Raw genomic sequence first — 57671 nt, 5'->3', positions numbered from 1 at the left:
GTTGACGCGATGGATCTCCTTGAAGTTATTACCGTAAGTGACATCCGGCAACACCGCGCCCCACACCACGGCCGGCATGCCAAAGCGGTTGTACACGCCAACCGTACCCATCGCCACAGCCGAACAGAAATGCGTCACCCCCGCCACGATGCTCTTGTCGGCAGCGATCTTGGTCGCCACCTGCACGCCCACGTTAGGGCGGCACTCATCATCCTGCGTGACCAGCTCATAGGTGTACTTCGACTTCGGGTCGGCATTGCGCAAGCGAACCGCCAGGTCGGCGGAGTTGCGCCCGCCCAGGCCGATGGACGACACGCCGCCAGTCAGCGGGCCCACGAAGGCAATCTTGACGACATCCTTGGCGGCAGCGGGCGCGGACATCCCGGCCAACCCGGCCGAGGCCAGCAACAAGGCAGCGGCAACTACGGTGTTCTTCTTGCGCACTCTCATCCCCTTCGACACGTGGACAAACGGTTGGTATTCAAGTAACTCGAGCAAAACTACATGTGACTTTCTTTAAATTCAAGTTACTTGAATTCTGCAACGCAACAACCGTGCCAGTGAATTTGGGGGTACCCAGGGATGGAAAGCGCCGCAATGGTGGCTGAAAACGCCCATGGCAGGCGGCAAGTATGTGCGCACGGCACGGTTCTGGTGCGCTGCCGCACCAGAAGTATGGAAAGTTGGTGAACGCGGGGATGTCGGTGCCGCGCGAAGGGGCGGCCAAGCCTGGCCGTTGCATCACGACCCACCACACGTAGACCAATCGGAACACTAAAGCTGCATTGTCGCCACAGGCGTCGCCGGCGATGGCGCCGCCGGACCACAGCTATTGCCTGGACACTGCCTTTCGCGGAATGTCGACCTGTCCGAAGGAGCGATATTCCATCACCCCGTCGCGCACAACGATCAACGCACCAATCAATGCGACGGAATCCGCAGGCATGCAGGCCGCATCGAGCACGAGGCGCGCTGCGATGGCCGCACCCGGGCGCAGCGTAAGTAGCTGCGTCGGGAGATCCGTGCCAGCGGTAATCGGCAGATCTGCAGAGCTGAGATCTCTGCAAAGCCCGGTGTGCAGGTCCTTGCCTGATAGTGCAATCTCTAATACATCGGTGCCAGGGTTGGATATGGACACACGGAGATAGCCGGGATCGTCATCATCAACGGCCTCCAGCGCACCGACAGAGATTTTGACTGGCGTCTGCAGCGCTTCAGATGGCCAGTGGCTCACAACATCGCCAGCAAGCGCTTGCGTTAATGCATCGATTTGTCGGCGCATACCCGCTTGCCACTCCAGCATCGCAGGCGTCCCACAGCCATTCGTCATGTTCAGCAGCGTCTGAATGTCTTTGCCGAGGATAGATTGCCACGCGGAACTCTTAGTCAGCTCCTCCGCATATCGTCGGGCGGAGAATCTATGGGACGGGGCAACCGCCTGATCGATGCGATCGAGTCGCCAACGCTCATCGGCCCCCCCCGGACATTCGCTTTGGATCTTTTGCAGGATAGTCCAGCTCCGCACGACCGCCATCGCGCCGTCAGGCTGGCCGGATGCCGCATTGGCACGCGGGATTCCTTGCGTGCCACCCAACATTGCGGCTACCACCAACAGATTGGCAAGGCGCTTGAATTGCCCCGTCGTCGAAGGCAGGAAATGATCCGTCCAGTACATAAATGCACAATCTCCAGTCGCAATTTGATATGCCGGCCGATTGGCGAGCCAAATGCCGGAGGGCCGGAATAGCTGCCAGGCCCCTGGCCGTTTAGGCGAAGGTCCGGTTGGATCGCCGCGCCGAACATGGAGGCCGAGCGTAAGAAGTACATGTAACAAAATTGAGATGATCAGTATTTTCTCGCCCTAAAAATCGATCTTATAAGTAAATTTTTCAACCCAACCGAATCCCTCATCCTGCATTTTCACTCTCTCCAGGATGTTTAAAATATCAAAATACGATTTACCCATGATTTTTTTTGAGACACCTGCATTCACCCATCTTAAAAAAATGGGTCTCCCCACACCTGAACTAAGCAGGTCCCATAACGCGTCCGTATTGAAGCCGTAGGATGACTCAACCCCAAGGATGGAAGCTAGTTCTCGATGAAAATCCACCTCGCTTCTCACCACCTCGCCATTTATCTGAATATTCATTGCGCACCTTACAGCCATCCCCCGCCGCCACGGCGGCTCCACGCCGAGCCGTGCGGCCCTAGATCCAGGGAAAATCGCTCCCTCTCACACACAGGATTGCCCGTCCGGTCACGTCGTGGTGTTCACTTGCCCGGCGCTTCACAAGTCTTCAGAAACCTGGCGTCTACCGGACGCTTAAGAGCAACGCCATCAGGCCCGCCTGCCTCTACCTTGGAAACGGTCAATTGGCACGCGCTGCCCGTCCAGTGAAGCACCGCCTCATAGTCTGCCCCGGACTCCGGGCTCCACAATGCGGCGACACGACATTGATATGAATTTTGAACGTCGGCGCCTATGACAAATGCATCGAGCAGGAAAGGCCTGCCTGCATGAATGTAGGCTTCCGAGAAACGCTGGCTAGCCTGGGCGTCATTGCCGGGAATCCCAAGGCTGGCGTTGTAATGAGCCAATGGGTTGTCAAACAGAGCGATACGCTGCTCGCCAAGCTCCACGCCCTGCTTGATACAGTCTCCCGCCGGCATGTTGGAAAAAGTGTGGAAGCTTGTGCTTGCCGACGGCCCCGTCTTCACCATCCGTATCCTGGCACGGTCGCCCGACGTGGGCTCCGGATATCTCGTTACGCAGGCGGTCAGGACGAGTGCGCAAGCGCTCAAAATCAAGGTTCTCATGATTCCTGGCATGGAGGTTGGCTTTCACTCATATCAATGTTGCTCATTTCGCGAAGTTAGCGCTCGGCCACCGCCCGGGGCCGCAGCATGAACGGCACGCGGTTTTCCGGGCCTGCGCCAGGCTTGAGCTCATAAGCGAGCAGTCCGCATCGTCCATTGCCGCCAATCGACGTCCCTTGCAGCAGAACGACGAGCTCGTAATCGTGCCCTGCTTCAGGTGTCATCACTGCCGCCGCGCGACACACAAGACTGCCGTCAAGCGTGGCCGTAAACATTAGCGAGAGCGGCTGTCCCGCGCTCACGTAGCGCTCGAGCACGGGCATGTTGGTATCCTGATCTGTCGAGGCCGGCATGCCGATGCGCTCGCTTTCTTTCGGGGTCTTGCCGATCCCTGCCCATCCCTTCGAAAAGACGGCAAGCAACTGCCGCTTGGGTTCGTTGTCCTGCTCGACGGTCCCAAGAATGATGGCGGGATACGCGTACATATCCATCGCTTTGATGCGCAGGCGTGCCTGCGTGTCAGGGGCGCCTTTTGGCGCGTATTCGGGCATTACGGCACATCCGGTGAGCAAAAGCGGTAGCGCTATCAGCGCACCCAGCAATGACCGGTGGGGCAAGAAAGACGTCATGGGAGAACTTTGAACAATTGGGAATTTGCCGACCCGATTCCCGAACCGATCTGGTTGGGGCATGACTGCCATGCCGACCACGGCGTCATATCGGTATGAATGATGGGTTTCTTTATAAGGATCAATGCAAGGGACCCACCCAGGTGGGTCCCGGTGGAACGTATTTCTCTCCACCGCGCGAGAGTGCCCGCAGATCGGTGTGGGTTCAACCGGTTGAACCCACAGCCACTAGCGGCGCAAAAAGCAGTGCTTCGACCAGATGGCGCCAAGAAAAATAACCCGCGTTACACGTGTGCAAATGACGCGACGCACCGCTCCGGTTGAAGGCCACTTGCCAAACGGCAGCCGTGGCCAAGGCCGGGGAATAGCTGCCGGGCACCCGTCTTAGCTACCCGAGTCGCGATGGCGTGACGCCACTCAGTCTGGCCCGCTTACTCACTTTGCCGACGCCTTCACCACGTCCCCGGTATAGCTCAAGGACGACAGTTCCTCTTTGGCCTTGTCGGGCGTTTCCAGCTCCAGCACCACGCGGCCAACCATCAGGCCCATTGACGGCGAACTGCGCACGTACTTCGTTTCCCCACCATCCAGGGCGAAGCTGAGCGTCTTCTCCGTTTCCGTCGCCGCCGAGGCCACATATTTGCCAGCAGGCCGGTCCACGAAGAAGAAGCCGCCCGGCTTGGATTCCCCCACAACCTGGCCGTTTAGGCGAAGGTCCGGTTGGATCGCGGCGCCGAACATGGAGGCCGAGCGCAGGAAGTAGATACGCCCCTCGCCCGGCTTGATCGTCGGGATCGAGGCCGCCATATCGGAATGCTTCACACCCGATGCGCAACCCGCCATCAGCAACGACATCGCCATCCCACCCATTGCCATACGTACAACTCGTTTCATTCGGTTTCTCCAAAGGTCAGAGGTACTGCGGTTGAAAGCGGGGAGTAGTTCTGCTCCCCCGGCAAATAGAAGCCCACCAGCTTTTTGTCTTTGAGGACAAGGTAGGCTTCGTGGACTTGACGGCCCTCGATCGTGAAGATCGTTCCGACCGGCCGGTAGACGGCCCCTTGCGGCACGCGTCCCACCAGCTTCCATACGGATTTGGCGGCCAATGTTCGTGAGTACCCCGTATCGAGCTGGATCACTGCTGGTGCCTGGATCGTGATGGATCGCGCGGCAGTCCCATCCTGTGCAAGTTCGACGGATGACGGTGTTGTTGCGATCATCGGGGCGCAACCGGACAAGGCCACGCCGCAGGCAAATAGCACCCAGAGGCGGCGCAGACGAGTCAGAGCTAAGGTGTTCATAGGAGCGTATGTTTGGATTTAGTTTCTGAAAGCCAAGCCTCGATTCGGAAAGCCGCGCATTCTAAATTATCTCGTCCACTCTTCCATGGCCGATCAATCTGGCATTCTCGCGAACCTCGAATTCGTCTCCGACGTTTATTTTTTCTGAGAAGAACTGCCAGCTTGCAAAGGTGATTTTTGTCTTGAGTTTTTCACCCGGAAAGTGGAAATCATTGTCTTCATAGGAATGTATTCCACTTGCCAGGTAGTCAACGGCCGCGAACTTGTGATGTGGAGCGTACCCGTTGCGCACGCCCGCCGTCTTTGGCCATTCCACATCCTCCGAGATCACGAAGGTTGCCAGGATGTGATGCATCAATTTCCCTCAAAAGGCATGCTCAACATCTTTGAGCAAAGAATTGAACGGATCTCTTTTTTTACCTTCTCCTCCACCGAAAGGATGCCACTCTTGAGTGTGTGGATTCCCGGGAGACCAACGTTGGAAGTTTCCGCCAACGCCACTCACGACTTCGTCACTTCAGAAACTACGAACCCGCCCTCGACTCCCTCGGGTACGTGTCAAACACGTTTTTGCCCGTCTCCAAATACAGCCTGTCACATACAGGACATCGGTAGACGGTGATACTTACGTCATCAATCATGTCGTAAAACACCTCCCCACTTGGCCCTGCCCCGTTATCGATCCTGTCTGCTATCTCACCCACGCGTGCCATCGGTACCAGCCGCCATTCACATTCCGGCCAAACGCCTGATAGATTCAACACCGCTCCACATGTGCAAGCAAATTTCGGCATTCTTATCCTCCAGAGGCCGATCGGTCAGCCGTCGCTCAATACTCATGCTCGCCACACGAACCTAGATGGCTAGGCGTTACGGCTGTCCATCTTTTACCTGTGACCGCTCTGTTCTGGTATGCAGCATCCAGTTCAACCCTGACCGCGATTTTCCTATCCTGCCATATCGCGTTATCGCCCGTAGTTTTTCACTAACCCCTGACGCCACGCTGGCACCAGTTGATCGAAAGGAAAGACCGGAGAACACCCGCCATCAATTAACTCGTCTATCGGCTTAGCCCACAGTCGCTTCAGAGGTTTCTCGAATCTCCCGATACCGTCAATTCCACGCAACCCAATAATCGCTACATCGTTGCTTTTCTCGCAATAGATGCACCACTCGCCAACATCAGATGCACAAGCATACCTATCAACCCTGTAAAGCCAACCACTCGCAGGACCGCCGTCGCGTAACTTGTCGTCGTACGCGACTCCACTGATCATCTCGTCCAAGAAGATCGCCGCAATGTAGTCAAACTCGAACCTCTCGGTCTTGTCAAGGTTGAGTAGGCACGCGATATTAGCCCGTTCGACACTCAGGAGTTCACGCACAATTTCCGGGAAGTCTGACGCGAAAACGTGGTCGGACTGGAAGAATAGAAAATCGCTCCAGGGTCCAAAATGAACACGGTCGGGTAGCATCCTATCGAAATCCAGTGCCTTCACGACGTTATCAAACGCCTGCTGCCGATAAACAGCATCCCCTTCGCCCAGACTCATACGTCCCTCGTCAATAGTGTCGCCAAACATCGGTTACTGCCCTTTGAGCGAGAACTTGCTCGATGCCCCACCCGGTCCGAAGTACTGAGCCCCCACGCACGCACTCCGAAGCTGCTGCCATCGAAGGTGATGCGGTTGGTCAGCCCGGCGGTGATTGCACCAATTGCATGGCGGTCGCCAGCTTCCCGAAGTTCAGCCCCTGTCCCGAAGCGAGCTGGGTGAAAGCGCTACCGGCCACGCCCATGTGACATACTGGTGCCGTGACGGGTAGGGGCTGCCGTATGAATGCTCCGATAGCTCGCTATGCAAGTTCTTCACAGAACTCTCTGTAAGGTTCAATGAGCGTCATCTTCATCTAATGCTCAGCCAGTTCCAGATCGCTGCCCGCGAGGACCGCCTGAACCCTCGTCGTCCCATCGGGATTGGAGAACTCGACTTCGTAGTTGCCATTGCAATAGTCTTCGATAACGTATCCGATGTCCCCACATCTGAGACCCTCGTATGAGCCCTCTCGACCAAGATAGCGGACGCGGTTGTGAAGCGGAATTTTCATTAACATCCCTTCGCGAAACCCGAGAAAGGTATATGCAACTTCAAAGAGCCGTCAGCCTGGATCATCCATCCTGAGCGAAGGTGACCAGTTTGACCGATGGCAGCACCTTTTCCGGGACTAGTACTCGTACCGCGCTATGGTGTGTCATACACCAAGCGGAAGAACTTGCGCCATCCATATCGCGATATGAGGTATAGATGAAGCAAGAGGAAACCTGCCAACAGAAACAGCTCTCCACTCACCAGATAGTTTAGGTAAAACGAATGCCACCCGTCACCTCGAAAAGTACGAAATAACGACGCAGCAAGCCAACAGATCGGGTAAAAAACCGACATCCCAAGAAAGCGTCGCACGTAGGGTGTAGCGTCCCCCCCATCGTGCCGGTATATGGCACACAGTATCCTGACCATCTTCTCGTGTTGCATTGCTATTTCCCATCGTTTCTTGGCGCCTCCGGCAAACGCACCACACCGCCAGTTGCCGGGAGTAGGCCTGTGCCAAAATCACGAAACGTACTCGGTACGATGCTCTGAATTGGAGTTGCTACGAGACGGCCTCCAGGAGCTTGAAGGAGGACTCCGAGCGCCGGATCATACTGCCGCGTGAAGTTCATTGCACGGCTCAGGAACAAGCCGCCGCCGTCAGCTAGGCCCTTGGATCCCGCCCCAAAGGTCATTCCCACCACCATGGCGGCCAATGCTGAGTCGTGGGCACCTGTCTGACTATTGTTGTAGGCGGTCGCAGCGGCGTTCGAACTACCTCCGATCAACGCGGTGCCCGCGTAGCCAGAGAAAATGCCGCCAAATGGGGCAGTCGCTCCGCCAAGCACTGCGGTATTCGCAATTCGCTCATAGTTTACCGAGCCGTCCCCAAACAGAACCTGATTAACATATTCCCCAAGACCCGCGCTTACACCAGCAGTAAGTCCGGCACCCGGATTGACAAGGCCCAATCGAATCAACGCCGCCGCCGAAATGGGATCTGCCGTCGGCACCACAGCTCCGCTACCCGCTCCAGGCAGCTTGGCCGCGACCCCCGAAAGCTCCTGCGCACTTGGCTGATAGGCTGCCAGACAATCAACCACCCCACCACCACAATCTTTCACGTCTCCCTTCGCGATCTTGTTCAAAAGCGACACCGCCGATTGTGCGGTTTGGCATGCAACTGCGCTTCCGTTCGCGCAAGCGTCTGCCAACGCATTCAATTGCTTGCGTGAAGTCGCGTCCAGCGACAATAGCTGATCCCGCAGAGCACACTGGGACGCGTCACCTGCGGCGCATTGCGCCTTGGCTCGCTCTAGCGCGCCGGCTTGCTTTGGCGACAGGTAGTTGTTTGCGGCCTCGTTCTGGGCAGCACCTGCCGCCGATATGCCATTCTGCCCAAGCGCGTTGGCAAGGGCACCGCCGGCCAACATCGAAGCACCGATCACGACAACCTGATTCAACATATTGGACCGGTCAGCGTTCGTCTCGATTCCCAGCGCCCCGCCAACCAGCGGCGACATGACCGCACCGGTAGCCCCACCAATGGCGCCGGCCGCGCAATCGCCGCTTCCGGCCACGCCCGCGACGCATCCAAGCGCCGCATGGCTGGCGATGTTCTCAAAGGAACCTGGATCGGTGTTGGCGCCAATGCTGTTGGCACCCAGTGCTGCTCCCTGCGCCACCAGACTGCCCTTGAGCGCATTCCCAAAGCTGCCCCCGTTGAACACAGTGCTGACCCCGGCATTGATCAAGCCCGTGCCAACGAAGCCCACGGCCTGCTGTGCCAGCGTGCCGGTCGCGCCGTTCTGGGCCGCCTGCACCACGCCACCGACGTTGTTCGTGCCCGCCAGGTTTGCCAGGGTATTCGTTCCCTCCAGGGGCTTCCCCCATTCACTCACCCCGAAGCTGCTGCCGTCAAAGGTGATGCCCTTGGTCAAGCCCGCCGTGATCGCGCCAATCGCACCGGCCGTCGCCAGCTTCCCGAAGTTCAACCCTTGGCCGGAAACGAGTTGGGTGAAAGCGCTACTGGCCATGCTGGAGAGGGCGGCCACGATCATCGCCTGCGCCAGCGTCATCTGTGCCAAGGCCACGCCCATGACCGCCGCAGCAGCGCCCGCAGTCACGATCGAGATGGCAACCGCCGCCACCATCATCACAATCTGGCCAAGCGGTCCGAACCCCTTCTTCTCCTTGATGAACCGCGTATGAATATCGTCAGCGACCGTGCCCTCGGTGTAGTTCAACCCCAGGTTGGCCTTCAGCTGACTCACCAGCGCCACGGTTGCGGCCTCGTCGACCGTGCCGTCGGCGTTGCGGATCAGGAACGCGTTGTTGACCGCGTGGATGCTGTCGGCCTCGATGTTCATGCGCATGGCGCTCATGAACCCGCCGGGCTGCACCACCGTGCCGGTGATCACGTTCCAGCCGCCCTGGGCCTTGTAGGCCGAGGTGCCGATGTCCACCACGTTGGGGCCGGCGTCGATGCTGCCGGCTTTCACGTTGAGCGTGTCGGCTGCCGTGATGGCGCCGCTGTTGCGCAGTTGGCCGGCGATGTCCAGGCTTACCTTGTCGCCGGCGATGGTGCCGCCGGTGGGCTTGGTCAGCGCCTGTGCGTAGCCCTCGGGCAGGTACACCTGCGGCACCAGCGCGTTCACCGTGGGGCACGCGGTGCTGGCGACCGTGTTGCAGTTCGGGTCGGGTACGGCTTGCTGCACGTACCAGAGCAGGGGCTTGTCGAGCTCGTTGACCTGCGTCTGCGTCAGCGCCGTGCCCAGCGCGATGTTGTGCGCCTTGGCGTAGTCCGCCGCGTTCTTGTAGAGGCTGAGCTTTTCCTGGTCGGTGACCGAGAGCTGGTTCTGGCTGTCCCAGGCCAGGCCACTCACGAAGCTGGCTTGGCCGGTCTGTTGCAGCGCGGCTTGCTGGAGCCGTTGTCCTTCGGTGTAGGGGTCGTAGTAGAAGCTGACCTTGCCCGGGCGCAGTTCGGCGGGCAGCTGCGCCAGCAGGCTGTCGGGCGTGACGCCGGCCAGCACGGCGGTGGCCGGGCTGTTGTTCAGGTACTGCGCGCGGTCTGTGGTGCCGCTGGGTGCGGTGACCGGGTTGCCGGCGAGGTTGGCGTTGAAGTGCCAGTCGATGGTCGGGCTGCTGCCGGTGGTGGGCGCTGCCGGCGTGGCCACGATGACCGGGTTGAACTGCCAGGGGGTGGTCGGGTTGTTCACCGGCGTGGCGGCCGGTACCGCGCCGCCGGGTGCCGCCACGGGGCCCAGCGGGATGACTTGCTGCGCGCCGGTTGCGGGCGGCGTGGGTTGCGTGGGGCTGGTGTAGCCGTTTACCAGCGCGGCGCCGGTGACGTCGACCTGGCTGCCCATCAGGTTGCCGGTGTTGAGCACCTGGCCGCCGGCCGTCACCGACAGCGCGTTGCTGGCCTGGATGCCGGAATCCAAGCTGCCGAGCGTGGCGCGCCCGCCGGTGTCGTGCCAGCGGTCGCCGCCGCTGTGGTCTTCCTGCCAGCGCCCGACCCAGTCGGCGTTGAGCGGGATGCTGTTGTTGTCGATGCTGCCGGCCATGCCGACCGTGACGTTGCGCCCGCCGGTGATGAGCGCGCCCTTGTTGGTCAGGTTCGTGCCCGACAGCTGGACGTCGCGCGCGGCGGAGATGACGCCGGCCGGGCCGGCGGCGGCGTCCTCATTCGCCGCGCACTGGCTGTTGCCGTAGGTGCCACCGGGATTGCAGCCGCCGGCGTAAGGCGGGTTCTGGCCGCCGTAGCTCTTGTACAGCCGCGCGGTATCCATGGTGGTGTTGACCAGCGTCGGCGCGGTGATCGATACATCGCCGGTCAGTGACTGAATGGCGCCGGACCGGTTGGTCACGCTACTGGTGGCGTTCAGGGTGATATCGCCCTGTGCGGCCAGCGTTGCGTTCAGGTTCTGGATGTTGGCCGCGCTGATCGTCAGCGTCTGGCCAGCGGCCGCCGTGCTGGGCGTCTGCTGCCAGGCAAGGGAATCCACGCGGGGATTGCTGTCGTCAGGGCAGTCCGGCGCGCCCGCCACGCAGCCGGGCGTTGTGGTGATCTTGCTGTCGTAGACGCCCTTGTTGGTGAACGTGCCCGGCGTCTTGATGGCGACCTTGCCCGCCGCGGCCAGGTCGCCGGCATTGGTCAGGTCGCCGGTGCCGGTGAGATTCAGGTTGCCGCCGGCGGTGATCTGGCCGGCTTTGCCGAGCTGGTAGCTGGTAGTGACCTGGCTGGGCGCGGCCGCAGCCGCGCCAGTGGCAGTCTTGCCTTGCGCGACCGGCGACCATGGCGGCGGCGCGAAGCAGCTGTCGCAGGCACTCATGCTCGGCGGCACGCCGTAGACCAGCGGCCCCGGTCCGTGGACGTCGGTATTGCCCGTTGTGAGTGCCGCGAGCTGCGCCATGAAGGCCGAGAGCTCGCCCTGGTTCACCGCATCCCCGGTACTGTTGACCAGCGTTGCAGAACGGCTGTTGTCCAGGCTGCCAACGTTGAGCGTTACGTTCCTGCCCGCCGAAATAATGCCGCCCTTGTTCGAGAGCGAGGCCGTGCCGATGTCGAGGTTCCCGCCGCTGATGATCTGGCCGGCGGTCCCGTCGGCCTGGCGCACCACCGTATGGTCGACGGTGGGTACGCCAATATTGAGGGTGCTTTCGGGCGTCAGCAGGAAGGGCGGCACCCTAGCCGCACCCGGGGCGGCCGGGATCAGGTGCCACAGGTCTTGTCCGTACTGCTGGTCCCCGTTCGAGGGAATGATCTCCGCACCGCGAACCAGCAGTACGGAACCATCGGGATTGCGCCTGACGTCGGCCAGCGTGATGTTGGATATTGCGCCTGGTGCATAGGCAGGGCAGCTGTCGCAGGATCCCCCTGGCAACCACGGCGAATAGCTGCCGAGGATGGTCGCGTTGAGCAGACTGTCGTTGACCACCTTGGTGAAGGAGCTGCCCGCATCCACCGGCGCGGTGCGGTCATTGATGACCGCGCCCGCGGCGATATGCAAGTTGCCGTTGGCGCCGATCACGCTGCCGATGTTGTTGAGCGTGCCGGAGATATCGACCTTGATGTCGCCGCCGGCCTGGGTGGTGCCGCCACGGTTGTCGTAGTTGCCGCCGGTGACGGTCAGGTTGCCCAGGGCCTCGGCGGTGCCCTGGTTGGCCACGTTGCCGCCCAGCGCCAGATTGCCGTTGGCGTGCAGGGTGCCGGTGTTCGTCAAGGCGCCAGCGGACAGCGAGAGATGGCTGCCGCTGACGATCTGCCCGGCATTGGTGAGCGTGCCGCCGGTGGCCAGGGTCAGGTCGCCGGATTTCTGGATCGTGCCGGTGTTGGTGATGCCCTGGCTGGCATTGAGCACCACGTTGCCGCCCGGCACGTTCCACGTGCCGGTGTTGTTGATGGCCAGCGCGGCGAGGGTCAGGGTGGCGTTGGCGTTCAGCGTGCCGGCGGTGGCCGCCGAGGGGTCGAACACCTGGTTCGGCGTATTCACGGTCAGGTTGTTGCCCGCCAGGATCTGGCCCGCCGCATTGTTGAAGCTCCCGCTGCCGCCCGTGATGCTCAGCGTCAGGTCGCCTGTCGTGGGCGCGTGTCCGGTGAGGTCGCCGGCGAAGAGGGTGCCGCCCTGGTTGCTGGCGAGCGCGCCGCTGGTGACGGCGAGATGCTTGGCGCCCGCGATCAGGCCCTGGGCGTTGTCCAGGGCGTTCGCCACCGTGACGTTGACGGTCTGGCCGCCAACGGTGCCGCGGTTGATCAGGGTGGAGGCCGTCAGGCTGACCTGATTGCCGGCGAGCGTCCCGGCGTTGCTCACCGCACCGCCGTTGACCGTGAGCTGCTGCGTGGCGATCGTCGCCCCACTGTTGGCGATGGACTGGCCGCCCAGCGTCATGTTGGCGGCCGTGGTGTCGCCGGTCAGGCCGAGGCTGCGCGTGGCCGATGCGTCGAGCGTGCCGGTGACGGCATTGCCCCCGGTTGTGCCGGAACCCGCCGCCGAGCCGACCTGGATATCGGTGCCGCGCAACGTCGCGTTGCCGCCCACCCAGGTGAGCTGACCCGCCTTGAGCGTCTGCCCGGCCGTGGCCGCCAGATCGCGGCCGGTCAGCACGCTGCCGCCCAGGGTGAGGTTCTGTCCCGCATTCACGGTGGCGCTGCCCACACTGGAGAGTGTGCCGCTCACCGTGGCCGATCCCGCCGCAGCCTGGATCGTGGCGTTGCCGCCGCTGGCCACGCTGCCGGCCACGTTGGCGTTCTGCCCCGCCGCGATAGCGGCGTCGCCATCGCTGGTCAGCGCGCCGTTGATCGCGGCGCTGCCGGCGGTGGCGGTAATGGTGGCCTTGCCCGCGCTCTGGGCCTGGCCGCCCACCGTGACGTTCTGCGCGGCGCTGAGGGAGAGGCTGGCATTGCTGCCGATCTGCCCGCTGGTGGTGATGCTCCCGCTGCGGGCGGTGACGCCAACCGGGCCGGTGGCGAGCACCTGGCCGCCAAGATTGGCATCGGTGCCCGCGGTGACGGCAAGCGTGCCGGGCGACACGACGTTGCCGGCGGTGGTGACGTTGCCGGTGACGCCGGTGAGCGACACATTGCCGCCGGTGCTGCCCGCCATGCCGTTGATGGTGAGATGGCGTTGGGTGGACAGGTCCAGATCGGAAGCGGAGACCGCGCTGCCGTCGATGGTGGTGTCGCGCGCCGCGTTGAGCTGGATCGTGCCCGGCGCGCTGACATCGCCGCGCAAATGGATATCGCCCCGGCCATCGTTGCCCGCCGCCGAGATGGCGATCTGCGATCCACGGACCGCGCCGCCCACATCCACGCTGCCGCCGGCGGCCAGGGTCACGGCGTTCTGCGCCTGGATGCCACCGGCACCGTTGATCGAGCCACCCGCCGACACAGCCACGGCCTTGCCCGCGTTCAGCGTGCCACCCAGTGTGGCGTCCTGCCCGGCGTTGAGGGTGTATCCGGCCTCGCTGTGGCCATTGCCCGACGCCACCACGGCGCCGGCGGCATTGAGCGCGACCGCCTGCTTGGCGTAGGTGCTGCCAACCTTCAGGTTGCCGGCGGAGTCCAGCGTCAGGTTGCTGGCCGACGCCGCGAGATTGCCATCGGCGCGCACGCCCAGGCCCGCGGCGGTGCTCACGATATGGATCTGCCCGGCGGTCATGGCACCGAACGCGGTGGCGTCGATCGCCAGGCCGCTGGCGGCACTGGTGTTGCTGGCCGCGTTGTTCGCGCCCGTGGCCGTGGTGGCAAAGGCGCCGCCGGATGGTGCAGCGGTGGGCGTAGCGGTGGACGCAGCGGCGGGCGTGACCAACTGGCGCCCGGCCACCAGGTTGATCTGGTTGCCGGCGTAGAGCGCCGCATCGACACCGATCGACTCGGCGATCAGGTTGATATTGCCAACCGTGCCCTCGATGCCCACGCCGTTGGGGTTCCCCGGCGACGGGTTGGCGATCTGTACGCGCCCGCCCTGCACGAGGAAGCCGGCGGCCGTGGCGGCATCGAAGCTGGTGGCTGCCCCGGTGCCCGACAGGAACTGCGGCACGCCGGTGGTGAGCGTCACCTGGGTGGTGTTGGTAAAGCTCGCACCACGGGTATAGACCCCGCCGGGCGCGGCGATCACAACCCCGGCCGGGGCGCCGAACACTTCGATGGTGCCGTTGACCTGGGCGGGCGTCTGGCTGGTGACCTGGTTGATGATCAGGCCAGCCGGCCCAGAGGTGGCCAGGTTGCCGTTGGCGCCAACCTGGCCGCCGAGGAACGTGCCGCCGCCGGTGGTGCTGTTATTGAGGATCAGGCCGATCGGATCGACTATGAATGCGCGGTACTGGTTGAGCGAGATACCCGCCGCGTTGGGCGTGGTGATGCCCACCACGGGCACGCCGCCTGCCGGCGCACCCGGTCCGCTGGTGGTGCCAATCGACGGGGTGAAACGCACCGGCGCGTTCGGGTCGGTGACCGGCGCGGCATGGGCCGCCGCAGGACCAAAGCTGACCGTCACCGGCAGGTGCGTGACCGCCCAGCGCATCAGGCTTTGCCGCGCGGCGCCGGACTGTATCGCAAGACTGGCCGGATCCGAGGCGCCCGCCGCCAACGCCCCTGCCGCCTGCCGGGCTTGCTGCAAGGACATCTGCAGCGGCGCAATCCAGGTCGTGATGGCCACCACGCCAGCCAGCGCCCGCACCCACCAGCGGCGACGGCCACGCTCGGCCATGGAGAGGCCGGGCGATGGATCGGGTTGTGCGTTGTCCTGAGGCAGAGCGGCTTGCTTCACGCGGTACATGGTGCTTCCTGGCAGTGCGTCGAACTGGATGTCTTGGGGCGGGTCGCGTAGGAGGGCGGGCGGCCTTTGCGTGCCGCCTTACTGCGTGATCTTTGCCTTGCCCAGCAACTGCGTGACCAGCGTGGTCGTGGCCCGCTCAAGTTCCTGCGCCTGCAACGCTTGCTGGATGCCGGGCTTGACGGTGTCATAGGCCGGGACACGGGTTGCGCGCACTTCGTCGACCTTGACCAGGAAGCGGCGGTTGTTCCAGGCCACGGGGGTGGCGCTCACCGCGCCAGCGGGCAGGGTGGACAGCGCCTGCGCAAGCGGCAAGGGCAGGTTCTGGGTCTGGCCTTCCTGCGCCGGCACCTTGAAGCTGAGCCAGTCCATCGCGCCACCACTGGCCTTGGACGGCGCGAGGCTCACCTGCTGCGCCACCTTGGCGAAGTCCTCGCCGGCCTGGATGCGCGCGAGCGCGGCGGCGGCCGCGGCATCATCGGCGAGCTCGATCAGGCGGCCCTTGTATTCCTTGTCGCCCAGGCTTGCCACGATGGCGTTGTAGCGCGAGCGCACCTGCTCCTCGGTGACCGGCGCGGGCTTGATATGGTCCTTGAGCCAGGCCTGGGTCAGGATGGCGTCCTTCGCCTCGCGCAGGGCCTGCTGCACATCGGGCCGCGCTTCCAGCCCCTTGGCCTTGGCCGCCTCCTGGCGGAACAGCTCGCGCGCGATCAGCTGCTGCTTGATGGCGTTGCGCGTTGCGTCGTTGTCGGGGAGTTGTGCCTGCTGCATGGCACGGGTGATCTGGTCATCGGGGATGGCCACGCCGTTGACCGAAGCGGCAAGGACAGGTTGCAGGCTGAAGGCCAATGCGGTGGTGGCGATAAGGCGAAAGATCTGGGATTGCATGTTGGTTTCCTTTGACATCGGGTATCAGGTATCGGGTATCGGAGTTCTGCGTTCTGCGTTCTGTGTTCTGCGTTCTGCGTTCTGCGTTCTGACGGGCCGCTTCAAGCCCAGCACATCGGCACAGCTCAATAGGTCCAGTTGAGCGTGGCCAAAAAAAGCGGCGCCTTTGTGCCCAGGTAGCTGGGCTGCGCGAGCGGCACGCCAACCAGCAGCTCACTGGTGAATGTTTGCTTGGCCCACTGGGCCGAGAGACGGATGCCGGCGCCGGTGCCAGCCACCGATTGCCAGTCACGGGTTGCGACCGATTGGGTCTGGCCGCCGTCCAGGAACAGGTACGGCTCCATGCGGATGCCGGCCAGCGCCGGCGCGTTGGCCCACACCATCTCGTTGCGCAGATACGCGCCACGGTCACCAGCGATGGCGCCTTCGCGGAAGCCGCGCACGGTGCTGACGCCGCCCGCGTAGATCTGCTCGGAGCCGAACAGCGCCACGTTGGCCCACTGCGCGACGAGCTGCGCACGCCAGGCCAGCAGGGCGTCGAATGCCCGCGGCAACGGCAGTTGCAGGCTCGCATTGGCATCGAGCTTGGTGAACTGCGCATGCGCTTCGTCAGAGCGGATGTCGGCGGGGTCGCGGGTGGCATTGATCAGCCGCAACCCGCGCGAGACGCCCGCCTCGGCCGTGGCATAGCCCTGCTGGTCGTTGGCGGCAAAGCGCCGCAATCCGCTCCAGGCCGCGCGCAGCACGGTGAGCCGCTGGGGATCCAGCTCCAGGTTGTTGATCTCGCGCTCGCTCTTGCGATAGGTGAGGGTCAGGTCGAAAGCCTGCCGCCCGCTCCGGTCGCGGGTAAGGACCCGGTTCCAGCCCAGCGTGTGGCCAAAGGTGCGGCCGTACAGCAGCGCGGTATCGCCAATGGCGGTCTGGTACTCGGATATCGAGCCGGTATAGCTGAAGGTGTTGTAGCCGAACGGCGCCGCCGCCGAGAGCACGGCCGCATTGGTATCGCGCGTGCCCACATAGCTGGCGGAGACCGCCTCCTGCAAGCCCAGTGCGTTGTCGGCATCGATGCCCAACCGCGTGCGCGAGATGCCCGTGGTCCGGCTGCCATAGTTGTCGACGCCGGCATTGAAGCGAAAACGGTCACCGGGCTGGTTAGCCAGCGCCACCACCGAGCTGCCCGGCGTCTGCCCCGGCAGTATCTGCAGCTCGGCCCGGTTGCGGCGCAGGCGGTTGACCTGGTCAACCCCTTGCTCCAGATCCTGCAGGCGCAAGGTGTCGCCCGGCGCGGGGAATTGCCAGCCCGTGCCAGCGTCTGTCAGCAGCCCGCCGCCTACGGTATCGAGCCATCCGCTATCTTTGCCATCGACGCTACCATCGCCGCCGCGCAGGCGGATGGCGCGCCCGTTGAGGCGGATCGATTCGACCGTGCCCGGCACAACCGTGACCATCAGCACGCCGGAGGCAAGATTCTGCTCGCCCAGATAAGCACGCGTGGTGATAAACCCCCGCGCCACAAAGGCTTCGGTAAAGCGCCGCAGCAACAGGTTGATGCGATTGGTCCCCAACGACTTGCCAACGAAGGGGGCCGTGATGGCGCTGATCTCGGCATCCGACAGCACGGTATTGCCGATCACCTGGATACGTTGGATCTCGAACGTGGCCGATGTCTCGGGCACCGCCTCGATGGGTGTGTCGGGTGGCAGAACCTGCTGGCTCTCGATCCGGGCCGGTGGCTGGGTGGCCTCACGCTCCAGGTCGCGCTGGCGCTGCTCGCGCAACAGGCGCTGTGCCGGATCTTCCGGTGTGAGTTGGGGCAATGGCGCCGCCGATGGCAACGGCATTGGCGGTACCTGAGCCTGCACGGAACCGGCAGACAGGATCGCCAGGGCCAACAAGGACAGCCGGAGCCGGAGCCGGAATCGGAGTGGGGTAGCGCGCCGCATCATTGCCACACCCAGGAAGTGAAACCGAGATGGTTCTCGACGGTGACGGGAACGCGCTGGCGCGGCCGCTTCACCATGGTGGTGCCCGCAATGGCCACGTCACCCTCGAAACTGCCCCCATCCGCTACGGTGTCGCCGCTGATGCGCGTGCGGCCCGCCGCCATCCAGCTGCCGCCGATGTCCGTGGCGTAGAGCCTGGCCCAGGTGTCGCCAAAGAAGGCCTTGAAGCCCCGGTCGCGCGCGATCGCCGAGTAGCCGGTCACACCAGCGGCGTAGGTCAGCGGCGCATTGACCGTCAAGTCACCCAGCGCCAGCACGCGCCCACCTACGTTCGCGGCCAGCTTGCCCGCCTGAATGTCGATATGGCCACCGGCGGACAACAGGCCACCCGTCACGGTGGTGGTCGATGACGCCGAGGTGCGGCAGATGATCATGCAGCTGCGGGAATAATGCGCGGCGCCGCTGGTGATCCCTTCGGTGCGGAACGTGTCAGCCGCGCGCACCTTGATGTCGCCGTTGTTGGCATAGATTTCCCCGCCGGTGTTGATGACGTTGCGCCCGGTGAGCGTGGTGCCCTTGTCCGAGAGCAGATAGGCAATCTGCGCCGGCCGGTCAACCTGGCCATAGTCCACGTCAAAGCGCGCGCTGGTCTTGGTCAGCACCAGCCAGCGCTGGCCGCTGCCGGTCTGGTAGCTTGGCTGCTCGCCATTGGCACCGGCCTGCTTGGTGATCTCGTTGCGCAGGTCGCCGCCGGCCGTCACGGCAAGGTAGCCGTTCGACAGCATGCGGCCATAGCGGTTGATGACATCGCCCCCGGCCCGGACCGTGACATCGTCGCCCGCACCGAAGAAGATCCCAAGATAGTCCGGGGTGGAGGTATTGAGCACGGTGCCGCCCGTCAGCACGGTCACGGCGCCGGCGGACTGCGCTTGCCCCACGATGCGCGATTGCCCCTGGATCAGCGCGCCCTGGCTGGTCAGCTCGCGGTCGGACTGCAGCAGCACGCCACCCTGCGTGGCCACCAGCGTCGATTGCGCGGCGGCCGAGTCAAGCAGCACCGACCCCGCATGCAGCCGCACATCGGTCGCGGCCAGCACGCTGCTGTCACGCTGGACATAGCTGCCGGTGGCATCGATGGCCACGGCGGCGCCGGAGGCGCGTATGGCGGTGCCCTGCAACGCAAGATCGCGCACCTGGATACCAGTGCCGGCGACGCCGTCGACATCGGTACCGGACAGCGCCGCCGTATCTGCCTGGATGCTCAGCGAGCCATTGCGCGAAGTCAGTGCCGTGCGCGTGTCAGCCTGCGTGGTCTGGAGCCGCGATGTCGCAATGACGAGGTTGCCCGCGGCCGAGGCCTGCGTGCCGGCAAGCGCAATGCCCGCGCCAGCGTCCAGAAGCCCGATACCGCCGCTGGCGCTCAGCACCGAGCCGGTCAGCCTGATGGGTTCGCTGTGTGCCTGGCCTGCCGCGCCCATCACCAGATCCCCCGTTGCGTGGGTGCCGGCTGCCAGCGTGGTGGCATGCAGGTCAATGCGGTCGGAGGTGACTTGCAGATGCCGGCCGGCATCCAGGTTGCCTGTGCCAAGCATGCCGCCAGTGCCAATCACCACATCCTGCAGCGCTTGGATCTTGCCGGAGGCGAGTTGCAGATCACCGGTGCCGGAGACCGCGAAATCGCCGGCGATGGCGTAGGCGCTGCCGGCGTGCCGTACGCCCGCGCCCTGATCGGTAACGAGCAGCTCAATACGGCCGGAGACGAGGCTGCCCGCGCCGGTGATGTCCACTGCAATGCCCTTGCCGCGGATGTCCTCGGGCGCCGTGTACTTGATCCAGTCAGTCCGGTTATCAGTGGCCGAAGGCCCTGTATTGACCTCCGCCTCGCTGGTTCCCGCGATCAACCGCAGATTGGCGGTGGGGTTGCTGTAACGGTTCTCGATCCTGCCGCCTATGCGAATCTGCTTGGCAATCAACTCAAGCTGGAGCAGTTCACCGGACAGCCCTTCCGGGCCGATCTCAAGCAAGCCCCGACTGGTCTTGATGGTGATGTTGCTTTGTGCGGCCACATTGTTGAGCGTCGTCAGGTCGACCTGCCCGGTGGTCAACGCCAGCTTGCCGATGTTGTGCACCGTCATGCCATTTACGGTGATCCCGTTGGGATTGGCCACAATGACATTGGCGCGGTCTCCCAGCACATTCAACGGCCCTTCGAGCAGCGACGGATTGGTACTCGTGACCTGATTCAGGATGGTGCGGGCGAGCACCGCGCGGTTATCGAGATCGACGCCGGCGCGCGGGACGTTGAAGTCCCGGTAGGTGTTGGTGGAAACGCCGCCAACCGCATTGGTGATGTCAACGGTGATGCGGCCATTGGCCCCCACCGTGACCGTGGGCGCGCTGTTGCCGCCATCGGGCACCACGCCTGCGGCAAGGCAAGTGCCGGTGAGCAGGAGCGCCCCCCAGGCCAGAGCGGAAAGCCGCAGGCCGTGCGCCGCCATTGCGGTGACCGTCGTCTTTTGCTGCTCCATCCCAGTCTCGCCACGCCGCACAGGACCTCTCCCATTCTCAAAGTGCGCGCGAACGAAATTGGATAAGACGATGCGTAAGGCGATTCCCATGCTCAACAAGGAAACGCCGCCACGATGCTGCCGATTCTGTCGCGCTGAATTTTGACGCGACATTAGCAGAGTGCCATCGTAAAAAATTTGGGAAATTTCCCAATCTTCCGGCGTTTATTCGCTTCCGATGGCTCGGCGAACGCATCAGTCAAAGGATTTAACAAAAATTCAACAATTGTGTCCGCAACAACGGCCATGCTTTAATCAGGTGTTAGTGAAACTGAACTCATGGTCTCAACCGCGCTTTCCGCAGGGGCAGTGATCGCTCCTGAAGAGGCAAAAGGAAGAAGGGCAGTTGTTTATAACGGCGCCCCGACCGCGAGGCATCACCCTACGTAGGGAGGGCGGAGCGCTGGGGGGGGGCCGATGACGAGAGGGATGCGGGCAAAGGAAGACAGCTCGCGTATTGAGGCTAGCGGCAGCCGATGACAACGACTTCACCGAGGCAGCAGTTTTGGTCGCAAGAACGCGCCAATGTTCGTAGAATGTTGCCACCCGCTAGGCTCAAACAGGGAGCGCAGCCATGAAAGAAAGCCCGGTGCCAGCCGATTCCGGCGATGCCGCATCGCTCCCAACCAGTCGCCCTCCTTCCGACCTGGCCGACGAGATGCTGGCATTCGAGCAAACGGTACTGCGGCTGATCACGCGCAACATGCCGCTTCCGGCGCTGCTCGCCGAGGTATGCCGCCGCGCCGAGGCGATGCTTGGCGAAGGGCCGTCATGTTCCATCCTCCTGCTCGATGGCGATGGCACGCACGCGAAATTCGGCGCGGCGCCCTCGTTGCCCGACGCGTTCAGCGCGGCGATTGACGGGCTCCAGATCGGCCCCGGTGCCGGCTCATGTGGCACGGCCATGTTCGAGCGGCGCATGGTGGTGGTGGAGGATATCGCGACAGATCCCTTGTGGGACGATTATCGGCAGCTTGCGTTGCCGATCGGGCTGCGCGCCTGCTGGTCGATTCCGTTCCTGGACGATGCGGGGAAAGTGCTCGGGGCGTTTGCGGTCTACTATCGCGTCCCGCGGCGGCCGACCGCCAAGGAAGAGACGATCCTGCGCAACATCGGGCAGAGCGTGGGCCTCGCCGTGCATCAGGATGCGATTGCGCAACGGCTTGCGCAGAGCGAAGAACATCATCGCTTCGTTGTCGATCTCCTGAGCGAAGGCATCCTCGTGCTAACGCCAAGCGGTATCGTGTTGGCATGCAACCCAAGTGCGCAGCGCATGCTACGCTCGGCGACGTCGCTGGTTGGCAGCAATATCTACGGCAACGTGGCGCGGTCGTTTCATGACGACGGATCGCCGATCGCGTTCTCGGATCGGCCAACGTCCCGCGCGATAGCGACGGGGAAACCGGTTCTTGGCGAGGTGATCGGGCACGAACTGACCAATGGCGAGATCATCTGGATCAGCGAGAATGTGGTCCCGATCATCAAGCCCGGCGAGACGGCACCGGGTTCCCTGCTGGTCTCCTTTGTGGATATCGGGCCGGTACGCGACGCCACCCAGCGCTTGAAGTATCTCGCGACGCGAGACTCCCTGACGGGACTATTCAATCGCAGTTATCTTGCCGACCGGATGACCGAAATACTCGCGCCCGGCGACAACGACGGACAAGACCCGCTGCGCGTTGCCATCGTCTACGTCGACCTGGACGGCTTCAAGCTGGTCAACGACTCGGCCGGGCATGAAACCGGCGACGCCCTGTTGCGCAGCGTCGCCCAGCGGCTGAGCGGATGTGTACGAGAGGACGACACGCTCGCACGCGTGGGCGGCGATGAATTTGTGATCGTGATACGCGGCTATCGCAGCACCGAAGAGATCGCCGCGCTGTCCGCGCAGCTTCTCGAGTCCATTGCACTGCCGTTCACGGTCGGCGAGAACGCCTATTTTATTGGCGCTTCGGTTGGCATCAGCCTGTTTCCAGAAGACGGCCGTGACGCCGCAACGCTGCTGCGCAATGCGGATTCCGCCATGTACTACGCCAAGCAACTGGGGCGCAACAGCTTCCAGTTCTTTACGGCGTCGCTTAACTTACGCATGCAGCGCCGCTTTGCCGTGGAGCAATCCTTGCGGCGCGCGCTGACCGCGGGCGAGCTCAGTGTCGTCTACCAGCCCATCGTGGAAAGCCAGAGCGCAAGCGCGGTTGGCGCGGAAGCCCTCCTGCGATGGCACAGCGCCGAACTCGGTCACGTCTCGCCGGAGGAGTTCATTCCGGTCGCGGAAGAGACAGGCATGATTGTAGCCATCGGCCAGTGGGTGCTGGAGCGGGCATGCGCGCAAGCAGCAGAATGGCGACGCACCATCGCACCGGATCTTTCAATGGCGGTGAACCTGTCCCCGCGCCAGATCAACGCAGGGTTGGCGCAGATGGTCCAGGGCTGCCTCACGCGCGCGGGGCTCGATCCCAGTGCGCTGGAGTTGGAAATCACCGAGGGGCTCTTGATGATGGATAGCGAAACGGTGATGCCGGCGCTGACATCGCTGACCCGTACCGGCGTGAGGATTTCCGTCGACGACTTCGGCACGGGATACTCGTCGCTATCCTATCTGAAGCGCTTCCCGCTTCATAACCTCAAGATCGATCGATCATTCGTCGCCGGGCTGCCAGACAATCGCGACTCCACCGCGATTACCCACGCTGTCGTCGCGATGGCGCACTCGCTCGGCATGAGCGTCACGGCTGAGGGCGTGGAAACCCCGGAACAGGCGGCCTATCTGCGCTCCCTCGGCTGCGAGAGACAACAGGGCTTTCTATTCTGCCGGCCCGTGGAGCCTGTGGAATTTGTACGCCGGCTAGGCGAGCTTGGCTCGGCGGTGGACGCAAAATAGGGCAAATCCGGCGCTACCGTAACGCCCCCCTCCCATTTCATGGGAGAGGGGAGCAAACCAGCGTATTGCTGCTGGCCACTCGCACCCGCATGCCGTACTCACACAAAGTCCGAAGCTCCAAACTTTCTAACGGATCAATACACCTTTTCGTGTGGGCCGATGCATCGCGGGGCTAAATCCAGCACCGCCGTGGCTCCCCTCTCCCGCATGGCGGGAGAGGGGTTGGGGGAGAGGGCGGGCCTGCGCAAAAGCGAGGCGCATCACGTTGAGCGTGCGCCCGCCCTCTCCCCCGGCCCCTCTCCCATTTCATGGGAGAGGGGAGCAAAACAGCGTATTGCTTCCAGCAACCGCGTTACTCAAGATCCTCCACAAACACCTTTCCGTATGCGGCGGCGGCGGCAACAATGAAGCCAAGCACTTCAGCGCTCAGGCCATTGATTCCCGTGAAGCTGCAAAAGTAGAATCCATAGGGCTCCACACTGGCGATGGCATCGGGCATTTGGCCCGAATTCCCCGGCGACCGGAAATCAAAACCGGAGGAACCCTTCTGGCCTGCCCCGCCGCCCGCGCGGCCGAGAATTTTCTCGGCGATGCCTTCTGACGGCAGGTCAGCGACGATCTTGTATTCAATACCCATTCTGACGTCTCGGTAAATGCTGGCGCTACCAGAAGCGGAGCGCCCCGCCCAGCATGAAGAAGATCAAGATCAGCCCGTACTCCCCGAGGAGCAGCGGCGCGATCGTCAGCAAGCCCTGGAGGACCACCGCCACCTTCCAGCGCCTGGACAAGCCATAGCGCCACCAGTACAGCGCATGCAGGATCATGGTCAGGCCGTTGGCCACCCAGACCACGCCAAGGGCCATGATGTAGTTCTGCTGTGCGATCCGCAACACCAGGAGCAGCACACCTACCATCAAGATCAGCAGCGATCCGACGCCAAGCAGAGCACGGCCCGTGGTGACCGGGTCGGACGTAGATCGTGGCATTGCATTTCCTTTGTCGGCGTTACGCACGCCATCCAGTGTTTTCAAGGTCAGCGTGTTTGTGTCCGCCGTTCCTAACCAAGCCAGCTGCGCTGGGACCGGCCACAGCGCTGGCAAAGGCGCGGGCGCAGTAGCGGTGGGCAGCGGCCACCCTATCGCCCTATCGCTCTTTCAGTCCAGGCTGCGCACCACCACAAGCTGCTTGCGGAATTCGAATCCCATCTCCGGCCAAGTCTTCACGTAGTCCATCAAAGCCAGCTGGCCGGCCGGATAGTCTTCGCCGTTGAGACGGCAGTCGGCCTGGATCTCGCCCTCGGCATCGCGCGCGGCGTACAGGCGGATGGCGGCGAACTCGGATGCCTCAAGCAAGGGACGAAAGGCGTCAATCGAGTTCGTCAGCAGGCAGCATGGGCAGAAGTCGTGCGCATTGCTCTCACTCTCACTCTCGCTCTCGCTCTCGCTCTCGCTATCCTGCTCGCTCGCCTCGCGGGCGGCGGCCGGGCATGACGGCTGCGCATGCGGCTTCGCCATGTAATGCGAGGCTGGGCCAAACACCACGCGGCGACGCAACGCCCGGTGGCCCGCCTCGCCAGGGAACTCCATCGTCATCGACATGCACTCGGTGACTTCGGCGCGGGTGCCCTCGCGCAGCGCCACGGCGTCGGTCCTGGCCCATTGCGTAAAGCCATTGCGCATGGCAGTTGCCGCGTCGTTATCGCTGGCCGCATGCTGGAACTCGAAGCACCCATCGGGTACGAGCCGTTCATGGCAGACCTGGATGGTAGTCGATGACTGCCCCATGCCGTTCTCGTGCAGATGCCATCTCACCAACCGCGGAAGCAGCCACAGGCCCTCGGCGGTCTGCAGCCAGGCTCCATGACGGGACACCGGCTGGCTCTCGGCCATCAGCACGTCCTGGAGCAAGCTCGTCAGGTCGATGTTCTCCGCCCGGCTTTCGTCGTTGCGGGTAGAGGCAATGGAGAACACAGAGGTCGTGCCGGGATTGCCCGGGTGGATCCGTGGCGTGTAGTTGGATTCCGATGTCATCTGAATACTGTGCTGCTTGGTAATAGGCTTTGGGATCGATCCGCGCCGAGTTTACAGGTTTATGCCGTAGCCGGCATAGGCTGGGCTCGATCAGCGTGCGGACGTACGGCTGGACAACGCTTGTCCGGTCCGAATACGATACCGGCGATAACAAAACTCATGCCTCACCCAAATGCCGACTCCCGCCGAAGTACAACGCGCCGTCCTGGACATCATGGCTTCGCAGCGTCGCGATGCATGGAAGTCTCCCGAACTCAAGCACGCAGTCATGGCAAAGCTGGGGATGTCAGGGGACCAGGAAAAGGACGTTCGCCGTGCCTTCGCCGCACTGGAAGAACAGAACTACCTGGCGGGTGAAGGCAATGGTTCCGCAAGACAGTGGAGACTGCTGGCAAACGGGCCGGCAGCTGCCGTCCGGCCATCAATCGATCTTTCGCTGGCGCTGCTCAAGCTGCGTCAGCTTGCGCGACACCACCTTCCCAACAGTGTCATCGGCGACCTCGAAGGATACTTTGAAGGTGCTGCGCGCGTGCTCCGCGCGAACCCCATCGACAGCCGCTCGGAAAGCGCGCTGGCGTGGATGGGCAAGACCGCGCGCCTGGACGCCGGCTACCCCTTGATCCCGCCAACAGTCGACGAACAGATCTTCGAGACCATCTGGGCGGCGCTGTACCTGGACCAGACGCTATTCGTGCGCTACCAGGTGGCGGCCAGGGAGATCACGCAGCCCAAGGAATACGAGGTGCTGCCCTATGGCATCGTCGAGAAAGGCTCATTCTGGTACCTGGTGGTCAAGCACCGGCGCTCCAGCGGCAAGCAGGGCTCGCCATGGTTGATGCGGCTCGACCGCATGCTTGCGGTGGAGAACCGCGGCTTCGTGCTCAAGCGCGAGCACGGGTTCGACCTGCAGGCCTTCATCAAGGAGGAGAAGGCGCTGGAGTGGTTCGCCAGCACGCCCGAGCCACTCGTTCTGCGCGTACGCGAGCGTGGGTCCGTCCCAAGCCAGTTCCGATCCGTGCGGCTCTCCGACGATCAGTGCATCACCGAGGAGGAGGGCGGCTTTGTCCTGACCGCCACCGTTGCGCCGTCGATCGCGCTGAACAACCTGCTGCTGGAGCGCTCGCCGTTTGTGGAGGTCATTGCCCCGGCAAGTGTCCGGCGCGAGATCGGCAAGCTCCTCAAGGAAGCGGCTTCCCTGTACGCCGACGACGGCTGCAACGATGGCGATAGCGATAGCGATGACGATGACAACACCGCCGGGCCAGCGTCCACGCAGCCATCGTCCTTGGGGTCGGTCACGTAAGGGAAGCCCTAGCGCATCAGATCCGGCCAGGGAAACGCAACCACCAGATCCGCGCTCGCCTTTTCGAAAGGGCGCGCGGAGTACATCAAGCGCCGGGCGATGACCCCGGTGCGCTGGCGCAGCGCGGCAATGGCCGCGCTCGGGCCCGCAATGGAGACCCAGGAGGGCGCCGCATATCCTCCGCCGATCAGGGCGACCAGATCCTCTTCGATCTTGCCGGCCAGGCGCTCGGGCGCGGGGTCGGTTTGCTGCAGCAGCAAGCAGGTGGTATCCAGCGATGCCAGCTCCCGCAGCCACCTGAGCGGCTCGCTGCCCGCCGCCAGCAGCGCGGCCGGATCCAGCGTCGAGCGCAAGAGAATGCCCAGCGCACTCGCCAGGCTGCGCGAGCCAGCGAGGATCCAGCTGCCCGCACGTACGGCCGGCAGCTGGCTGGCAGCACCGAGCACAAGCGCAATCTCGAGGCTGCCCGTGTTGCGCGCCTTCCTCATCGCCTGCACCGGCCCCATGGCATTCCACATCGCGCCCCCGTTAGCGCCGGTCAGGCGCGCAGCGTCAACCAGGTGGACAACCACGTCGGCGCGCGCGCCGGCATGCCCGGCCTGCATCCATTCCAGGGCACCCGCAAACGTCGGGCAATCCATGATCACGCCCTGCACCTCCTCCGCCGAGAAACCCCACCGCTGAATCGCAACCCGCAGCGGCTTGATCGGGGTCAGCACGTCGTGGCCGATGGTCACGATGGTCATGTCGAGGGGGTCGTTCTGATGCATTTGCAGGCTCCTGTGTATCGGTAGCCGCAAGTCTGCTGCCCGCACCGGACAATTCGCTGTCCGGTATCGCGTCCAATATTCACCCCTGTCATGCGGTTGAATGCCATGCAACCTCAATCGGCTGCCCAAGAAAAAAGATCCAGGATTTCCCTAAAGTTATCCGAGGAATGGCCGATCTGGAATTGGCGAACGCATCACACGGCAACGCGCATCACTGGAATCCAAGATGAACACGCAATGGCAACGCCTGATAGCCCGGCTGACAGCACACCACCCGGACCGTCTGGCAGGACTCAACCCACCCGCGTCGGCCGAACGGGTGGCAGACCTTGAGCGCGAGCTCGGCGTGTCCCTGCCCGATGACTACGTGCAATGCCTGCTGGTGCACGACGGCCAGGATCGCCACGCCGAATGGCTCTTCGACGGTACCGAATTCCTATCCACCGCGCGCGTGCTGCGTGAATGGAAGGTGTGGCACGCACTCTGGGCCAGCGGCGAGTTCGCGCAAATGACCGCAAGGCCGGATCCCGGGGTGAAGCCACTGTGGTGGTCGCCAAAATGGATCCCCTTCACCTACAACGGCGCCGGCGATCACCTCTGCCTGGACCTGGACCCGGATACCGGCGGCCAGTACGGCCAGGTCATCGCCCTGTGGCACGACGCCCCCAAGAGAGAGCGCATTGCGGACAGCTTCGGGCAATGGTTCTCGCAATTCACCGAGCGCCAGCGCTAAACAAGCGAACAACAGCCAAATCCAACCAAGCCCAACCAAGAGAAGCAAGAGCAAGCAATGAGAGAATCCGCAACGCAGCTGCGTGAGCAACGGCTTCAAACCCTATTCGACGATTGCCAGCAGCATGTGCTTGCCCAGATCATCGGCCCCTTTGGCTTGTCCACGGCGATGTTCCAGGACAAGACCGGCGGCAACGTCACCACCGCCCACAACTTCGCCCAAGGCACCACCGCAACGGACGACGACCAGGCGCGATACGCGCGCTTCCGGCAAAGCGCCGACGAGTTCGACCGCGCCAGCTACGCGGCAAGCACCACCGACTGGCAACGCAAGCGCGACAGCGCAGCGCAAAGCGGCATCGATGGCTACACCGGCAAGCCGCTCAGTGAAGACTTCGACCTGGACCATGTCGTTCCGCTCAAGGCCGTTGCCACCGATCCCCGCGCGCACCTTGCGCTTGGCGAAGTCAAGGACGGCACTGCCAGCGTCGACAAGATCAAGACGCTGCTGAACGACGACGCCAACCTTGTCGGCACCGACGCCAGCCTGAACCGATCGAAGAGCGACAAGGATGCCCAGGAATGGGCCCGTGCCAATAAAGCCGGCCAGGACGATAAAACCAACGCCGAGCACTACGAGGTGGATCCCAAGCGCATGGACGAGGCCTACCGCACGGCCTCCGACAAGATCAACGCCACCATCGACACCAGCCTGCTCAAGAAGCAAACGGGCGAGCTCCTGACCACAGGCCTGGACCAAGCCGCGCGCATGGCCGTGCGCCAGGCGCTAGGGCTGCTGCTCACCGAACTGGTCAACGGCCTGTTCAATGAGTTCAAGGTCCTGATCAAACGGGGCGTGGAGGCAGGAAAAACGCTCTTCCAGGACATTCGCGAGCGCCTTGGCCGCGTCATCCAGGCCGTGGCGGCAAAGCTGCCAGATGCCATGGGGCAACTGCTTGGCGGCGGCGTCAGCGGCTTCATGAGCAATCTGCTCACGTTCCTGATCAACTCGTTTATCACCACGGCCAAACGCATCGTCACCGCCTTGCGCGAGGTACTGCTCGGCCTCTATCGCGCGTTCAAGCTCATCGCCATGCGGCCCGCACACATGACGCCGCGCGAGGCCATGCAGGCCGCGCTGAAGATCCTTGCCACCGTCGTCGCCACCACCGTGGGCGTGCTGCTTGAAGAGAGCGTGGCAGCCTTCATGCTCACCATTCCCTTCCTCAAGCCATTTGCCGATGTGGTGTCCCCCGTGCTGGTGGGCATTGTCAGTGGCCTGCTGTCCGCCTACCTCGCCTATCAGATCGACAGCGCGTTTGACCGGCAGGCACGCGACGAGAAACTGCTGGACGAACTGATGGCCGACGCACAACGCCGCGCCGGGTTCGCGGAAGAACTGCGCGCCCTGTGTGACGCCTCCCTACGCAATGTCGAACAGTACGCCCAAGCCATGCAGGGCTACGCCGATATCGGCGCGGCCTATGGCCAGGCAGGACAGACAAGCGCGCTCACCCTCGCCAGCCTGGAGCACACCAATGCCCAGACGCGCGAGCAGGTTCGCCGCAGCCACGAAGGCGTTGCCAGCATCGAACACCGTCAACAGCAAATCGACGCATTCCTGAACCATCTCTAACACGGACAGCAGCATGAGTTACGCAGGCAAGCAGGATCTACAGATCGTTCACGCATTCTCCTCGGTGGAGCTGCCAGAGCATATTTTTAGTTCCGGCAAGATCCAAGAACTGGTCTCCCGCATGGCAGACGCCAAGAACGCCACCGAAGGCGACGGCAATCGCCTCGCCCGCCTGCGCCGCGAGAAGTCCAGCAGCAATTTTGTCAGCAACTGGTGGAACGACCTCGACGACAAGATCCAGGATGCCAGCCTTGACCTTAGCCAATCCATTGGCAGCCTGACCCAGCGATCCGCGGAACTGCTGGCCGTCAATACTGCCATCTCCAAGGTGCTCAGCGACCAGCAGCAGGTGCTGCTAGAGCAGCAATCACAACTGCGCCAGCAAGCCACCGCGCTTGCCGAGCAGAACAAGCAGATCCGCGCCCAGCAGGACGAACTCGCGCAGCAGCAAACCGCGATCAACGCCGCAAACGAAGGCCTGCTGCAAGCCAAGGGCGTGTCCCAGGAACAAGCCCTCAAGCTCATCGGCTGCGTGCAACGCGTGGAAGCCGCCGAAGCCAAGATGGAATCGGCGAACCAGGCACTGCTCCAAGGCATGGAAGGCCAACTCGCCCAGGCCGCGCAGACACAACTCGCCAAGCTCCGTGCGGAGCAGCTGCAGGGCACAAAGCGCACCCGCTATGCCATCGCGGCCGCGCTGAGCCTGAGCGTACTATCTATTGCGCTGCAGTTGGCGCTGCACTTCGGCGCCAGGTAAGTCACTGAGGGTGGGGTACCGGATCGGGCGGCGCGTACCCCGGTTGCAGAAAACGGTTCATCCGACGTTTGTGTGGGTCGATGCATCGCTGGGCTAAATCCAGCACTGCCGTAGCTCCCCTCTCCCATTTCATGGGAGAGGGGAGCAAACCAGCGTTGATGCAGAAGTCGCAAGAACCAAAAAAACAAGCGCGTCACGCGATAGCGGCGCCGCATTGCCAGATAAAAAAGTAGAGGAAACCAAGTCCATGTCGGCAGCCAGCCAAATCCTGAGATTCTTCGTGTACCTGTCGATATTCGCGGGGCTGCTCATGCTACGCAACGCGCTCGTCCCACACAGTTATGACGAGCCGGTGCTCTTTCTCCTGACGGTTGCCGCAGCCGCGATACTCTGCATGCTGTATTACATCGTGTCCGAAGGACACTGGGCGGAGATTGCCGGCAGCATCGTGATCTCGCTCGCGCTCACCGTTGCCGCCGCCCTGTTTCCGCCGCTGGGCATCCTGGTTGTGCTCTGGGTGCTCTTCAACATCGCCAAGACGCTTGCGTCCATCGTCCAGCTACTGCCGCTAGCCATCGCCAGTGTGCTGTTGTACGTACTGCTATTCCCCGCGCCAGTTCTGCGCGCGGTAGGGCTGCAAGGATTCCTCGGACTGCCGGTGCTGATCGCATACGCGGCATTCAGCATCCTCTACGCCGCAAAGGCCGCTCGAGACCCCATGAAGCTTGGACTGTTCAAGCTATCCATCATGCTGCTCTCCGTCCCACTGCTGGCGCTGCTGATCGCGTCGATCCGGTCGGGACTGCAAAATCTGTTCAGGCAATCGCTCACCTCAACGTCCCGGGCCATCCAGATGCCTCAGACCGTCCAGGCACACGTCCGCGCTGGCGTGCAGGTTGACGCCTACACGCGAGCCGTCTCGAAGACCATCACCGAGACGGCAATCTCCACGACGGTTGGGACCGGCGGCGTCATGCTTGGCGTGGGTGCGGAACTGGTGAAGGGGAATAAGCCGCCTGAGCGTGGCGATCGCGACGGCGCGCGGTAACACGGAAGGCCGCTGTACTGCCGGGCCGTGAGACATCGCTGTGCGGCGATGGGCGCCTCAAGCATAGTTCGCCGCTCGCTGCCGCTGGCTGGCCACACCAGCCAGACCGCTCGAGATCGGGCGTTTGCAGCGTTGTTTGGTGTGGATGGATGGCCGGCCTAACTACTTTAACAGCGTGAAGTGGCCGTCGAAGACGGCGTCGCATCCGAGGTGAATTTGTGAGGCTTCGGGGTATCTTGAGCGGTAGAGTGGCTCAAGATTGGACCGAGCCGATTGCCGAGGTTACAATGCCGCCACAGGTGCCCACCTTACTTGCACACGAGTAAAAAAAGGCGTTGCTCCACTGTCACTGAAGAACTTCTCTTTAAGCCTCGTCGTCGGGGACTTAAACGTGTGCGCCTGACCCGTATTCGGCGTGGCGTTGAGGAAAGTTTTGTCATGACAATCAATGAACTCGCGCACTCCGCGCAGCAGCATCTCCTTGCCAGCACAGGCACCCAGGTCAAGAGAACGCACATCTACGAGTTGCTGGCGGCCACGTTTGGTTTTCGCTCCTATGCCGCATTCAATGCCGCGGCCGTTTTCACTGAGCGCCACCTATCCACGCGAACGACGCGTATCGATGACGCCGACATCCGACATCGCTGCGCGCAGCTCGGATACCAGCCAGAAGTTGCGAACGCTGTCAGCCTCGCCCTGCCGGCCTTCTTGGCCTTGCACCACATCGGAGCCATTCGCATCGCGGCATTGGTGAATGTACTGCGCGGCGAGCTGGCAAGGCATGACGGCTATCCTGCGGTTCAAGACGATCCAGAAGACGACGGATTGGATGAGCGTAACTACGATCGCGCTGATCGCTGGGCGGAGCCTGACGATTTGGCATTTCCCATCCTGCTCGACGGACTGGAAACGCATGCAGCGAAAGGACGTGCTCTGGCCCACTATGCACTGGCACTGCTCCACGCTCCCGACGACGAGGATGAGGATCGGGAGGTTGGCCGCGGCTACTGGTACTCCCAAGCCCAAAAGGGACTGATCTTGACTGGCGTGGAAAAGGAGTGGGCGGATGCGGAAGCCTCGCGCCTCGCCAAAGAAGGAAAATACGCTCGCCACCTTCGCGAGGCGGCACGGCTGGGGCAGCGGGACGCCATGCTCGAGTTGGCCGAGCAGTTTGATGATCCGGCCTTCTTCGAGCAAGAAAGCGCAGAGGTCAATGCGGACCCCGCCTTCGTCGCCGAAATCGCCGAGCGCCTCGGTAGACAGGACGACGCAAGGAAGTGGCTCACCAAAGCGGCCGAATCCGGTGACACTGAGGCGATGCGGCAATTGATCGAGGAGTATGACCACGGCGATTTGCAGCGCTGCTGGACCTGGATATACCTCGCGGAATTATTCGGAACCGACCTGACCAAAGACGACTATTACGCCATCGACGAGCATGGCTCCCCATACGACGACGATGTTGGCGGGCCAGCGTACGTTGGGGGACAGGACGGGGTGAAGTTGGATCCGATCAGCCCGGAGCAGGACGCTGCCGCTCGGCTTGCAGCAGAAAGGCTTTTCCGCGAGATCGAGCCGACTTCGGGCAAGTGAAATAGTTGGGGCGAGGCCTTGCGCCTCGCCAAACGCTAAGCAAAGGCTGCCTGGAGATCAGTTGGCGGAGGCTTAGGCATTTTCCATGGCTGCAGACTGTTCTAGCTCTGCCATTTAGACGCGCCAACAAGAGGCCTCCCTGGGCTCTTGATGCGTAGGATAAGTCCGACCTCCCCTCCAAATTCAGCACACGCCTTACCGGAGATGCAACATTACCGATCTGTGCTGCGGCCACTCTGCCACATGAAAAGCGGATGCAAGCCGACTTATTTGCGCCCCATTCGCCACAAATTGGCATACCATTGCAAATCTGGACCACCGTCTTGCTCCCAACGCAGCATCCACCGTAGGAGGCGGCCAAGTGTCAACCTCAAGCGATTCTGCCGATTTGTTCCGGCACGTAAGCGCCGAGAAGGCTTTGCTCTATCGCGCCATCATGAGCGTCTTCGCCGCCGCAAAGCGGCAGTACCGCTTGCAATTGCGCCCTGATGAAGTACTGGCGGAGGCCGAATGGCCGGACGGTACACCCCGCATTGAAGACGTCAACCTCGCGCTGGCGCAACTCACCGCCTGGGGCAATTTGCAATCGCAGCCGGATACCGCTCGGGTGGCCAGCCTCAACGATTTCTACCGCGCGCGCTTTTTGTACCGGCTCTCACTCGGCGGGGAGGCGGTCGAAGCTGCCCTCGTGGTATTCGCCCATAGCTTGCAGCGCCGCGCCGAATTGCAAACTGTGGCGCTTGAGGATATCGCCAGCCGGCTCGCCGCGCTGCAAGCACTGCTCGATGGCAACGGCGACACCAGCGACGCCGATGTCGCCAAGGTCCACGAAATCCTGCGCGATCTCGTTCTCGTCTTCGAGAACCTGGCCGACAATGCCCAGGCGTTCATGGCCGGGATCGCTCGCAGCATCGAACTGCAACGCGCCGAAGCGACTGCCGTGGCCTCCTACAAGCGGCGTCTGATCGACTATCTTGAACGCTTCATGGGCGACTTGGTGCGGCGTTCGGACACAATCGCGCGGCTGCTGCTAGCCCTGGGACCACGCATTAACCTGGCGCTGCAGCAGGTGGCGGAGCGTGAAGCACGCGACGCTGCGCCAGGCGACGAACTCGAACTCGCCGAAGAGCGTGCACGCCGCTGGCGAGCCTGGCTCGAACGCTGGAAAGGCCTGCGTGGCTGGTTCCTTTCCACTGGTCAGGAGCCGCCACAGGCCGAACTGCTGCGGGCCCGGGCGCGTGCTGCGATTCCGCAATTACTTGGAGCAATCGCCGCGCTCAACGAGCGCCGCAGCGGTCGTAGCGACCGCTCGGCCGACTTCCGTACGCTTGCCGGGTGGTTTGCCTCCTGCGACAACGACGACGACGCCCACCGTCTCGCACGGGCCGCGTTCGCGCTCAATCCCGCGCGACATTTTTCCCTCAACCCACTGAATGATGCTGACTTACCAGCCAGCACGCCCTGGGCCGACGCACCACCATTAGAGATCAACCCACGACTGCGCGAATATGGCGAAGCCGCACCGCGCGGCCCTTTGCCAAAGGTGCGGGACCGCAGCGCAGAACGCGCTCTGATGGCAGTCCAGTTTGCAGAAGAGTCCCGCCAGGTCGAAGCCGCGAGGCAGCACCTGGCAACTGGCCGCGCAACGCTACTTTCGGAGCTCGGCGAACTCGATCTGCCGACGTTCGGACTGTTCCTGAACCTACTTGGCGAAGCGCTGAGCGAACAGGCCCGCCCCGACAAGCCGGTCGAACGGCAAACCGGCGACGGGCTACTGCGAATCTGCCTTGAACCCCTCGAGGCCGACAGCCTTGCACTCATCACTACGCCCTCGGGCGTGTTCTCAGGGCGCGATCACCGGCTGACAATCAGCTCCACCCAGGAGTTAGAATGACCGCGCGCCGCCGGAGCCCGCGTGGTGCGGGTAGTCCAAGCAGCCAGCACATCGGCGAGCTGCAGACGCGCCAGCAACAGGACGAATTTCGCAGCGCGCTGCGCGCCTTGCTGATGCAGCCGTTGCTCAACCCCGCGCATGCCGACTTCCCGGCCGTACGGCGCCAAGCCGACAAGCTCCGCGAGTGGTTCGCTCGCGAAGCCGGCTGGGTGCTGCACGTCGAGCGCGACGGGGCGCGCCTGTATAAGCGCCCGGCCGACCTGCAGGATGCGACGCGTGGCATGCCTGGCTATGACCGTCGTCGCTACGCACTGCTGAGCCTGGCCTGCGCGGTCCTGGAACGTGCCGACCCGCAAATCACGTTGCAATTGCTCGGCGACCGTGTGATGGAACTTGCAGCCGATCCCGCGCTGCGGCTCAGCGGCTTCGTCTTCACGCTGAGCAGCGCAGCCGAGCGGCGCGAACTGGTCACCGTCTGTCGCAGTCTACTGGAACTCGGCGTGCTGCAGCGGGTCGCTGGCGACGAGGAAGGCTTCGTCCACGCACAAGAAGGCCCACACGGCGACGCGCTCTACGATGTGCAGCGCCGCGCCCTGGCAGGCATGCTGGCTGCCGTGCGCGGGCCTTCAACGTGGGCGCCGGGAGAGGCCCCGCCGGATTTCTCGGCGCGGTTGCACTCGCTGGTCTCCGAACATGTCGCCGACAGCGAAGAGGGACGACGCCTCGCGCTGCGTCACGCACTTTCAAGGCGCCTCCTCGATGACCCTGTTATCTACACCAACTCGCTCGACGCAGAATCCCAGGCATATTTCATCAACCAGCGCGGGGTAATGGCGGCGCGCATCTGCGAAGTCACCGGTTTGGTTGCCGAACAGCGTGCGGAAGGCCTTGCACTGACCGACGACGGCGCGCTAACCGATATCGCGATGCCTGCCGAAGGCACCGAGGCACACGTCACATTGCTCGTCGCCGAGCATCTGGCAGCCCAAGTCCGGGAACATGGCGCAGGTGCGACGACAACGGCCGGGGCCATCGCCGCTTTCCTGCGTGCGGCGACCGATCGCTATGGCCGCTATTGGCGTAAGTCCGCGCGCGAGCCAGGCGCCGAGCGCGAACTGGCGCAGATTGCGCTCGACCGGTTAAATAATCTCCAACTGATCTCGCGCGACGGCGACGACATCCGTGCGCTGCCAGCGATCGCCCGTTTTGCGCTCGGTGAAGCACAAGTGCACACGCAAGCGAACACACCCCACACCGATCCCCGCAACGCCACCCTGTTCTAGACATGAGCGAAGACGATATTTTCGCAACAGCGACAGCCACTGCCTCAGTCGCAGTTCGCCCAGCGTTGCCCGAACCCCAGCGGGAACGCTGGCAACCGCTTCGCCTCGGTCTGGTCGAGCTGTTTCACTATGACAGCGAAGAGTTTTGGTTTCGCGACGGTCACTTGCTGCTGCGTGGCAATAACGGCACCGGAAAGTCAAAGGTCCTGTCGCTGACGCTACCTTTCCTGTTTGACGCCAACCTGCGATCGGGACGCATCGAGCCGGACGGCGACAACGGCAAGAAAATGGCCTGGAACCTGCTGTTGAACAGTTACCCGCGCCGCATCGGCTACACCTGGATCGAATTTGGCCGACGTGCGGCGGATGGCAGCACGCACTATGTGACGCTAGGTGCGGGCCTCTCGGCGGTAGCGGGGCGCTCGCAGGTTGAAAGCTGGTTCTTCATACTTGCAGATGGTGATGATGGCGGCGCGCGCATCGGGCGCGACCTCTGGCTGACCAACGCACAAGGCGTAGTACTCACCCGCGAACGCCTGCGCGAAGCCATTGAGGGCTGCGGGCAACTGTTCGACACGGCCAACAGCTACCGCCGCGCAGTCGACGAGCGGCTTTTCCAGATCGGTCAACGCCGTTACGACGCGCTGATGGATACGCTGATCCAATTACGCCAGCCACAGCTTTCACGTAAGCCAGATGAAGCCGGGCTTTCGCACGCACTCACCGAAGCGCTGCCGCCGCTGCCACAGGAGTTGCTTACCGACGTCGCCGTGGCCCTCAACCAACTCGAAGAGGATCGCCGGCAACTGGATGACGTGAGGGCTCTGGAGGGTGCGGTTAAGCGCTTCGACCAGCGTTACCGCATCTATGCCAGCATGCTCAGCCGACGCCAGGCGCGCGAGCTACGGCAAGCGCAGACGGAGTTCGACAACGCCAGCCACGCTCGCCTCCAGGCGCAAGCGGGTCTGGGCGCGGCGCAGACTGCCGAGACGGCGGCGGTGAATGAGCTCAAACAGGCGGAAAGTGCTCTGGCGGCGAAACGCAGCCGCCTGGAGACCTTGCAGTCCGACCCCACCATGCAGGACGCGAACCGGCTCGATAGTGCAAATAAGGACGCCATCAACAGATGGAAGGCCGTGGAAGACCAGAAGGCCCATTGCTCCCAGGCCGATGGCCGGCTGCAGCGCGAGACTCAATCCAGCGAACTGTGCGCTCAGCGTGCCGCCGAGGCGGAGCAGGCCTTGCTCGACGTGCGTGAGGAATACGCCGTCGACGCCGCGAGCGCTGGCATTGGTTCCAAGTTCGCCGAAAGCCCTTTGCTCACAATAGAGCCCGCAGCGCTTGCCGACTTGGCCTCGCACGATTTTGAGGCTGCCCCACGCGCGTTGCGCACCGCGATTGACAACCGCCGCGAACAGTTGGCTGTACTGGAGCGGCGCCACAGCGCGGTGCAGCAAGCGTTGCAAGCGCTCACGCAACGTCAGCAGGCACAAGGCGAATGCCAGGAGGAACTGGAAGAGGCCACGGTGCAGCGCACAGAAGCAGACATGGCGGCGGAACAGGCCGGACAGACACTGGTTACTGACTGGGCAGAGTACGCTGCCACCCTGGTACAACTGCGCATCGACGCGGAAACCCCGCTGCAAGATTTGGGCGAGTGGGTAGTACGCCCCGAAGGCGACAATCCCTGTCGCCTGGCCTTGCAGCAAGCGCAGCAAAACGCGCAAGTGCAGCACGCCGCCCGCCAGGCGGAAATTGATCGCCGCCGCAGTGCGCTGCAACTGGAATGCGCCGAACTCGATGCCGAACGCGCCGGACTGCTCGCGGGCCGCGACGCTATGCCACCGACGCCTCATACACGCGGCTCCGACACCCGTGGGGCGCAGGCTGGCGCGCCACTGTGGCAGCTAGTTGAATTCCGCGAACACGTGGACGCAGCGCAACGGGCAGGACTCGAAGCTGCGCTGGAGGCGTCCGGCCTGCTTGACGCCTGGGTAACGCCCAGTGGCACGTTGCTCGCAGACGAGAAGGGCGAGCCTTGGCTGGATAGCCAATGGACACTGCGGCCGGGTACGCTCGGTGCAACGCTGGCCGAGTGGCTGTGTGCCGATGTCACCGCGGAAGGGCCGGTACCAGCCGCACTGATCGAACGGCTACTGGCTAGCGTAGCTTGCGGAGCAGACAATGACGCCGAAGCCTGGGTCGCCCCCGACGGGCGCTTCCGTCTGGGAACGCTCGCCGGCGCATGGACCAAGCCGCAGGCGATATACATCGGCCAGCGTGCCCGTGCCTTGGCGCGCCAGCAACGCGTTGCCGCCATCACGGTGCTACTCGCCGGCCTTGCCGACGAGCTGGCGCAGGTGCAACTCGATGACGACCGGCTGGCCGATGATAGGCGCCAGGCCGGGCAAGAATGGGCGGGGGCACCGTCTGAGCAGGCACTGCATCAGGCGCTGCGTGCCGCCGCTTCGGCCGCCCGCGATTATCAGGCGGCACGCGGCCGGCTAGATCGGGCCGAAGCACTGTGCCGCGCCGCCGAAAGCGAAGTGCAATCCGCACGCGACGCCTTGCGGCACGACGCCACCGACATGGGCCTGCCGCTTGATGCCGAAGCACTCCCCGCAATCAATGCAGCCATACAACGTTGCCTCGACGGTCTCTACCGGGTCCTGCAGACGGCGCAGGAATGGCGGCGCGCGCAGCCCGAACTTGCCCGGCAGCGAGCGCGCGAAGCCGAAGCACAGGCCCATCTGAATCAGATTCAAGGTCAGCTTGCGGCCTATCGCATAGAAGCTGAGGAAGCCCAGGCCCGCTTTGAAGTATTGCGCGACACGGTCGGTGCCGACGTGGACAACCTGCTCAAGCAATTGCGTGAAGCGCGCGAAGCTGTAGGGAAGGCGGTAGAGGCGGAGCGTGAGGCCTCCGATAGCCGCCGCATCGCGGGTGAGGAGCGCGCTCGGGCGGGCGCCCAGGCCGGGACTGCCGAGCAAGCGCTCGCCCAGCGCGGCGAGGCGCGAACCGTCGCCGTCGCGCGCCTGCAGCACTTCGCCGCTAGCAGCTTGCTGTCGTCGGCCTTGCCCACCCTGGAATTGCCCGATCTGGGCAGCGCCTGGACTATCGATCCTGCGCTGACGCTGGCACGCCGAGCCGAGCAGGCACTGGCCCATATCTCCGATGACGAAGCCAGTTGGAACCGAGTCCAGCGGCTGATCAGCGAGGATCTGCAAGACCTGCAGCGCGCGCTTACCGCGCTTGGCCACCACGCGACGGCGGAGGCCAACGACTGGGGCTTTGTAGTGCACATCATTTATCACAACCGCCCTGAGCGGCCCGACTTGCTCGCGGCCCGGCTTGCCGATGACATTGCGCAGCGCAGCGAACTGCTGTCAGCCAACGAACGCGCCATCCTCGAGAACCACCTTCAGGCGGAGATCGCCTCTGAAGTGCAGCGGCTATTGCGTGCGGCGGAGCATCAGGTCAATGCCATCAACAGCGAACTGCATAAGCGGCCGACCTCCACAGGCGTACGCTACCGGCTGCGGTGGCAGCCGCTCGGCACAGATGAGGGCGCGCCCGTCGGACTCGATGCCGCGCGCGAGCGGCTGCTAAACACGAGCGCCGACCTCTGGTCGGCCGAGGACCGGCGCGTCGTCGGGACCATGCTGCAGATGCGCATCACGGCCGAACGCGAGCGTGCCGACGCCGAACCCGGTGGCACTGCAGGAGATGGCGGCGGCAGCCTGATCGACCAACTTGCGCGCGCCCTGGACTACCGCCGCTGGCACCATTTTCGCGTGGAGCGGCTCCAGGACGGACAGTGGCGCAAGCTGTCCGGACCGGCATCCAGCGGCGAACGCGCACTCGGTCTGACCGTGCCACTGTTCGCCGCCATCTCCAGCTTCTACAGCCAAGGCTGCAACCCGCAGGCGCCGCGGCTGATGTTGCTCGATGAAGCGTTCGCCGGCATCGACGATGCCGCCCGCGCCCACTGCATGGGACTTATCCACGAGTTCGATCTCGATTTCGTCATCACCAGCGAGCGCGAATGGGCCTGTTATGCCGAATTACCTGGGGTAGCGATCTGTCAACTGCAGCGGCGCGAGGGCATCGACGCCGTGTTCGTCTCCCGCTGGATGTGGGACGGTCGCGCCCGACGGCGTGAAGCGGATCCGGACCGACGCTTTGCTACGTCATGAGGAGCAACGATCCGATGGCGCGCCTGGCGGTTGACCCCCGTCTGCAATCGCTGCTCGGCGGCCCCGCGTTGGCTGGACTGCGGCTGCGGCTGCGCAAACGCTTCGCGAGGCTACTGAGCGACGCACCGCCGCCGGCCTTGCGCATTGGCGGCCTGAGTCCGGTTGAATACGAAGCGCTTGCGGTACTGACAGGGCGCCGCCCGAGCCAAGCGCAATCGCTGCAACTCGACCTCGCCGCCATCGATGCCAGATTGCGTGAGGCTGGCATTGCCGACTCCTTGCGGGATGCACTCGAACGGCTCGACGGCCCGATTGAAAACACGGCCTCGGCACGCGCAGAGCAACACGCGCAATGGTCAGCCGTAAGCAAGGCTTGCCATGATCCAGCACTCGCGAACTATCTGCAAAAGCCGCAGGCGTTCGGTTTACTCAAACGACTTGCGCGGCAAGACCCGCTAGCCGCGAGCCAACTCCTCGAACGAGCTCAGGCCGTCTTGTCGCGGATACCGGCCAGCGGAGTACCACGCGCACAACTTGCGGCCGAGACGCTCGGCAATGCGCATGCGCTCGACAACGGCCAGGCTACAGCGACCCTAGTCCTTGCCGTATTGCGGCAGCGCGACAGGACAGTGATGCCCTGAACACGCACCGATACGCAAGCGCAGGCCGACGACGCTGCCAGCCCCGAACAGCGCGACGAATCCACACGCGAGACCTGGGCCCGGGCCGGCATTCTGGTCAACGAACTGGCAAGACCGGTGCTGTTCTTGAATCTTCCCGTGCTGGCAGAGGCAGCGAGCGTCAACCCCGCGGGCGAGCCCGGCTACCTCTCGCTACGCCGGCTCTTACGCGCGCCGCCAGCATGGGCCGTGAGCGAGCGCACTGTGTATGTCTGCGAGAATCCCAACCTTGTTGCCATCGCCGCGGACCTTCTCGGCGAACACAGCGCACCGCTCGTCTGCACCGACGGCATGCCCGCGGCAGCGCAGCGTACGCTGCTTGACCAACTGCACCGCGCTGGAGCACACCTCCACTACCACGGCGACTTCGACTGGCCCGGCATCGGAATTGCCAACCATGTCATGCGTGCCTGGGGAGCGCGGCCCTGGCGTCTCCAAGCAACCGACTATGAGGCGGCAGCGCTTGAGGCACCGCACACAGAACGCGATCTGACCGGAGCGGGCGTAACGGCAACGTGGGATCCGGCTTTGACCGGCGCGATGCGAAAGCACGGATTGTCCATTGCCGAAGAAGCAGTGGCCGCGTCGCTCTTGCCAGATCTGCTGCTATAGCAGGCAGGTAGCCGTAGAAACTTCGGGCGATTCGTCTTTGCTGGCGGAGATCTTTGCTGCCGATCTCTACGCTTGCGAAGCGCTATCGCGCCCGCCCTCAACAAGCCGCAGGAATTCCGTGACCATGCCTGATATCTGGCGTTGCTCCAGAATGCGCGTCTCGGAAAGATCTTCATCCGAGCCGTACATGAATCGCGCGCATGCTACCGGGCCGTCCCGCAAATGCCCCTCGACGCCGTCTGCGCCACAGAAGCGCAGGCGCAATGCGTCGAGAGCGCTATCCACAGCTTTTGCGTGCTTGCCCTCGCCGCGTCGCGACCTGAATTGCTCCGCGACCCATTCGAGGTGTCCCGCGTAGCGCATGACGTGCACAAGATCCGCAGCATCCTTGTTCTCTGCGCGATCATCAAACGCCAGCGCTTTCAGGACGAGGAAAGCCGTCACATCAGCGTAGCGTACCGTCTCCGTCGCAACCCCACCGCCGTCAAGCAATTCAGCAGTGATCTCTCGTTGAGCAAACCAGTCATGGACGATCCCGATATGATTGATCGCAAGCGCCGAGATGCCCTCACCGTCGACAGTACCCACCTTCCCGCCAGGCAATTCTTCGCTTGTATCCCGCAGGAATTCGATCATCACATACTCGTGCGCGGATACCTGCCGCTGCCAGCGCCAGCTACTGGGCTTGCCATTGGCGTTCACATACCTCGCAAACCCCCAATCCTTCAACTGCTTGGCCAAATCTCTGTATGCATCGCCGGCGGCAAGCACTTGCAAGTTCAGAACAATGTCTACATCAGAGGTGCCTGCGTGAGCCGGCACATCCGGCGGCTGCTCTGGCGTGAGGTAGCGCGGAACAAGACCGCCAACCAGACGTAAGGTCGGCTTGAGGGTGCCAAACCCACGGAGCAGGGTGATCAATGCCCGTTCGCAAGCGAGCGTGTGTTCTGCGTTGTAACCATCGGCGGTTGCCGGTTTGGAGAGGGCCATGAGGTCAGATTTTCAGGATGTCCGAGCGAAGTTGCGAAGCAAGTTCCTTGTTGCGGCCGCGGCCGTCCAGCAAGTCCAGGTACATGATGAACGCGCTGGCTAGGTGCGAGGGAGGATCCGAGTGTTCTCCTGTGAATAAGGAACTCGCACCACTGCGCTCGATGAGGGTGACATTCGAGCCTTTCTCCACCTCCTGCAACCCCAGCGCCTTTGCGTAGTCGGGCGCGCTGCCAGGCGGAACAATGATTTCTGCGCTCTCCACGTGCGTAAGCAGCGGTGACACAGCATTCGCCGCAGCGGTGCTGGTGAATGCCCAGCCCCTCAGCGCCTCGCGTTCCAGCTTGTCGGCGATAGCCAGAAGCATCGCCTTCGGGTTGTGGGTGTATGCAAACCAGCGTGTTTTATGTTCCTTGCGAACACGCCAGGCGTCGGCCCACAAGTCAAGCAGCACACCTGGCTGTGCAAGTCGCCGGCGTAGCGTTCGCCCACTGCCTTTGGACTCCAGCAACTCCCGGCGTTCCAATTCTTGCAAGGTGAGCGACACCGTGTAGGCGGAGGTTTCGGCGAGGCTGGCAATCTCAAGCCCGGTCAGCCATTTCTGATGGGAATGGAGCAGGGCATGTATGACCTGCTCCCTCGCGCCAGTGAAGAGCGATTCTGCGCGCCGGGGCGAACCTGGTTTCGCCAGGCGATCGATGTTGATCAGCCAGTCCTTGTGCTTAAGGTACAAACTTCCACTGGCGTCGAAGTAGCCTATGTTGCGCTCGCGCAAGATCTCCCGCGCCCCCGCGCTAAGTTGCTCGGCAATCACGAAAAGGGCGGTGTTGCTCGCGTCTTCCAGGGACAGTCGATACTCTTCCAGCCGCCACACGGCGTTCCGAATGTCGCGCGGGTAGCCTACCCGCAGGATCTCGGCAGCGAGGCGAAGGTCAACGCCCTCCACACTCACGAGCAGGTCCAGCCGACCAGGGCGTCCATGCGCCTGAAACGGTACTTCTGTGTGCCGTTGCCCAGAGAGCTGTTTTTCGGTGGAGCCTTCGAACGCTTCGACAAACCGTGCTATCAACGACTCGGTGAAATCGGAATTCATGTGAATTTGCTGATCAGCAAAATTGTGGGACTCATGCTTAGTTTAGCTATTTTTTATTGTTTTGCTGTACAGCTAACCATGAAAAATAGCTATACGTGTCATATACAGCACCTTAAGTGCAATTACCCCTCAGGCCGACATCGGCGCGCAGGGCGCCTGGTGCTTCAAGATGAACATGCTCAAAGGTGTTCGTTTCCCCATCGAACTCCTGGCGTTTCGGCATTTTTCGGCATGGATAGCCAGCTGCCGGCACGCGTGCGCGCTGCAGGCCGGCCTTGCCTAGCTCGGCGACCAGGCGGCGGCAGTTTGCGTCGAGCTGACGGTGATCGACATTATCGAGGGCACCGCTGGAGATCCAGGTTTTCTCGCCCGTGACCACATAGCACGCGCCGTCGCAACGTGCGCTGCAAAGCTAAGTCCTGCCTGGCGGAATCGAGTAATCCAGCCTTGCATGGGGCTTGAGCGTAGAAGGCTGCGCCGAAGGTTCGGCGCCACACAGATCGCCTCCTGCACAAGAGAATAATGTTCACAAGCGCGGAGCCAGCGTGGCAGGACCAGACCACCTCAACAGAAGAGGGGGCAAAACAACATGCATCACCAAGCTAAACGAGCCGCAATGATTGCGGCCGTTGCCCTGTTTGTCGGGGCCGCAGCCTATGCGCAGACGCAAGCGAGCCAAGGCGACGTCAGCAAGGCGCAAAGGATGTCGGTCTGCCAGTGCGTAGCCGACCTCCTCTTCATGGCCGCTCAACAGCGCGATACGGGGGTGCCCAGGCAAGATGTACTGACGAAAGTGAATCAGGTTGGCGGGGGCGACCCGCTCTTTCTCTCCACCGCCACCGAGGCGACAAACATTGCGTACGACATGCCGCAGATATCGCCGGCGAAACTGAGAAAGATTCACATCGAGAGGTGCAGGAAGGGGGGCAGATGAAGAATGTGGACGTCAAATCCTGCCCGGCGAGTGGCGCGATCGTGTGCCGCGTCAGCGGTGCTTGCTCTTGTCCGCAGCGCGGTACTTGCTCTCCAGCCTCGCAAGTACATCTTCAGCAGGCTTAGCGGTACCACTTGCCATGCCCGCCGCAATTGCGGCGCGCAGCGCCTCCAGTTCGATGCCGTTTGACAAAGAGGCTGCCGGGCAGGGAGAAGTCATCTAGCGCACGCCTAGCGAATCTGCGAGGTTGGTTCCGGACCTGGACAGCAAGGGTGCGGACACCCCGGCATGAAATTGATATGCGCAAAATTCGGCGGTTCCGCCGACTTGCCAGGTTTGTAGCGTGGGATTTCCATGGAAATCATGCTCACCGGCACACCAAAAGTCGTCAGCCAATGCTCCAGGTGAGATGCGCGCTTGCGTGCGAGGGCATGACTGACACCAACGGTGGGGGCCTCGTAGACGAGAATGTGAAACTCCTCCTTGTTCTCATATCTCCCGGGAGAGTCGACCATCCATTCCGCCAATTTGCGAACTTCCGATGCCGGCAGGCGAACCGCGCCTGGCTCGAAATTGCTGTTGAAGGAAATGTCGAAGCTGCAAGCCATTGCAGGCTGCACAAGGATTGCAGCCGCTGCAGCAACGCTGCGGAAGTACTTAGACAATGACATAGGCGGCCACGTTATCTGCATTCTCAATACACCTTGGGTTCTTTGCCGCGGCTTCCCGCTTTGCTCTAAATAGCTGATAGAAGGGATCCTCGGTCGCCATGGCATCCTGGAAGTGGGAAACCTCATGGACAAGCGTTAGTAACTGCGAGTCCACGGAGTCGGAGTAGGGCGATAAGTCGCAGAATTTCAGTGCAATGGCGATGGTGTGCGTCTTCGTATCGGGAGCGCAAACGGCAGCCGCGATGTCCGGATTATTGCGAGTCTTAGGCGTACAACCAATGTATTCCATCGTCTCGTCGGAGTATCGAACAAAGTTGTCGGCAGTCAGGCTCCTGAGGATCGACTCAATACGGGGAATTCCCTCAAGCAGGCGTTGGCGGACCCTTTCATCGGATACGCCAAACCACGTCTCGACTCGCGCCCGATCCGCGTGGCCCCACCGTCGAAGCTCCACCAACCTCTTGCCGCAGCACAGAACCGCCGTGTCGCGAAGCCTGAGAACGAGGCTGCGAAACTCCGCATTGCTCATGTTCGCACAGATCCGCTCCGAATCGTCCACGAGGTGGCTTGGCCCGTCAGACAGCTTCTCGGCGGAGCTTGGTGCGTAAGTGCTTGGCGCAGCCGAAGGCTGGAGGCGGCCTCCCCGGTTCACCTGAATGATGAAATCCGCCTGTGACGGGATGACCAGTGGCTTGTCCGCGCATTGGCACATCACCCTGGCGCCCCGCACCAGAATCTGGCGCCCGTCCATGAGCGTGAAGTGCGGATAGGCGTCGTTCATCACCGGGCCACCCACCTTGCAAGCTGGACAGGTAGCGTGGTCGCCCTCCGCCGCGACGGCGACACCGTGATGCGCAAAATCAATCACCGTGGAAATCAGTACCCCGCCGGTGCCAGTCTTGTCGCCATGTTTCAGGGCCTCTCGCATATCGTCCATGCCATCCTCCGTTGTCAGGTCGCCGACACGCAACGTGGTCGGACACCTTGCCAATGTGCCCGCGGATCGCCTGATCGGCTTTGGGAAATTTCTGCAAGAACGCGAAGAACATTCCCTGAGTGAGCAGGAATGCGACATGAAGCTGGGAGGCGGGTTCTCATCCGGACGCCGCGCAGGGCGATGGCAGTGTTGGCTCAGCTTGCCGACTGCCCGATCCTCCCCGCCCGCCTTTTCCGTTTTCTAGTGCGCAAGCACTGCGCTGAGATTGAGTTCATCGGCAACTTTCTTCAATCGCTTGTCGCGCGTCCAGATGGTGACACCGGGTTGTAGGCGTGCAGACGCCAACAGCGACGTGTCTACAAATCCGATTCCACGATTGAACAATCCTTCGCGCTCGATCAGATAAAACGTCTCCTCCGGTGTGGCTACTGGCGCGCGCGGCAGATCGAGCAACGCGCCGAGCACGACGTCACGGTCACGCAAACTACCGAGTGAGATCTCGTCTATCACATAGGGATGAGCCAGCACACGCCCCTCGGCAAGCAGGCTAATCAGCATCGGATCAGAAGCGTTGATATGGTCAATCCAGACCGACGTGTCGACAAGGATCATTCGACGTCCAACCGACGACGCGGCGCCCCCTTGATGCCCGGTTGGCTACCGCCAAGATTCGCGAGTCGTTTCGCGGCTTCACGCTGGATCAAGGCCTTTAACGCTTCGCGCACGAGTGCCGTTTTTTCTTCCACACCCGTATAAGCCTGAGCTTTGGCGATCAAGTCGTCATCAAGCGAAATCGTCGTACGCATGGGAGTGTCCGTAAGTGTGAGCACTCGATATAGCATCGTTTGATGCTTATAGCGGTGCGTTTCGTGGTCTCGTGGTGAGCGCATCTGCCGCGACATTGCGCCGAGTCTTGAAAGGAGTAAACGGCGCGGGCAAACGGATCGAGCGCATCGTGCATGCCTTCCTCCGCTTGTCAGGTCGCCGACACTCGGCGTGCTCGAACGCCTTGCCAATGTGCCTGCGGATCGCCTGATCGGCGTTGAGAAAGGTCCGTAGTGACGTGAAGAAATGTCACTTAGTACGGGAGCGAGTCGAGAATTTGAGAGGCGGGTTCTCATCTGGACGCTGCGCAAAGCGACGGCAGTGTTAGCTCGGCTTCCCGACTACGCCGCCATGCAACCTGCGCAACGTTGACGGCTGAGCGGATGCCGCCCAGCCATCGGCTCTCAGAACAACTCGTCGATACGATTCACGCTGGCGTCAAGCTGCTGCCGCAACGGCGCCAGCAGGCTATGCAGGCCAATGCAATCGATTGCCGCGTCGGCTTGCAGATCGAGCAGCGTCAGGATGGCGCCCAGGCCCGCGCTGACGCGCAGGAGTTCGTCGAAGCTCTGCATGATGGCTTCGCGCTTGGGGTCATCCGGCGGGGGGGTCGTTTCCTCCGGCAAGAGCGCTTGGGCAATCATGCTGAGCGTGGATGCATCGGCGGTGGGAGCGAGTGTTTTCATGCGTGCGGCCATGGGATCACCTCTTTGGCGAATGACAGGGTGTGTTGATTGGTCGTCGCGCCCGTGTCGGCTTGCTGGATTAGGCCGGCCGGGCGAGGGGGCAGCGATTGCCTCGCGCCCCAGATGCTCAACAACCCAGCTCCCCGCCAAGGTACTGGCGGGGGCTGGGTACTGCGGTTACCCCGGTCATGTCCTGCAGGTCCCCTCTTGTGAGGGACTGCTGCAGGGATCCCGTTCTTGATTCAGTGGTAGCGATGTTGGCCAAGTGGGCCAACGGCATGATTTACGTGGCTACACCGTATGGCCGAAGACCCTGCCTACGTCGGGGTAGAGGCGGGTCGCGACACAGGCGCGGATCGCGAACGAACCCCGCAGGCCCGGGTACAGCGCCGGCACCGGTTCACTGCCTGGTCCAGCTGCTGCTTCAGTGGCATCAGCAAGGCACGCAGGCGGCTATCGCCCGCGTGCAGGTTCAGCAGCGTGATGACGGATTCCAGATGCGCGCTGATGCGCAGCAGTTCGTGGCAGCCTTGGTGGGTAGCCTCGTGGCCCGGATCCGCTTCGTGGTCCGGCAGCAAGGGCTCAGCGATCAGCCTGGCCTCCACGGCGGCTTCCCGTGCTTCGGCAGCGGTGCGCGGGCGACGTTGGCGGGCGGTCATGGGTACCTCCTGTTTTGTGATCGGGGTGCGGTCAGGGTGCAATCGCGGACATCGGTATGGCGATGGGCGGCGTTGGCGACCATCGTCCCGGCACACGGCGGCGGCGGGGGCTTGCCTCGATCGGCGTGTGACTCCCCACCGCCTGCGGCCTTGCGGGCCGCGCGGGAGTGGCTCAGTACAGCGCTTGCACGCGGTTCACTGCCTGGTCCAGCTGCTGCTTTAGCGGCGCCAGCAGGGCATGCAGGCCGTTGTTGGCGGCTTGCTCGTCGGCCTGTAGCTCCAGCAGGAGCAGGAGGGATTCCAGGCCCGCGCTGACGCGCAGGAGGTCGTGGCAGGATTGGTGGATGGTTTCGTGGGTTGGGGTGGCTTCGCCTGCTCGGGCGAGGGGCTCAGCTATCAGCTTGGCTTCGGTGGCTGCCTCTCTTGCCTGTGCGGCGGTGCGTGGGTGGCGTTTGCGGGCGGTCAAAGGCTTCTCCTCGTTTGAGATGTCAGTCGAGTTCCTCTGCGATGCAGCCTCGCGACGCTGCGCAGATCCGTAGGGCGCAGAAGCCCCTCCGCATGGTCCATAATGCGGCTGATAATTCTCGGCGCGAGCGCATACGCCACCCTCACAAGAGAGGTGGCAAGGTGCGTTCGTTGTCGTGCGGCACGAATAGGTTGGCCCACGCCGGGGTGTCGCGAGTAATAAGCCAACACCAGCGCGCGCGGCAAAGGGCCACTACTGCTCGCAAGTTGCCAATCCACTCCTCCGTTCGAGTCGCTGAACGAGGCTAAATTTACCTAGCAAAGCTTAAATAGCCCAATTGAAATGCGCGATCGGGTAGAAGAATTGATAGATTTCGTTGCAGGCGGGCACCGGCGCTTCAAGCGCATGGAGGAGCTGACCGGGGTGAAGTCCGATAGCTGGAAGAACACTTGCCGCAATCAGCAGCGCGTGACACAGGAGATGGTGGAGGCTATTGGGGCGGTTTGGCCTCAGTATGCATACTGGCTCGTCACTGGGAAGACGGATGAGGAGCATGGGCATACGTCGCCGATTCGGGAGCGGATTGCGCGGGATTGGGAGAAGGTCAGGAAATCGGAAGAGTAATAAGCGGAGCAGTGTCTCCGCGGCAGCCATACGTACGGCTGCTGCGGGGACACTGCGCATTGGATGGGACAACCATTTCTATGTCACATTTTCTTTCATCTCAGTCATTTAATACCCCAAAACACCTCGGCAACGCTTTTCATAACTCTTAGAGCAACAAGGAAGATCATCAATAGCGGCCAGAGGTGCGTTGCCAGATGCCATGCCTGTTCGCTCTTTTGATCGTTAAAAAACGGATCTTCCGCTGCATTCGCAACGTAGCCGGCGTTAATGCACGTCTCGACAAGTGACCGTCCGAAACCATGTGGTGGATTGCTCAAATCGATCGGAAACGGACACAAGGATCCGACAAGCACTAGCGACGGATTTCCGCTCAACCTTAACGATATGGTGACCCTGCGCAGTGCATCGCATTGCTGCACGGTCAGCGTTGACGATCCAGCGCACTGTTCCTGAAATGCAGCATTCGCGTACTCCGTGGCCAAACGTCGCGATGTTTCCACGTTTTTAGCTAACGTTGCCCGATCGCGGTCAACGGACAACTGTGCAACCTGTACGACTGCGAAGACGACAGCAACCGCGGAAGCTAGCACCCAAACGAGATCGATCATCTTTAAGTGATGGGATTTCAGGCGACCGTAGAGGATACCTGGCATCCCAGAAAGCGCCACAATAGTCGATATGGTCGCCCCAAATGCCCACTCCGCAGTCGCATAGATCGAGCGGACATCACTCGGGATCCTTCTTACAAAGAAAACCATGCCACAAATTCCAACGAGCGTTAGGGCGCGGCCGATCCATACCTTTCTGTTGTCACTTTTCGCAGGAGCACGATCATTGCTGGGAGGCGTTTTTTCTTCCGTACCTTGGGATATTTTCATTATTAATTCGGATGATAGTTTTTTAAAAATTTCCAGTCTGGATATGCCGTCATTTGGAACAAGTGGCGTATGCCGCAATGTCCCATATGGTAGTTTCCGATCATCAGGGAACCCCCACCAAATCTATTACGTTGCCAATGTCATCATTCCCCCTTTCACCGATCCCTGCCCAAATACCGTCGGCTGTGGGCCATAGACTGTTTTATTGATTGACCACCAACATTAGATATCGTCCTCGACAAGATAATCTTGATACCTACCTTCGCGAAAGCGCCCTGATACGCAACCACAAGCAAGATTTAGATCGAAACAGAGAGGTGCCGTTGCACGCTCATCGCGGATAGGCGTCGTTCATCATCGGGCCGCCCACCTTACAGGCTGGCCAAGTCGCGTAGTCGCCCTTCGCCGCGACGGGGACACCGTGATGCGTGAAGCCGATCATTGTGGCAATCAGCACCCCCGCCATGTTTCAGGGCCTCTCCCATATCGTGCATGCCCTTCTCAATTGTTAGGTCGCCGACACCGAACGTGATTTGGGAGGGGGGGTTCTCATCCGAGAGCCCCGAGCCTTTCCCTTTGCGCACCGTCTCTTTTCCGGATCATCTGCTGCCATCGCACCCCACCCAAGAAGGGGTCCATGCAGAGCAATCACTTATCCCCCGCCCGAATGTTGCATAGGACGATTCCTAGCGACATACTAATGAACAAGAAAAGGAGCACGCGTACGCGTGCCAAAAGATCGGGCGAAAATGGGGAAGAAGTTGAGCATTCCAACGGTTGAAATGTCGGCTATCACCTTGGCGATGAAGGCGTTCGATCGGGAACTCCGAGCGACCAAGGATTGGAGGGGATGGGATAGTAAGAAGTCGCAGCTGTATGCGATCTCTGAAGGTGGGGCGCTATATCCCCCGAAGCAGATAGTTTCCATGGCCACCGGCCTCTCGGTCAGGAGCTTTTACGGCGGCCACCCTACAAATTCTTATCTTGAGGAGCGGGGGTTCAAGATTGTGCGGCTCCCGAACGAGCGTCAGACCGCGCAGTATACGGAGCCGCCAAGTTTCTCACTCGGGAGTATTTACCATAGACGAGCTGACATACATCTACCCTTCGGCGGCAGCCGGCAGAGCGGCATAGCTCCGTCGAGCACAGCCCAGGCAATATTCATCTTCACTGGCGATAGCGGAGAGCAGTATGGCTACGTTGATGGCCGAGATGAGCTTGGCGTGTTCTCCTACACCGGCGAGGGCCAAGTTGGCGATATGACGTTCACTCGTGGGAATCTGGCTATCCGCAATCACGCGGAGGATGGCCGAGCGCTGCATTTGTTCAAGTCGCTCGGTAAAGGCAACGGGCAGGAATACCTTGGTGAGCATGCCTGTGCCGGACACTCCATTCGTCGGGGGCCCGATAAGAATGGGGACCAGCGCGACGTGATCGTGTTCCAACTTATCCCCGTGGCATTGCTGGACGACGAGAAGAACCCATCATTCGACGATGAATATCCTGCGGCAGCGCCATCCAGTTTGGAAGAGGCACGGCGACGAGCTATGGAGGCGTTTCGCGGGTCGCAAGGGGAAACCGGGAAGGCCGCACTGAGGCGGCTCTATCGGCGTAGCAAGCAGGTGAAAGACTACGTGTTGCTGCGCGCGGACGGAAGGTGCGAGTCGTGCCTCCAGCCGGCGGCGTTTCAGCGAAAGGACGGGGCTCCATACTTGGAACCGCATCACACGACACGCGTTTCGGACGGTGGTCTTGACCATCCGCGTCACGTGGCGGCGGTATGCCCGACTTGCCATCGGCATATTCATCATGGGCTTGGGGGGCATCGAAAAAATTTGGATTTGATGGAAGCGATCGCGGCTAAGGAGTGCGATTAGTAGACTTTACTGCTGCGGCGAGGATCCCTAGCGATCCCGCTGCTACCGCACCGCGCTGGCGCCGGTGATCAAGCCCCATGCCCTGGAACTGTTGGAGAAGACTCGCCTCAGGCATCTTAGCAGGCTCATCTGTCCGATCGACTGCCGTCTGTGCTAAAGCGGGAGTAGCACAGACAGCTCGTGCTGCGGCAATCCATAGGGCGCGTCGGCGATTCACCACTGTTTATGTAGCCGCGCCGTCTCCGAAGACCGCATCGAGCACATCAAGCTCGTCTAAAACATCGCTGGTAATTACCGCCCCATTTGCGAGGTTTGCTCCGGAGAGGCGGCATTCCTCTATCACCTGCTGCATGGTATTCACCACCTTCCGTGGCGTGATCTCACGCAGCTGAGACATGATCACGTTTACTGCCTCCTCGTTGAACGGGAAATAGTCATCGGAGATGCTGGCCCCTGCAGGACGGCTCGCTGCCAAGATTCTCTTCACAAAGTCAATCGCGGCATTTCGATCGAGGAGATCGAAGTGAATCTGGCGGGTCACACGCGATAGCACATAGTCAGTAAACATGTTTGTTAAAGTGGTCACCTCCGCAGTAGCCGCGCAGACTAGGCCGAAGGAGTTTGGGCAAGCATCGTAAAGATGACGAAGGATGTCATTCGTCTCCAACGTCTCTTTTGGCGGTTGTCGCTGTAGGTCATCGAGTTCATCAATGAAGAGATAGACGGCCTGACGGAAACGCGAATTGCCATGGTGCGTCTGAAATTCTTGAACGAAGATATTAACGATCTTCGCGAATAACATCACTGCTTGGTAGTCAGAAAGTCTGTCGGTGTTAAGGTACGCCTTCACTCCGCTTTCATTCTGGCAGTTCATTAGGCCCTTAACAAAGTCAGCCAGCTCTCGAGACTTGATGAGTTCATCGATGGCTGATTCGGATGTGATTTGGCGTCCGTTCTTCACTTCAAGAATTCGCGTTTCGCAAAACGTCTTGAACGACATAAGGTCAGGCAGCAATGATCCGCGAGAAACGAGGTCTTCGGCGAATGCCGCGGCGAAGGACAGCTTCCCTTTGTCCTTCTTCAACGTCGGAACGAAGTAGGCGACGCCGGCACCAAGTTCCTTTACCCTATTGCGCGCCCAAAGCAATGCATGCGACTTTCCGGTACCATAATGCCCATAGAGCAGGATGAAGTTAGTAAGACCTACGCGATCCGCTCGAACTCGGTCCAAGATCTTCTCGAATTGCGATTTTTGCCTGTCGTAGCCGACCCAGATCTTTACTCGTGGATCGTCGTCCGAGATTGCGTTTGAGCGGAATGGATTGCCGGTGAGTTTGCACGCGGCATAGAATGCTTCTGCGGTCATCGTCCTACCCCAATGCTTGAAAGATTGCTCCGTACCACGTCGTGCCCGACGCTGACGTCGGCAAGATAGGTTAGAAAGCTCTCAAGTTCGTCCTGATCCTTCTCTTCGATTTGGTAGCTAAGCTCCAACTGGGGCTCCTTCGTTCTGGTGCCATTGGGATTGAATCCAGAGTTCGTGAGGTTGGCTGACCCGAGAAGCACCAAGTCGGGCGCCTGTTGCTGGAACTCATTTAGCTTCTTTCTGTCGACCCGAAAAACATACGCCTTTGCATGCAGACGCGGCACGTAAAGCACAGAAAATCCCCTGCTTTCCAGCTTATCAAAATCTGATAGCTCAGCTGCACTTGGCGGTCTAGTGATCAAAGTGACGCTACAGTCATCTTGGATCCACTCATCAAGCATCTGACCCAACATTTGAGTCGGCTTGAGCAGGTCAAGGGAGATGTACGGAGAAACGAGAATGACTTCTTTATGCGGAAGGAGTCTTCTACCAACAACCTGCTCATACAGTCGGCGACTCTCGTGGTTCTTCATAAACCGCGACGCTTCGCTTTGCTCGACGCTCTGCCTCGTCTTGGCGAGTTCTTGAGACATCGCAATGCCGCCGACAGGTCGGAGAGCTGCCTCAATAATTTCCTGGGAGACAATCGGAAACGTCTCTATTCGACTCGGAGGCGCCAAATTGTCCTCCACCGAATGCGGGCCGGCTCGGTAGAGCGTTACGCCGTCTCGCTCGCGTAAGTAGATAACTCGGTATGCTGAGTTTCCGCGGCTGACCACTCGAATCCAGGCGTCAGCGATGCCCCGATATGGGTGGTCATCGCGATCCGACCGGAAGTCACCCCCGTCAGTAAACACCTTCTTAAGGACGCGATTGGAGAGCTGAGCGTCACCGGCCCCGACAAGGTCTATTACGAACTGACGGTGAAAATTAATCGTGCCCATTATTCTGGACAATGAGTCCGAGCTCGATCGTGCGAGACGAGCGGCTCTTTATGCCGAACTGCTGGGGTGCGTCGCTTCTCAGCCATGCATCGTAGTCAACAAGCGCCTCTCCACGTGCTCGTGAGATCGCCATATACGCAGATAGCGCCACCAGAAGAGGAAGCTCATTTCGGACCATGCGGCGGTCCTGCGCGAACTCTCGAAACGTTTCAAAAAATCGGCTTGTGAGCGATGCAAGCGCATCGTCGTTGATCGGCTCTTTCACCCTTGGATCTTCCGATGTAAGGCCGCATGATACCAGAGAGACATAATCCCAAGTACTTGGAGCACGGGCCATCAGCTGCTGTATTGACAAAAAACGATTGCGCTCAAGCTCGAACTTCGTTGGACGCAGACTGTATTCGCCACTGCTGAACACGAAACCGGCCGCTCCTATGCACTGCAGCCATCGCCACCCTTGAGAGCTAATTTCGCCGTCCTTGTCGCAAAGACCTAGGCTTCGAGCCCATTCGCGCCGTGAAGGCACAATATGCCTAAGATAGTCGCTAGATGGGGGATCCATACGGTAGATATCCTTGGGCTTCGGTAGGCCCAAGTGGGCTAGCCCCCCTGCAAGGCCAGCCGATGCAGCAGCCGTGAGGCGGGATCCTTTACTTGCCCCTCCCTTGTTGGAACGCTGTCGCTCGATCGTGATCGCCCCAGCGATAGCTTCGCGCTCCGCTTGGCTCTTGAACAGCTCGAACAGCTCCTGACGCTTGCCGAGGACCATGCCTGCCAGCCGATGAGCGATGTCCGTCGGCTTGAACTGCGCGGCAAGGCAGTTGAGGAAGATGTCGCCATCCGCAAGGAGGATGCTCAACGCGAGCAGATGCCGAAGCGCCACTTCCCGTTCTGTCGTGGTCTCCAGTAGTCGCACACAGATTGCGCCCGCTTCCCCGAGAGGCCCGGCAAACACGCCTTGATTGCTGATCTGCGCTATCCCTAACGAAGCGAATACATCGGCCACGTTACCTGTCTTCAGGCCCCACCGATCATGTACGAGTGAAGACCAATGGCCGATCTTGAGCTGGGGAATTGAGGCATACTCCTCGCAAAAATCTGAGAGCCGGCCTAGTGTATTCTCTAGACCGACGGAGTAGCCGACCTTCCTTAAGAAGGTGCTGAAGTTTTCAGGTTGGGCTATACCCACCATGAGCGGTGACCCTCGGGCGAATTTTGACAAGAATACACCGGCTCGTGCATTGGTCTCCCAAGAAGCAGTCACCGGCCTCTAAGTAGCGCAGCATGTCTCCAAAATCGGAGATTGTGGCGCCTCCTGTTCGCATAGTTGAAACGATCTTCGTTGGAATTCTTGAAATCGCCGACGAGACGTCGCTCTGGAAAGTCAACCGGTGGTTCAGCGAGAGGTTTACCTGGCTCAAGATCCGATCGTCAACGGCAGATGGCTGTTGAGTCGCCAACACTAGCGACAATCCCGCATCGCGCCCTCGCTTCACGAATTCGACCAACGCGTCCCTCGCGGGACTGTTGCCACCCCTCCCCGCGACAACGTGTGCCTCATCTATTAGAAACCAAACGCGTCCCGGTAGCGTCGGTCCTGAAACATCTTCGCCTCTGAATTTTGCCAGCTTTTTCCGACTGTGGAAGTCACCCATCGCCCGAAATAGCGACTTAGCGATTATTGCCGCCACGAGCGATTTGTCCCCGTCATTGAGCTCCCTTACCATGAAGACGTTGCATCGTCCCTCCTTAAGGAGATCGACAATTTGCAGCCCTTTTGGGTCAAAAAGGCCTGAATCGGCATAGTCCTCTAGTTTATAGCTGACGGCATTCCTCGTATTTTCCGCGACGCCAGACCAATGTGCGTCCCGGTTAATGTCCGCGAGCAAATCTGCAATAGCAAAGTTTCGACCCTCCAGCCTTTTCAACGCCGCACGAAGAACATGACCTTGCGGGCTATAAACTTCTTGTCCAAGCAAGGCACACCACTCAGCTAATTCGACATCGCATGGGCGAATAGAGAACTCAGTCTCGTCCCCCAACAATTTCGGTGATCCACGGGGACTAAACAGTTCGATGTCGGAGACTCTGTTCGGCGAGATCTTCCATTCTGCCAGATCTTCCAGCTGCTTCCTGTGTTCCGGAATCTCCTTATTGGGATTATATTTTAGCGTCCAAAATTGATTCTGGGTGTCAAGCAATATGGTTGTTATGGGTTGAACTTGCTGCTGTATTGGTGCGGCCTCCGCGAGGCGTGAGACGCCCTCTATAAGCACGCCAAGATCAAAACTCTTTCCGCTACCGCGGGTCCCAGAAATATAGATAACGTGGGGAAAGGCCACATCGAGCCAGACATCGCTCGCCAACATATTGCTGCTGGGACACGACTCCAGCACCTTTCCAAGATAAATTAGGTTCTGAGGGGCGAGGTCCGCGCTCGTTCTTCCTACAATTAAATTGCTTCCCTTTTGCACATATCTGCATTTAACGACAGGATCGGCAATGCCATAGGATGAGGCCTCGATGACGCGACCAAACGCATCAGAAACCTTCGTTGAAAAAGCCATTCTTGTACTCCCTCATACCCATCTCTTTGACTTCCCCGCCAATTCGAACAACATATACCCGATCTGGAGCCAGTGCGTCAATGAAATGGGTGGTATTTGCAGCTGCAACGACAACGAAGCAGTCTTTGTGTTGCGCCAACCTCTTGAGCCTGATAGACAGGATTTTTGATGTTACTGGGTCCAGATTACTGCAGAACTCATCCACTAGCCACAATTTAGCATCTGCGA

The 57671-nt window shown here is 61.6% G+C and carries 50 protein-coding genes and 1 pseudogene (2 of these 51 cut by a window edge); 15 read left to right on the top strand and 36 right to left on the bottom strand.

The window, feature by feature from the left end; all coding sequences use genetic code 11:
* From AC07XB_RS07000 to AC07XB_RS06930, 15 genes are all read right to left on the bottom strand, one after another.
* On the bottom strand, window positions 1–444 hold the 5' end (the start) of the coding sequence (locus AC07XB_RS07000; protein WP_150985396.1) for a branched-chain amino acid ABC transporter substrate-binding protein. The gene continues 732 nt to the left of window position 1, outside the view; 444 of the gene's 1176 nt are visible here — the first part of the coding sequence; its start codon is at window positions 442–444; its stop codon lies beyond the left edge, outside the window.
* Between the two features lie 385 nt (window positions 445–829).
* Window positions 830–1675, bottom strand: coding sequence for a hypothetical protein (locus AC07XB_RS06995; protein WP_492827402.1), 846 nt, complete (start codon window positions 1673–1675; stop codon window positions 830–832).
* A gap of 186 nt (window positions 1676–1861) precedes the next feature.
* Window positions 1862–2152 (bottom strand): barstar family protein, encoded by a 291-nt coding sequence (locus AC07XB_RS06990; RefSeq protein WP_150985393.1) that lies wholly within the window; start codon window positions 2150–2152, stop codon window positions 1862–1864.
* Window positions 2153–2274: 122 nt separating this feature from the next.
* A complete protein-coding gene (locus tag AC07XB_RS06985) occupies window positions 2275–2820 on the bottom strand; it encodes a hypothetical protein (RefSeq protein ID WP_492827404.1) in 546 nt (181 codons plus the stop codon).
* A gap of 56 nt (window positions 2821–2876) precedes the next feature.
* The gene (locus AC07XB_RS06980) at window positions 2877–3371 is read right to left on the bottom strand and encodes a hypothetical protein (protein WP_492827406.1); all 495 of its coding nucleotides are present in this window, start codon (window positions 3369–3371) and stop codon (window positions 2877–2879) included.
* A gap of 513 nt (window positions 3372–3884) precedes the next feature.
* The gene (locus tag AC07XB_RS06975; RefSeq protein WP_492387150.1) at window positions 3885–4343 is read right to left on the bottom strand and encodes a DUF2846 domain-containing protein; all 459 of its coding nucleotides are present in this window, start codon (window positions 4341–4343) and stop codon (window positions 3885–3887) included.
* Window positions 4340–4750, bottom strand: a complete 411-nt coding sequence (locus AC07XB_RS06970; protein ID WP_492827408.1) for a hypothetical protein — start codon at window positions 4748–4750, stop codon at window positions 4340–4342. The genes AC07XB_RS06975 and AC07XB_RS06970 overlap by 4 nt, the downstream gene beginning before the upstream one ends.
* 61 nt (window positions 4751–4811) lie before the next feature.
* On the bottom strand, window positions 4812–5105 hold the full coding sequence (locus AC07XB_RS06965; protein ID WP_492827410.1) for a hypothetical protein: 294 nt from the start codon (window positions 5103–5105) through the stop codon (window positions 4812–4814).
* A 169-nt stretch (window positions 5106–5274) separates the two neighbouring features.
* Window positions 5275–5544: a DUF8617 domain-containing protein gene (locus AC07XB_RS06960; protein ID WP_492827412.1), complete on the bottom strand. Its 270-nt coding sequence runs from the start codon at window positions 5542–5544 to the stop codon at window positions 5275–5277.
* Window positions 5545–5715: 171 nt separating this feature from the next.
* A complete protein-coding gene (locus AC07XB_RS06955) occupies window positions 5716–6303 on the bottom strand; it encodes a hypothetical protein (protein WP_492827414.1) in 588 nt (195 codons plus the stop codon).
* 355 nt (window positions 6304–6658) lie between these two features.
* Window positions 6659–6856, bottom strand: coding sequence for a DUF4926 domain-containing protein (locus tag AC07XB_RS06950; protein WP_492376626.1), 198 nt, complete (start codon window positions 6854–6856; stop codon window positions 6659–6661).
* A gap of 427 nt (window positions 6857–7283) precedes the next feature.
* Window positions 7284–15116, bottom strand: coding sequence for a two-partner secretion domain-containing protein (locus tag AC07XB_RS06945; RefSeq protein ID WP_492827418.1), 7833 nt, complete (start codon window positions 15114–15116; stop codon window positions 7284–7286).
* A gap of 78 nt (window positions 15117–15194) precedes the next feature.
* A complete protein-coding gene (locus AC07XB_RS06940; RefSeq protein ID WP_492827420.1) occupies window positions 15195–16001 on the bottom strand; it encodes a peptidylprolyl isomerase in 807 nt (268 codons plus the stop codon).
* Between the two features lie 125 nt (window positions 16002–16126).
* Window positions 16127–17947 carry a ShlB/FhaC/HecB family hemolysin secretion/activation protein gene (locus AC07XB_RS06935; RefSeq protein ID WP_492827422.1) on the bottom strand — a complete coding sequence of 607 codons (1821 nt, stop codon included), beginning with the start codon at window positions 17945–17947 and terminating at the stop codon, window positions 16127–16129.
* Window positions 17944–20472 carry a filamentous hemagglutinin N-terminal domain-containing protein gene (locus tag AC07XB_RS06930; RefSeq protein ID WP_492827424.1) on the bottom strand — a complete coding sequence of 843 codons (2529 nt, stop codon included), beginning with the start codon at window positions 20470–20472 and terminating at the stop codon, window positions 17944–17946. The genes AC07XB_RS06935 and AC07XB_RS06930 overlap by 4 nt, the downstream gene beginning before the upstream one ends.
* A gap of 613 nt (window positions 20473–21085) precedes the next feature.
* Between AC07XB_RS06930 and AC07XB_RS06925 the strand changes: the two genes are divergently transcribed.
* Complete coding sequence (locus tag AC07XB_RS06925) at window positions 21086–23392, top strand: putative bifunctional diguanylate cyclase/phosphodiesterase (protein ID WP_492827426.1); 2307 nt, start codon at window positions 21086–21088, stop codon at window positions 23390–23392.
* A 352-nt stretch (window positions 23393–23744) separates the two neighbouring features.
* Here AC07XB_RS06925 and AC07XB_RS06920 read toward each other — a convergent pair whose 3' ends face one another.
* From AC07XB_RS06920 to AC07XB_RS06910, 3 genes are all read right to left on the bottom strand, one after another.
* Window positions 23745–24029 carry a hypothetical protein gene (locus tag AC07XB_RS06920; protein WP_492827428.1) on the bottom strand — a complete coding sequence of 95 codons (285 nt, stop codon included), beginning with the start codon at window positions 24027–24029 and terminating at the stop codon, window positions 23745–23747.
* A 25-nt stretch (window positions 24030–24054) separates the two neighbouring features.
* Window positions 24055–24378 (bottom strand): hypothetical protein, encoded by a 324-nt coding sequence (locus tag AC07XB_RS06915; RefSeq protein ID WP_492827430.1) that lies wholly within the window; start codon window positions 24376–24378, stop codon window positions 24055–24057.
* A gap of 168 nt (window positions 24379–24546) precedes the next feature.
* Window positions 24547–25422, bottom strand: a complete 876-nt coding sequence (locus AC07XB_RS06910) for a DUF6348 family protein (RefSeq protein ID WP_492827432.1) — start codon at window positions 25420–25422, stop codon at window positions 24547–24549.
* A 214-nt stretch (window positions 25423–25636) separates the two neighbouring features.
* Between AC07XB_RS06910 and AC07XB_RS06905 the strand changes: the two genes are divergently transcribed.
* Window positions 25637–26725, top strand: coding sequence for a helix-turn-helix transcriptional regulator (locus AC07XB_RS06905; RefSeq protein WP_492827434.1), 1089 nt, complete (start codon window positions 25637–25639; stop codon window positions 26723–26725).
* 8 nt (window positions 26726–26733) lie between these two features.
* Here the strand turns inward: AC07XB_RS06905 and AC07XB_RS06900 are convergent, their stop codons facing one another.
* Entirely contained in the window at window positions 26734–27495 is a 762-nt protein-coding gene (locus tag AC07XB_RS06900) for a hypothetical protein (RefSeq protein ID WP_492827436.1), read from the bottom strand.
* Window positions 27496–27721: 226 nt separating this feature from the next.
* On the opposite strand from AC07XB_RS06900, the gene AC07XB_RS06895 reads away from it, so the two are divergent.
* The 10 genes and pseudogenes from AC07XB_RS06895 to AC07XB_RS06850 form a co-directional block, all read left to right on the top strand.
* Entirely contained in the window at window positions 27722–28228 is a 507-nt protein-coding gene (locus tag AC07XB_RS06895) for an SMI1/KNR4 family protein (RefSeq protein ID WP_416050090.1), read from the top strand.
* Between the two features lie 57 nt (window positions 28229–28285).
* On the top strand, window positions 28286–29863 hold the full coding sequence (locus tag AC07XB_RS06890; RefSeq protein WP_492827438.1) for an AI-2E family transporter: 1578 nt from the start codon (window positions 28286–28288) through the stop codon (window positions 29861–29863).
* Between the two features lie 13 nt (window positions 29864–29876).
* Window positions 29877–30620: a hypothetical protein gene (locus AC07XB_RS06885; RefSeq protein WP_492373192.1), complete on the top strand. Its 744-nt coding sequence runs from the start codon at window positions 29877–29879 to the stop codon at window positions 30618–30620.
* Between the two features lie 247 nt (window positions 30621–30867).
* The gene (locus AC07XB_RS06880) at window positions 30868–31668 is read left to right on the top strand and encodes a hypothetical protein (protein ID WP_492827440.1); all 801 of its coding nucleotides are present in this window, start codon (window positions 30868–30870) and stop codon (window positions 31666–31668) included.
* A gap of 438 nt (window positions 31669–32106) precedes the next feature.
* Entirely contained in the window at window positions 32107–33261 is a 1155-nt protein-coding gene (locus tag AC07XB_RS06875; protein WP_492827442.1) for a hypothetical protein, read from the top strand.
* 361 nt (window positions 33262–33622) lie between these two features.
* On the top strand, window positions 33623–35155 hold the full coding sequence (locus AC07XB_RS06870; protein WP_492373195.1) for a TIGR02677 family protein: 1533 nt from the start codon (window positions 33623–33625) through the stop codon (window positions 35153–35155).
* Window positions 35152–36438 (top strand): TIGR02678 family protein, encoded by a 1287-nt coding sequence (locus AC07XB_RS06865; protein WP_492827444.1) that lies wholly within the window; start codon window positions 35152–35154, stop codon window positions 36436–36438. Before AC07XB_RS06870 ends, AC07XB_RS06865 begins: the two co-directional genes overlap by 4 nt.
* Window positions 36439–36440: 2 nt before the next feature.
* Window positions 36441–40634, top strand: coding sequence for a TIGR02680 family protein (locus AC07XB_RS06860; RefSeq protein ID WP_492373197.1), 4194 nt, complete (start codon window positions 36441–36443; stop codon window positions 40632–40634).
* Between the two features lie 14 nt (window positions 40635–40648).
* Window positions 40649–41275 carry a TIGR02679 domain-containing protein gene (locus AC07XB_RS06855; protein WP_492827446.1) on the top strand — a complete coding sequence of 209 codons (627 nt, stop codon included), beginning with the start codon at window positions 40649–40651 and terminating at the stop codon, window positions 41273–41275.
* A 30-nt stretch (window positions 41276–41305) separates the two neighbouring features.
* Window positions 41306–41926: pseudogene (locus AC07XB_RS06850) on the top strand (TIGR02679 family protein); the annotation flags it as partial.
* 66 nt (window positions 41927–41992) lie between these two features.
* On the opposite strand, the gene AC07XB_RS06845 reads toward AC07XB_RS06850, so the two are convergent.
* The 3 genes from AC07XB_RS06845 to AC07XB_RS06835 form a co-directional block, all read right to left on the bottom strand.
* Window positions 41993–42916, bottom strand: coding sequence for a hypothetical protein (locus AC07XB_RS06845; protein ID WP_492373199.1), 924 nt, complete (start codon window positions 42914–42916; stop codon window positions 41993–41995).
* A gap of 4 nt (window positions 42917–42920) precedes the next feature.
* Window positions 42921–44006 (bottom strand): type IV toxin-antitoxin system AbiEi family antitoxin, encoded by a 1086-nt coding sequence (locus AC07XB_RS06840; protein WP_492827448.1) that lies wholly within the window; start codon window positions 44004–44006, stop codon window positions 42921–42923.
* 112 nt (window positions 44007–44118) lie between these two features.
* Window positions 44119–44385, bottom strand: a complete 267-nt coding sequence (locus AC07XB_RS06835; RefSeq protein WP_492373201.1) for a hypothetical protein — start codon at window positions 44383–44385, stop codon at window positions 44119–44121.
* 210 nt (window positions 44386–44595) lie between these two features.
* Here AC07XB_RS06835 and AC07XB_RS06830 point away from each other — a divergent pair, with 210 nt between their 5' ends.
* On the top strand, window positions 44596–44940 hold the full coding sequence (locus tag AC07XB_RS06830; protein WP_492373202.1) for a hypothetical protein: 345 nt from the start codon (window positions 44596–44598) through the stop codon (window positions 44938–44940).
* A gap of 51 nt (window positions 44941–44991) precedes the next feature.
* Here the strand turns inward: AC07XB_RS06830 and AC07XB_RS06825 are convergent, their stop codons facing one another.
* The 8 genes from AC07XB_RS06825 to AC07XB_RS06790 form a co-directional block, all read right to left on the bottom strand.
* A complete protein-coding gene (locus AC07XB_RS06825; protein ID WP_492827451.1) occupies window positions 44992–45159 on the bottom strand; it encodes a ribbon-helix-helix domain-containing protein in 168 nt (55 codons plus the stop codon).
* An 11-nt stretch (window positions 45160–45170) separates the two neighbouring features.
* Window positions 45171–45611 (bottom strand): hypothetical protein, encoded by a 441-nt coding sequence (locus tag AC07XB_RS06820; RefSeq protein WP_492827453.1) that lies wholly within the window; start codon window positions 45609–45611, stop codon window positions 45171–45173.
* Window positions 45598–46548, bottom strand: a complete 951-nt coding sequence (locus tag AC07XB_RS06815) for a M35 family metalloendopeptidase (protein WP_492827455.1) — start codon at window positions 46546–46548, stop codon at window positions 45598–45600. Before AC07XB_RS06815 ends, AC07XB_RS06820 begins: the two co-directional genes overlap by 14 nt.
* A 240-nt stretch (window positions 46549–46788) precedes the next feature.
* Window positions 46789–47160, bottom strand: coding sequence for a type II toxin-antitoxin system VapC family toxin (locus AC07XB_RS06810; protein ID WP_492827457.1), 372 nt, complete (start codon window positions 47158–47160; stop codon window positions 46789–46791).
* A complete protein-coding gene (locus tag AC07XB_RS06805) occupies window positions 47157–47354 on the bottom strand; it encodes a type II toxin-antitoxin system VapB family antitoxin (protein ID WP_183035768.1) in 198 nt (65 codons plus the stop codon). Before AC07XB_RS06805 ends, AC07XB_RS06810 begins: the two co-directional genes overlap by 4 nt.
* 423 nt (window positions 47355–47777) lie before the next feature.
* Complete coding sequence (locus AC07XB_RS06800) at window positions 47778–48059, bottom strand: DUF1484 family protein (RefSeq protein WP_492827459.1); 282 nt, start codon at window positions 48057–48059, stop codon at window positions 47778–47780.
* A 317-nt stretch (window positions 48060–48376) separates the two neighbouring features.
* Window positions 48377–48718: a DUF1484 family protein gene (locus AC07XB_RS06795; protein WP_492827461.1), complete on the bottom strand. Its 342-nt coding sequence runs from the start codon at window positions 48716–48718 to the stop codon at window positions 48377–48379.
* Between the two features lie 172 nt (window positions 48719–48890).
* On the bottom strand, window positions 48891–49184 hold the full coding sequence (locus tag AC07XB_RS06790) for a DUF1484 family protein (RefSeq protein WP_492827463.1): 294 nt from the start codon (window positions 49182–49184) through the stop codon (window positions 48891–48893).
* 342 nt (window positions 49185–49526) lie between these two features.
* Here AC07XB_RS06790 and AC07XB_RS06785 point away from each other — a divergent pair, with 342 nt between their 5' ends.
* The gene (locus AC07XB_RS06785; RefSeq protein WP_492827465.1) at window positions 49527–49808 is read left to right on the top strand and encodes a hypothetical protein; all 282 of its coding nucleotides are present in this window, start codon (window positions 49527–49529) and stop codon (window positions 49806–49808) included.
* Window positions 49809–49912: 104 nt separating this feature from the next.
* Here AC07XB_RS06785 and AC07XB_RS06780 read toward each other — a convergent pair whose 3' ends face one another.
* Window positions 49913–50689, bottom strand: coding sequence for a hypothetical protein (locus AC07XB_RS06780; RefSeq protein WP_492827467.1), 777 nt, complete (start codon window positions 50687–50689; stop codon window positions 49913–49915).
* A 749-nt stretch (window positions 50690–51438) separates the two neighbouring features.
* Between AC07XB_RS06780 and AC07XB_RS06775 the strand changes: the two genes are divergently transcribed.
* Window positions 51439–52566 carry an HNH endonuclease gene (locus AC07XB_RS06775; protein ID WP_494752789.1) on the top strand — a complete coding sequence of 376 codons (1128 nt, stop codon included), beginning with the start codon at window positions 51439–51441 and terminating at the stop codon, window positions 52564–52566.
* Between the two features lie 223 nt (window positions 52567–52789).
* Here AC07XB_RS06775 and AC07XB_RS06770 read toward each other — a convergent pair whose 3' ends face one another.
* From AC07XB_RS06770 to AC07XB_RS06750, 5 genes are all read right to left on the bottom strand, one after another.
* The gene (locus tag AC07XB_RS06770; protein WP_492827471.1) at window positions 52790–53932 is read right to left on the bottom strand and encodes a P-loop NTPase family protein; all 1143 of its coding nucleotides are present in this window, start codon (window positions 53930–53932) and stop codon (window positions 52790–52792) included.
* A complete protein-coding gene (locus AC07XB_RS06765) occupies window positions 53929–54525 on the bottom strand; it encodes a phospholipase D family protein (RefSeq protein ID WP_492827473.1) in 597 nt (198 codons plus the stop codon). Before AC07XB_RS06765 ends, AC07XB_RS06770 begins: the two co-directional genes overlap by 4 nt.
* A 337-nt stretch (window positions 54526–54862) precedes the next feature.
* Window positions 54863–55882 (bottom strand): hypothetical protein, encoded by a 1020-nt coding sequence (locus AC07XB_RS06760; RefSeq protein WP_492827475.1) that lies wholly within the window; start codon window positions 55880–55882, stop codon window positions 54863–54865.
* A 163-nt stretch (window positions 55883–56045) separates the two neighbouring features.
* Window positions 56046–57443: an ATP-binding protein gene (locus tag AC07XB_RS06755; protein WP_492827477.1), complete on the bottom strand. Its 1398-nt coding sequence runs from the start codon at window positions 57441–57443 to the stop codon at window positions 56046–56048.
* Window positions 57418–57671: the end of a GNAT family N-acetyltransferase gene (locus tag AC07XB_RS06750; protein ID WP_492827479.1), read on the bottom strand. The gene runs 1642 nt beyond the window's last position; 254 of the gene's 1896 nt are visible here — the last part of the coding sequence; its start codon lies beyond the right edge, outside the window — the gene reads right to left on this strand; its stop codon occupies window positions 57418–57420. The genes AC07XB_RS06755 and AC07XB_RS06750 overlap by 26 nt, the downstream gene beginning before the upstream one ends.

The organism is Cupriavidus sp. GW821-FHT02F09 (assembly GCF_059421605.1).
This window is presented reverse-complemented; position numbering and strand designations above follow the sequence as displayed.

Bases quoted from the DNA above. Each gene is read 5' to 3' on its own strand.
- AC07XB_RS06815 (WP_492827455.1), bottom strand. From the start codon at position 46,548: ATGGACGATATGCGAGAGGCCCTGAAACATGGCGACAAGACTGGCACC.
- AC07XB_RS06845 (WP_492373199.1), bottom strand. From the start codon at position 42,916: ATGGCCCTCTCCAAACCGGCAACCGCCGATGGTTACAACGCAGAACAC.
- AC07XB_RS06875 (WP_492827442.1), top strand. From the start codon at position 32,107: ATGACAATCAATGAACTCGCGCACTCCGCGCAGCAGCATCTCCTTGCC.
- AC07XB_RS06770 (WP_492827471.1), bottom strand. From the start codon at position 53,932: ATGACCGCAGAAGCATTCTATGCCGCGTGCAAACTCACCGGCAATCCA.
- AC07XB_RS06865 (WP_492827444.1), top strand. From the start codon at position 35,152: ATGACCGCGCGCCGCCGGAGCCCGCGTGGTGCGGGTAGTCCAAGCAGC.
- AC07XB_RS06940 (WP_492827420.1), bottom strand. From the start codon at position 16,001: ATGCAATCCCAGATCTTTCGCCTTATCGCCACCACCGCATTGGCCTTC.
- AC07XB_RS06795 (WP_492827461.1), bottom strand. From the start codon at position 48,718: ATGACCGCCCGCCAACGTCGCCCGCGCACCGCTGCCGAAGCACGGGAA.
- AC07XB_RS06895 (WP_416050090.1), top strand. From the start codon at position 27,722: ATGAACACGCAATGGCAACGCCTGATAGCCCGGCTGACAGCACACCAC.
- AC07XB_RS06970 (WP_492827408.1), bottom strand. From the start codon at position 4,750: ATGAACACCTTAGCTCTGACTCGTCTGCGCCGCCTCTGGGTGCTATTT.
- AC07XB_RS06915 (WP_492827430.1), bottom strand. From the start codon at position 24,378: ATGCCACGATCTACGTCCGACCCGGTCACCACGGGCCGTGCTCTGCTT.
- AC07XB_RS06755 (WP_492827477.1), bottom strand. From the start codon at position 57,443: ATGGCTTTTTCAACGAAGGTTTCTGATGCGTTTGGTCGCGTCATCGAG.
- AC07XB_RS06925 (WP_492827426.1), top strand. From the start codon at position 21,086: ATGAAAGAAAGCCCGGTGCCAGCCGATTCCGGCGATGCCGCATCGCTC.
- AC07XB_RS06805 (WP_183035768.1), bottom strand. From the start codon at position 47,354: ATGCGTACGACGATTTCGCTTGATGACGACTTGATCGCCAAAGCTCAG.
- AC07XB_RS06945 (WP_492827418.1), bottom strand. From the start codon at position 15,116: ATGTACCGCGTGAAGCAAGCCGCTCTGCCTCAGGACAACGCACAACCC.
- AC07XB_RS06780 (WP_492827467.1), bottom strand. From the start codon at position 50,689: ATGAAAATATCCCAAGGTACGGAAGAAAAAACGCCTCCCAGCAATGAT.
- AC07XB_RS06950 (WP_492376626.1), bottom strand. From the start codon at position 6,856: ATGAAAATTCCGCTTCACAACCGCGTCCGCTATCTTGGTCGAGAGGGC.
- AC07XB_RS06810 (WP_492827457.1), bottom strand. From the start codon at position 47,160: ATGATCCTTGTCGACACGTCGGTCTGGATTGACCATATCAACGCTTCT.
- AC07XB_RS06930 (WP_492827424.1), bottom strand. From the start codon at position 20,472: ATGGAGCAGCAAAAGACGACGGTCACCGCAATGGCGGCGCACGGCCTG.
- AC07XB_RS06830 (WP_492373202.1), top strand. From the start codon at position 44,596: ATGCATCACCAAGCTAAACGAGCCGCAATGATTGCGGCCGTTGCCCTG.
- AC07XB_RS06900 (WP_492827436.1), bottom strand. From the start codon at position 27,495: ATGCATCAGAACGACCCCCTCGACATGACCATCGTGACCATCGGCCAC.
- AC07XB_RS06905 (WP_492827434.1), top strand. From the start codon at position 25,637: ATGGCTTCGCAGCGTCGCGATGCATGGAAGTCTCCCGAACTCAAGCAC.
- AC07XB_RS06920 (WP_492827428.1), bottom strand. From the start codon at position 24,029: ATGGGTATTGAATACAAGATCGTCGCTGACCTGCCGTCAGAAGGCATC.
- AC07XB_RS06855 (WP_492827446.1), top strand. From the start codon at position 40,649: ATGGCGCGCCTGGCGGTTGACCCCCGTCTGCAATCGCTGCTCGGCGGC.
- AC07XB_RS06860 (WP_492373197.1), top strand. From the start codon at position 36,441: ATGAGCGAAGACGATATTTTCGCAACAGCGACAGCCACTGCCTCAGTC.
- AC07XB_RS06820 (WP_492827453.1), bottom strand. From the start codon at position 45,611: ATGTCATTGTCTAAGTACTTCCGCAGCGTTGCTGCAGCGGCTGCAATC.
- AC07XB_RS06990 (WP_150985393.1), bottom strand. From the start codon at position 2,152: ATGAATATTCAGATAAATGGCGAGGTGGTGAGAAGCGAGGTGGATTTT.
- AC07XB_RS06765 (WP_492827473.1), bottom strand. From the start codon at position 54,525: ATGTCTCAAGAACTCGCCAAGACGAGGCAGAGCGTCGAGCAAAGCGAA.
- AC07XB_RS06840 (WP_492827448.1), bottom strand. From the start codon at position 44,006: ATGAATTCCGATTTCACCGAGTCGTTGATAGCACGGTTTGTCGAAGCG.
- AC07XB_RS06995 (WP_492827402.1), bottom strand. From the start codon at position 1,675: ATGTACTGGACGGATCATTTCCTGCCTTCGACGACGGGGCAATTCAAG.
- AC07XB_RS06880 (WP_492827440.1), top strand. From the start codon at position 30,868: ATGTCGGCAGCCAGCCAAATCCTGAGATTCTTCGTGTACCTGTCGATA.
- AC07XB_RS06800 (WP_492827459.1), bottom strand. From the start codon at position 48,059: ATGAAAACACTCGCTCCCACCGCCGATGCATCCACGCTCAGCATGATT.
- AC07XB_RS06885 (WP_492373192.1), top strand. From the start codon at position 29,877: ATGAGTTACGCAGGCAAGCAGGATCTACAGATCGTTCACGCATTCTCC.
- AC07XB_RS06975 (WP_492387150.1), bottom strand. From the start codon at position 4,343: ATGAAACGAGTTGTACGTATGGCAATGGGTGGGATGGCGATGTCGTTG.
- AC07XB_RS06935 (WP_492827422.1), bottom strand. From the start codon at position 17,947: ATGATGCGGCGCGCTACCCCACTCCGATTCCGGCTCCGGCTCCGGCTG.
- AC07XB_RS06955 (WP_492827414.1), bottom strand. From the start codon at position 6,303: ATGAGTCTGGGCGAAGGGGATGCTGTTTATCGGCAGCAGGCGTTTGAT.
- AC07XB_RS06910 (WP_492827432.1), bottom strand. From the start codon at position 25,422: ATGACATCGGAATCCAACTACACGCCACGGATCCACCCGGGCAATCCC.
- AC07XB_RS06825 (WP_492827451.1), bottom strand. From the start codon at position 45,159: ATGACTTCTCCCTGCCCGGCAGCCTCTTTGTCAAACGGCATCGAACTG.
- AC07XB_RS06965 (WP_492827410.1), bottom strand. From the start codon at position 5,105: ATGCATCACATCCTGGCAACCTTCGTGATCTCGGAGGATGTGGAATGG.
- AC07XB_RS06960 (WP_492827412.1), bottom strand. From the start codon at position 5,544: ATGCCGAAATTTGCTTGCACATGTGGAGCGGTGTTGAATCTATCAGGC.
- AC07XB_RS06785 (WP_492827465.1), top strand. From the start codon at position 49,527: ATGCGCGATCGGGTAGAAGAATTGATAGATTTCGTTGCAGGCGGGCAC.
- AC07XB_RS06980 (WP_492827406.1), bottom strand. From the start codon at position 3,371: ATGCCCGAATACGCGCCAAAAGGCGCCCCTGACACGCAGGCACGCCTG.
- AC07XB_RS06890 (WP_492827438.1), top strand. From the start codon at position 28,286: ATGAGAGAATCCGCAACGCAGCTGCGTGAGCAACGGCTTCAAACCCTA.
- AC07XB_RS06775 (WP_494752789.1), top strand. From the start codon at position 51,439: ATGGGGAAGAAGTTGAGCATTCCAACGGTTGAAATGTCGGCTATCACC.
- AC07XB_RS06985 (WP_492827404.1), bottom strand. From the start codon at position 2,820: ATGAGAACCTTGATTTTGAGCGCTTGCGCACTCGTCCTGACCGCCTGC.